This window comes from Ideonella paludis (assembly GCF_018069865.1).
GTDB classification, from domain to species: Bacteria; Pseudomonadota; Gammaproteobacteria; order Burkholderiales; family Burkholderiaceae_C; genus Ideonella; species Ideonella paludis.
This window is the reverse complement of sequence record NZ_JAGQDG010000008.1, coordinates 57,672-115,342: the sequence shown is the minus strand read 5'-3', so window position 1 is coordinate 115,342 and position 57,671 is coordinate 57,672. Positions and strand designations below refer to the sequence as shown.

The 57,671-nt window shown below is 64.5% G+C and carries 49 protein-coding genes (2 of these 49 cut by a window edge); 21 read left to right on the top strand and 28 right to left on the bottom strand.

Features of this window, described 5'->3' with window-relative positions; genetic code table 11:
* A protein-coding gene (locus tag KAK11_RS19010) for an adenosylcobalamin-dependent ribonucleoside-diphosphate reductase (protein ID WP_210810977.1) crosses the window boundary here: on the bottom strand, positions 1-2,092 show its 5' portion. 842 nt of this gene lie to the left of the window's left edge; 2,092 of the gene's 2,934 nt are visible here — the first part of the coding sequence; its start codon is at positions 2,090-2,092; the stop codon falls past the left edge of the window.
* A gap of 187 nt (positions 2,093-2,279) precedes the next feature.
* Between KAK11_RS19010 and KAK11_RS19005 the strand changes: the two genes are divergently transcribed.
* The gene (locus KAK11_RS19005) at positions 2,280-2,669 is read left to right on the top strand and encodes a hypothetical protein (protein ID WP_210810976.1); all 390 of its coding nucleotides are present in this window, start codon (positions 2,280-2,282) and stop codon (positions 2,667-2,669) included.
* Here the strand turns inward: KAK11_RS19005 and KAK11_RS19000 are convergent.
* Complete coding sequence (locus KAK11_RS19000; protein WP_210810974.1) at positions 2,660-3,277, bottom strand: YceI family protein; 618 nt, start codon at positions 3,275-3,277, stop codon at positions 2,660-2,662. The genes KAK11_RS19005 and KAK11_RS19000 overlap by 10 nt on opposite strands.
* Positions 3,278-3,317: 40 nt before the next feature.
* Positions 3,318-3,899, bottom strand: coding sequence for a YceI family protein (locus KAK11_RS18995; RefSeq protein WP_210810973.1), 582 nt, complete (start codon positions 3,897-3,899; stop codon positions 3,318-3,320).
* Between the two features lie 182 nt (positions 3,900-4,081).
* On the opposite strand from KAK11_RS18995, the gene KAK11_RS18990 reads away from it, so the two are divergent.
* The gene (locus KAK11_RS18990; RefSeq protein WP_210810971.1) at positions 4,082-4,300 is read left to right on the top strand and encodes a hypothetical protein; all 219 of its coding nucleotides are present in this window, start codon (positions 4,082-4,084) and stop codon (positions 4,298-4,300) included.
* On the opposite strand, the gene KAK11_RS18985 is transcribed toward KAK11_RS18990, so the two are convergent.
* Positions 4,297-4,806 carry a GNAT family N-acetyltransferase gene (locus KAK11_RS18985; RefSeq protein WP_310737839.1) on the bottom strand — a complete coding sequence of 170 codons (510 nt, stop codon included), beginning with the start codon at positions 4,804-4,806 and terminating at the stop codon, positions 4,297-4,299. The genes KAK11_RS18990 and KAK11_RS18985 overlap by 4 nt on opposite strands.
* A 2-nt stretch (positions 4,807-4,808) precedes the next feature.
* On the bottom strand, positions 4,809-5,570 hold the full coding sequence (locus KAK11_RS18980) for an SDR family oxidoreductase (protein WP_210810970.1): 762 nt from the start codon (positions 5,568-5,570) through the stop codon (positions 4,809-4,811).
* 86 nt (positions 5,571-5,656) lie between these two features.
* On the opposite strand from KAK11_RS18980, the gene tssA reads away from it, so the two are divergent.
* Complete coding sequence (tssA, locus tag KAK11_RS18975; RefSeq protein ID WP_210810968.1) at positions 5,657-6,733, top strand: type VI secretion system protein TssA; 1,077 nt, start codon at positions 5,657-5,659, stop codon at positions 6,731-6,733.
* Here the strand turns inward: tssA and KAK11_RS18970 are convergent.
* From KAK11_RS18970 to KAK11_RS18945, 6 genes are all read right to left on the bottom strand, one after another.
* Positions 6,727-7,578, bottom strand: coding sequence for an OmpA family protein (locus tag KAK11_RS18970; protein ID WP_246499156.1), 852 nt, complete (start codon positions 7,576-7,578; stop codon positions 6,727-6,729). The two genes, tssA and KAK11_RS18970, sit on opposite strands and share 7 nt — an antisense overlap.
* On the bottom strand, positions 7,568-8,554 hold the full coding sequence (gene tagF, locus KAK11_RS18965) for a type VI secretion system-associated protein TagF (RefSeq protein ID WP_210810966.1): 987 nt from the start codon (positions 8,552-8,554) through the stop codon (positions 7,568-7,570). Before tagF ends, KAK11_RS18970 begins: the two co-directional genes overlap by 11 nt.
* The gene (tssM, locus tag KAK11_RS18960) at positions 8,551-12,393 is read right to left on the bottom strand and encodes a type VI secretion system membrane subunit TssM (protein ID WP_210810965.1); all 3,843 of its coding nucleotides are present in this window, start codon (positions 12,391-12,393) and stop codon (positions 8,551-8,553) included. Before tssM ends, tagF begins: the two co-directional genes overlap by 4 nt.
* Positions 12,390-13,934, bottom strand: coding sequence for a hypothetical protein (locus KAK11_RS18955; RefSeq protein ID WP_210810964.1), 1,545 nt, complete (start codon positions 13,932-13,934; stop codon positions 12,390-12,392). Before KAK11_RS18955 ends, tssM begins: the two co-directional genes overlap by 4 nt.
* Complete coding sequence (locus KAK11_RS18950; protein ID WP_210810963.1) at positions 13,931-14,197, bottom strand: PAAR domain-containing protein; 267 nt, start codon at positions 14,195-14,197, stop codon at positions 13,931-13,933. Before KAK11_RS18950 ends, KAK11_RS18955 begins: the two co-directional genes overlap by 4 nt.
* A 78-nt stretch (positions 14,198-14,275) precedes the next feature.
* On the bottom strand, positions 14,276-15,124 hold the full coding sequence (locus tag KAK11_RS18945; RefSeq protein WP_210810962.1) for a M15 family metallopeptidase: 849 nt from the start codon (positions 15,122-15,124) through the stop codon (positions 14,276-14,278).
* Positions 15,125-15,402: 278 nt separating this feature from the next.
* On the opposite strand from KAK11_RS18945, the gene KAK11_RS18940 reads away from it, so the two are divergent.
* Positions 15,403-16,278 (top strand): hypothetical protein, encoded by an 876-nt coding sequence (locus KAK11_RS18940; protein WP_210810960.1) that lies wholly within the window; start codon positions 15,403-15,405, stop codon positions 16,276-16,278.
* Positions 16,279-16,294: 16 nt separating this feature from the next.
* Here KAK11_RS18940 and icmH read toward each other — a convergent pair whose 3' ends face one another.
* The 3 genes from icmH to tssJ are packed head-to-tail and all read right to left on the bottom strand — an operon-like array spanning position 16,295 to position 19,082.
* A complete protein-coding gene (icmH, locus tag KAK11_RS18935) occupies positions 16,295-17,074 on the bottom strand; it encodes a type IVB secretion system protein IcmH/DotU (protein WP_210810959.1) in 780 nt (259 codons plus the stop codon).
* 12 nt (positions 17,075-17,086) lie between these two features.
* A complete protein-coding gene (gene tssK / locus KAK11_RS18930; protein WP_210810957.1) occupies positions 17,087-18,436 on the bottom strand; it encodes a type VI secretion system baseplate subunit TssK in 1,350 nt (449 codons plus the stop codon).
* Positions 18,437-18,479: 43 nt separating this feature from the next.
* Positions 18,480-19,082: a type VI secretion system lipoprotein TssJ gene (gene tssJ / locus KAK11_RS18925; RefSeq protein WP_210810954.1), complete on the bottom strand. Its 603-nt coding sequence runs from the start codon at positions 19,080-19,082 to the stop codon at positions 18,480-18,482.
* Positions 19,083-19,397: 315 nt separating this feature from the next.
* Between tssJ and KAK11_RS18920 the strand changes: the two genes are divergently transcribed.
* From KAK11_RS18920 to KAK11_RS18865, 12 genes are all read left to right on the top strand, one after another.
* Positions 19,398-20,105, top strand: coding sequence for a hypothetical protein (locus KAK11_RS18920; RefSeq protein WP_210810953.1), 708 nt, complete (start codon positions 19,398-19,400; stop codon positions 20,103-20,105).
* A gap of 36 nt (positions 20,106-20,141) precedes the next feature.
* Positions 20,142-20,657, top strand: coding sequence for a type VI secretion system contractile sheath small subunit (gene tssB, locus KAK11_RS18915; RefSeq protein WP_210810952.1), 516 nt, complete (start codon positions 20,142-20,144; stop codon positions 20,655-20,657).
* Between the two features lie 5 nt (positions 20,658-20,662).
* Positions 20,663-22,144 carry a type VI secretion system contractile sheath large subunit gene (gene tssC, locus KAK11_RS18910; RefSeq protein WP_210810951.1) on the top strand — a complete coding sequence of 494 codons (1,482 nt, stop codon included), beginning with the start codon at positions 20,663-20,665 and terminating at the stop codon, positions 22,142-22,144.
* A gap of 37 nt (positions 22,145-22,181) precedes the next feature.
* Positions 22,182-22,742, top strand: a complete 561-nt coding sequence (locus KAK11_RS18905; RefSeq protein ID WP_210810950.1) for an Hcp family type VI secretion system effector — start codon at positions 22,182-22,184, stop codon at positions 22,740-22,742.
* 54 nt (positions 22,743-22,796) lie between these two features.
* On the top strand, positions 22,797-23,255 hold the full coding sequence (tssE, locus tag KAK11_RS18900; RefSeq protein ID WP_210810949.1) for a type VI secretion system baseplate subunit TssE: 459 nt from the start codon (positions 22,797-22,799) through the stop codon (positions 23,253-23,255).
* Positions 23,256-23,283: 28 nt separating this feature from the next.
* Positions 23,284-25,128 (top strand): type VI secretion system baseplate subunit TssF, encoded by a 1,845-nt coding sequence (gene tssF, locus KAK11_RS18895; protein ID WP_210810947.1) that lies wholly within the window; start codon positions 23,284-23,286, stop codon positions 25,126-25,128.
* The gene (gene tssG / locus KAK11_RS18890) at positions 25,125-26,189 is read left to right on the top strand and encodes a type VI secretion system baseplate subunit TssG (protein WP_310737837.1); all 1,065 of its coding nucleotides are present in this window, start codon (positions 25,125-25,127) and stop codon (positions 26,187-26,189) included. Before tssF ends, tssG begins: the two co-directional genes overlap by 4 nt.
* Before the next feature lie 46 nt (positions 26,190-26,235).
* Positions 26,236-28,995, top strand: coding sequence for a type VI secretion system ATPase TssH (gene tssH, locus KAK11_RS18885; protein WP_210810946.1), 2,760 nt, complete (start codon positions 26,236-26,238; stop codon positions 28,993-28,995).
* A gap of 50 nt (positions 28,996-29,045) precedes the next feature.
* Positions 29,046-29,420 carry a hypothetical protein gene (locus tag KAK11_RS18880; RefSeq protein ID WP_210810943.1) on the top strand — a complete coding sequence of 125 codons (375 nt, stop codon included), beginning with the start codon at positions 29,046-29,048 and terminating at the stop codon, positions 29,418-29,420.
* Between the two features lie 66 nt (positions 29,421-29,486).
* Positions 29,487-32,843 (top strand): type VI secretion system Vgr family protein, encoded by a 3,357-nt coding sequence (locus tag KAK11_RS18875; protein ID WP_210810941.1) that lies wholly within the window; start codon positions 29,487-29,489, stop codon positions 32,841-32,843.
* The gene (locus KAK11_RS18870; RefSeq protein ID WP_210810940.1) at positions 32,833-34,977 is read left to right on the top strand and encodes a LysM peptidoglycan-binding domain-containing protein; all 2,145 of its coding nucleotides are present in this window, start codon (positions 32,833-32,835) and stop codon (positions 34,975-34,977) included. The genes KAK11_RS18875 and KAK11_RS18870 overlap by 11 nt, the downstream gene beginning before the upstream one ends.
* Positions 34,978-35,259: 282 nt before the next feature.
* The gene (locus KAK11_RS18865) at positions 35,260-35,907 is read left to right on the top strand and encodes a hypothetical protein (protein ID WP_210810939.1); all 648 of its coding nucleotides are present in this window, start codon (positions 35,260-35,262) and stop codon (positions 35,905-35,907) included.
* 9 nt (positions 35,908-35,916) lie between these two features.
* On the opposite strand, the gene KAK11_RS18860 is transcribed toward KAK11_RS18865, so the two are convergent.
* From KAK11_RS18860 to KAK11_RS18840, 5 genes are all read right to left on the bottom strand, one after another.
* Positions 35,917-36,468, bottom strand: a complete 552-nt coding sequence (locus KAK11_RS18860) for a GNAT family N-acetyltransferase (protein ID WP_210810938.1) — start codon at positions 36,466-36,468, stop codon at positions 35,917-35,919.
* A 10-nt stretch (positions 36,469-36,478) separates the two neighbouring features.
* Positions 36,479-37,129 (bottom strand): HAD family hydrolase, encoded by a 651-nt coding sequence (locus KAK11_RS18855; protein ID WP_210810936.1) that lies wholly within the window; start codon positions 37,127-37,129, stop codon positions 36,479-36,481.
* 48 nt (positions 37,130-37,177) lie between these two features.
* On the bottom strand, positions 37,178-38,527 hold the full coding sequence (locus KAK11_RS18850) for a hypothetical protein (RefSeq protein WP_210810935.1): 1,350 nt from the start codon (positions 38,525-38,527) through the stop codon (positions 37,178-37,180).
* Positions 38,528-38,969: 442 nt separating this feature from the next.
* Positions 38,970-41,819 (bottom strand): formate dehydrogenase subunit alpha, encoded by a 2,850-nt coding sequence (fdhF, locus tag KAK11_RS18845; protein ID WP_210810933.1) that lies wholly within the window; start codon positions 41,817-41,819, stop codon positions 38,970-38,972.
* Positions 41,816-43,666, bottom strand: a complete 1,851-nt coding sequence (locus KAK11_RS18840; RefSeq protein ID WP_210810931.1) for an NADH-ubiquinone oxidoreductase-F iron-sulfur binding region domain-containing protein — start codon at positions 43,664-43,666, stop codon at positions 41,816-41,818. The genes fdhF and KAK11_RS18840 overlap by 4 nt, the downstream gene beginning before the upstream one ends.
* Positions 43,667-43,717: 51 nt before the next feature.
* Here KAK11_RS18840 and KAK11_RS18835 point away from each other — a divergent pair, with 51 nt between their 5' ends.
* Together KAK11_RS18835 and KAK11_RS18830 are read left to right on the top strand one after the other, a co-directional pair.
* Positions 43,718-45,037: a DEAD/DEAH box helicase gene (locus KAK11_RS18835; protein WP_210810928.1), complete on the top strand. Its 1,320-nt coding sequence runs from the start codon at positions 43,718-43,720 to the stop codon at positions 45,035-45,037.
* A gap of 80 nt (positions 45,038-45,117) precedes the next feature.
* Positions 45,118-46,197, top strand: a complete 1,080-nt coding sequence (locus KAK11_RS18830; protein ID WP_210810927.1) for a substrate-binding domain-containing protein — start codon at positions 45,118-45,120, stop codon at positions 46,195-46,197.
* 10 nt (positions 46,198-46,207) lie between these two features.
* Here KAK11_RS18830 and KAK11_RS18825 read toward each other — a convergent pair whose 3' ends face one another.
* Complete coding sequence (locus KAK11_RS18825; protein ID WP_210810925.1) at positions 46,208-46,492, bottom strand: hypothetical protein; 285 nt, start codon at positions 46,490-46,492, stop codon at positions 46,208-46,210.
* Between the two features lie 201 nt (positions 46,493-46,693).
* On the opposite strand from KAK11_RS18825, the gene KAK11_RS18820 reads away from it, so the two are divergent.
* Both KAK11_RS18820 and KAK11_RS18815 read left to right on the top strand, forming a co-directional pair.
* Complete coding sequence (locus KAK11_RS18820; protein ID WP_210810924.1) at positions 46,694-47,353, top strand: MSMEG_1061 family FMN-dependent PPOX-type flavoprotein; 660 nt, start codon at positions 46,694-46,696, stop codon at positions 47,351-47,353.
* Between the two features lie 5 nt (positions 47,354-47,358).
* Complete coding sequence (locus tag KAK11_RS18815; protein ID WP_210810923.1) at positions 47,359-47,877, top strand: GNAT family N-acetyltransferase; 519 nt, start codon at positions 47,359-47,361, stop codon at positions 47,875-47,877.
* 1 nt (position 47,878) lies between these two features.
* Here KAK11_RS18815 and KAK11_RS18810 read toward each other — a convergent pair whose 3' ends face one another.
* The 8 genes from KAK11_RS18810 to KAK11_RS18775 all read right to left on the bottom strand — a co-directional run bounded on the left by KAK11_RS18810 (position 47,879) and on the right by KAK11_RS18775 (position 55,271).
* Positions 47,879-48,325, bottom strand: coding sequence for a hypothetical protein (locus KAK11_RS18810; protein WP_210810921.1), 447 nt, complete (start codon positions 48,323-48,325; stop codon positions 47,879-47,881).
* Positions 48,326-48,448: 123 nt separating this feature from the next.
* Positions 48,449-49,264, bottom strand: a complete 816-nt coding sequence (locus KAK11_RS18805; protein ID WP_246499164.1) for a formate dehydrogenase accessory sulfurtransferase FdhD — start codon at positions 49,262-49,264, stop codon at positions 48,449-48,451.
* A gap of 171 nt (positions 49,265-49,435) precedes the next feature.
* On the bottom strand, positions 49,436-49,789 hold the full coding sequence (locus tag KAK11_RS18800) for a hypothetical protein (protein ID WP_210810918.1): 354 nt from the start codon (positions 49,787-49,789) through the stop codon (positions 49,436-49,438).
* Between the two features lie 13 nt (positions 49,790-49,802).
* Positions 49,803-50,948, bottom strand: coding sequence for a formate dehydrogenase subunit gamma (locus tag KAK11_RS18795; protein ID WP_246499163.1), 1,146 nt, complete (start codon positions 50,946-50,948; stop codon positions 49,803-49,805).
* A 26-nt stretch (positions 50,949-50,974) separates the two neighbouring features.
* Positions 50,975-51,223 (bottom strand): hypothetical protein, encoded by a 249-nt coding sequence (locus KAK11_RS18790; RefSeq protein ID WP_310737835.1) that lies wholly within the window; start codon positions 51,221-51,223, stop codon positions 50,975-50,977.
* Positions 51,220-51,840, bottom strand: a complete 621-nt coding sequence (gene fdh3B, locus KAK11_RS18785; RefSeq protein ID WP_210810916.1) for a formate dehydrogenase FDH3 subunit beta — start codon at positions 51,838-51,840, stop codon at positions 51,220-51,222. The genes KAK11_RS18790 and fdh3B overlap by 4 nt, the downstream gene beginning before the upstream one ends.
* A gap of 106 nt (positions 51,841-51,946) precedes the next feature.
* Positions 51,947-54,931 (bottom strand): formate dehydrogenase subunit alpha, encoded by a 2,985-nt coding sequence (locus KAK11_RS18780; protein ID WP_210810914.1) that lies wholly within the window; start codon positions 54,929-54,931, stop codon positions 51,947-51,949.
* A gap of 127 nt (positions 54,932-55,058) precedes the next feature.
* Entirely contained in the window at positions 55,059-55,271 is a 213-nt protein-coding gene (locus KAK11_RS18775; protein WP_210810913.1) for a formate dehydrogenase, read from the bottom strand.
* Between the two features lie 325 nt (positions 55,272-55,596).
* On the opposite strand from KAK11_RS18775, the gene KAK11_RS18770 reads away from it, so the two are divergent.
* Positions 55,597-57,671 carry the beginning of an Ig-like domain-containing protein gene (locus KAK11_RS18770; RefSeq protein WP_210810912.1) on the top strand. It continues 10,396 nt past the right edge of the window, so 2,075 of the gene's 12,471 nt are visible here — the first part of the coding sequence; its start codon is at positions 55,597-55,599; the stop codon falls past the right edge of the window.

Below are 57,671 nucleotides of genomic sequence, written 5' to 3'. Positions count from 1 at the left end.
GCTGCTCTGCCCCGTTGACCCAGACCTCAAACGGCAGCGTGGCGCCGAACAGGCCGGTGCTGGGGCCGGCCTCTGCAGGCATCTCGCCCACAAACAGCGCGAAGTCGCCGTGCGGGTGTTGGATCATGTAGCTCCAGGCCGGGTTGCCGCCGCGCATTTCGGGCCGGCCGGGCCAGCGCAAGGAGGTCAGCACCGGTTTGGGCAGCTTCTCCAACTTCAGGCGCTGGTTGGCCCCATCGACCGCCAAGGCCTTGGGCGGGGCACTGGCTGCAGCGGCCGATGGCTCGACGCTCAAGACCGAGCCCAGCACGGCATTCGGCCGATAAGTGGCCAAGCCCTTCAGGCCGGACTGCCAAGCCGTCAGGTAGAGGTCTTGGAAATCTTCATAGGGGTAGTCAGCTGGGACGTTGACCGTCTTGCTGATGGAGGTGTCGATGCAGGGCGCCACCGCCGCCACCATGGACGCGTGCGCGTCGGCACTCATCTCCAGCGCCGTCACAAAGGCGGGCGTCAAGGGTGCATCGGCGCCTTTAAGGTGACAATACAAACGCCAGGCATGGTCCTCCACCGCATACTCCTTGAAGCTGCCGTCGGGCATGCGCTTTTTGCGGGTGTAGGTCCAACTGAACGCCGGCTCAATGCCATTGCTGGCGTTGTCGGCAAAAGCCAAGCTGATGGTGCCGGTGGGCGCAATCGACAAAAGGTGCGAGTTGCGCAAGCCATGGCTGCGGATACGGTCCTTCACCGCTTGGGGCAAGCGCGAGGCAAAGGTGCCACGCGAGAGATAGAGGTCCGCATTGAACAGCGGGAAGGCGCCACGCTCGGCGGCCAAATCAACGCTGGCGTTGTACGCGGCATCGCGCATCACTTCGCTGATGTGGCGAGCCATGTCACGGGCGGCTTGGGTGTCATAGCGCAGGCCCAGCATCACCAAGGCGTCGCCCAAGCCAGTAAAGCCCAGCCCCACCCGGCGCTTGTTGGCAGCCTCTTGGCGCTGGCGCTCCAGCGGCCAGACCGTCACATCCAACACGTTATCCAGCATGCGGGTCGCGACCGTCACCACCTCCGCAAAGGCCGCGTCGTCAAAGGCCGCATCCAACTCAAAGGGCTCGCGCACAAAATGCGTCAAGTCGATGGAGCCTAGGCAGCAGCAGCCATAGGGCGGCAGCGGCTGCTCGGCGCAGGGGTTGGTGGCGGAGATGTCTTCGCAGTAGCTGAGGTTGTTGTCCTGGTTGATGCGGTCCAAGAACAAGACGCCGGGCTCGGCATGGTCATAGGTGGAGCGCATGATCTGGTCCCACAGCGTCCGCGCTGGCAGCTTGCGATACACCCACAGACCATCTTCGCGCTGGTAGGCGCCCTTGGCTTTTTGCTTGTCGCCCGGCTCGGCTTTGTGCACCAACTCCACATCTGAGGCGGCCTGCACAGCTTTCATGAAGGCATCGGTCACGCCGACCGAGATGTTGAAGTTGCGCAGATCGCCCTGGTCTTTGGCGTGGATGAAGGCTTCGATGTCCGGATGGTCGCAACGCAGCACCCCCATTTGCGCACCACGGCGCGCACCAGCCGATTCGACCGTCTCGCAAGAGCGATCGAACACCCGCATATAGCTGACCGGCCCCGAGGCACTGGACTGGGTCGAGCCCACCCAGGCGCCATGCGGCCGGATTTTGGAGAAGTCGTAGCCCACACCGCCGCCGCGCCGCATGGTCTCAGCGGCTTCGGTCAACGCGGTATAGATGCCGGGGGTGTCGTCCTCCATTTGGGCAATGGAGTCACCGACCGGCTGCACAAAGCAGTTGATCAAGGTGGCCGTCAGGTCCGTGCCCGCGGCGGAGTTGATGCGCCCCGCCGGCACAAAGCCTCGGCGCTGGGCTTCCAAAAAGCGCGCCTCCCAATGCGCCCGCTGCTCGGGGGCTTCATGAGCGGCCAAGGCGCGGGCCACCCGAGCACGCACGTCTTCCAAGTTGCACTCATCGCCTTTGGCGTACTTCTCAACCAAGACCTCGCCGCTGATGGGCTGGGGCGGCAATGTGGCGGAGTTTGGCTGTGCGCCCAAGGCGCGTGCGGTGCTGCTGCGTGTCTTAGTCATGGTGCTCCCCTGCATTCAAACCAAACTCAATGATGGCCTAAAACTAGGGATAAGGGCAGCTCAATTCTCGTCCCAAACGGGTCTTTCAGCCTCTACGCTTGACATACAGCAAGCACGCCCTTCCACGGCGTGGAGCAGCCCTGCGCAAGGGCATCTGCATACCCCAAATCGCATGACAATCTGATTCATGAGATCCATCGTCTTACACGTCGACACCCCCGCGCAGGAGTGCCCGGGCTGCTTGCCCGGCGAGCACGAGAGCCCCTGCCGCGTCAGTGCACTGGAGAGAACCGGTCCACTGCTATCCAGTGGCCCAGCAGAAGACGTGCAGCACGCCCTCAGCGTGCTGGAAAACGCTTTGGCCCCGCTGACGGCCAGCATGAGCTCAGCGCTGTCTGTGGTGCAAGCCGTCCATCTCGGGCCCGACGAAGCCGAGGTCGTGCTGACCGTCCCTCCGCACTGCGCGGGCGCCCGGCTCAATCAAGCGGCCTTCCACGCGCTGCGTCTGGCTCTGCCTGATCGCGATATCTACATCCGCCACGCTGCGGCAGAGGGCAGCAGAGCGCCTCAGGGCTGAGTGGCCAGCGCCTCGGCATGAATCTTCAGCGTTACAGCCATCTCCAGGCCCAAAGCCCGCCCAAAGTCCACCCCAAACTCATCGCGCAGAAACTGCCCGCTGGCGTTGGCCACGCAGCGCTCGCGTCGACTGCCCTCTTCAGGCGCGCAACGCACTTGATGCAGCTTGAGTTTCAAGGGCTTGGTCACCCCATGCAGGGTCAGCAGGCCCTCGACTTGGGTGGGCATGCCATCGACAGCCTCTGACAACTGGCCTTCAAAGCGGGCCATCGGAAAGCGCTGGGCCTCGAACATCAACGGCCCTTTGACGAAGTTGTTCATCACCGAGCCACCAAAGTCCACGCTAGACATATCGATGTCCAGGGCCACGCGCCCCCATTGCGCCTCACGGTCAATGGTCATGGTGCCGCGCGCAAACTGAAACTGCCCCTTCCAACGAGGCGCCCCCTTGTGCATGACCTCAAAACTCGGCTGCGAGCGTCGCGCATCGATCTCATAGGTCACCGGCGCGGCATCCACGGCGTCAGAGGCTGTTGCCACCAGGACGGCCACGCAGCCGAACCACGCCCTCGAACGGTGCAGTGCGGTGGGGCCCGGTTGAAGCGTCATGGAAGGGTTCTGCAGAGCGGCAGCGCTGGCGTCACATGGTTCAGGGTTTGGCCACAGCCTCGACCTGAATGCGCAGCACGACGTTCATGTCGAAACCGTAGGCCTTGCCAGCGTCGATGCCGAAGTCAGCTCGGTTCAAGCGGGCCAGCGCATCTGCGCCGCAAAGCTCGCGCTTGTGCAAGGGGTGCGCAATGCACTTGAAGCGTTGGATCGTCAAGCTCAAGGGCCGGGTCACGCCGTGCAGGGTCAACTCACCTTCCACCTTGGTGGGTGCCCCCTCGACAAAGCCGACCAAGCGCCCTTTGTAGCGAGCGTGTGGGTGCTTCTCCACATCAAAGATGGACTCCCCCAGCGCGACCTTGTTCATCAAATCATGGCCAAAGTCCACGCTGGCGATGTCCACCACGATGTCCAAGCTGCCCTGCCCTGCCTCCTTGTCCAGCAAGACCTGGCCTTGGGTCAGATTGAACTTGCCGCGCCAAGTGGACAGGCCCATATGGTCGGCCTCAAAGCTGGGATAGGTGTGGCTGGGGTCGATCTCATAAGTCACGGGCGCCGCTTGCAGGCCGGCACCCGCCACAGCCGTCAACAGCAACAACGCAGCGGCACGAAGACTCGTCATAGGGGCTCCTTGTCTTGGTTTGCTGCCGCCATGGTAGCCGCAACTCCGTGCCGCTCATCCGTCGGCATCGCAGTTCATCCCGCCGCCATGTCGGCTCATCGCATGGGCGTGGCACTTGCCAATGGGTCTCTCTACAGTGCAAGCCATCGACACACCTCAACCCCTCCTGAAAGGACCTGATCATGACTTCCACCTCCCCCGCTTCCAGCAGCTTCCTCACTCGCGTTTCTGCCTTCGGTGCCGCCGCCGTGGTCTCGATGTCTGTGCTGCTGGGCATTGACGCGATGGCCGCTCACGACTACGCCGCAGCCGTCGCCGCCAGCACCCAAGCCTCGGCGCCGCTGATGGTGGCTGAGACGCAAACGGTGGTGATCACCGCCAAGCGCCTGAACACCATCTAAGCGGGTGGCGACGCTGATGCTGACCACTGCAAACGCTTCTCCAAACATACCGAAGCCTCGCGCCCCACATAGCGACCCCAAGGCGCACAGGGCAGATAGCCATGCTGCCTGTAGAACCTGACGGCGCGTTCGTTCACACGACGCGTTGAGAGTCGAATCACCTCGACATTCCGGCCCAAGGCTTCGGCTTCCAGAAAAGCCAATAACGCCGCCCCCACGCCCCGCGTGCCCGCTCGCGCAAACATGCGCTTGAGCTCCATGGCCACGCAGCCGTCCTCGGTGGCCAAGGGCCTCAGGGCACCACAGCCCCACAACCGACCCCGATCATCCCGCGCCACGGCCAAACAGGCACCACCGGTGCGCAGATCATCCAGCGAAAAGCTCTGAGCCCCGGTGTCCCCGGTGAGCCGCGCCAATGTCGCCGACAACTCCTCCAACAAGGCCAGCACCCCAGGCTCGTCAACGCCTGCCAAGCCGATCGAGAGCGCCTGCGGCCAGGTTTGCACGCTCAGCCCCGCCCCACAAACGGCATGCCCGTGGCCATGACGGTCATGAACAGCACATTGGCATTCAGCGGCAAGCCTGCCATGTGAACGACCGCGTCCGCCACATGCTGCACATCCATGCGGGCTTCTGAGCGCACACTGCCATCGGCTTGCAGCATGCCCTGCGCCATGGCGGTGGTCATGTCGGTAGCGGCATTGCCAATATCAATCTGCCCCACCGCGATGTCAAAGGCCCGGCCATCCAAGGCTGCGGCTTTGGTCAGCCCCGTCATCGCATGCTTGGTGGCGGTGTAGGCCACGGAGTTGGGCCGCGGCGTGTGCGCCGAGATAGAGCCGTTGTTGATGATGCGACCACCCCGCGGATGCTGGGCCTTCATCAAGCGAAAGGCTTGTTGGGTGCACAAAAATGCGCCCGTCAAATTGGTGTCTACCGCTGCGCGCCAAGCGGCCGCCGGCAGGTCTTCTAAGGGCACGCCGGCGGTGAAGACGCCCGCATTGTTGAAGAGCAAATCGAGCCGACCAAAGCGGCCAGCGATGTCTTCAAACAGCGCCTGCACAGAAGACTCGTCGCACACATCGCACAGCACGGCGCTGGCACGTTCCGCACAACTCATCTCGCCGATGACGGCGTCCAGCGGCGCCTGGCGGCGGCCACTCAATACCACGGTCCAGCCGGCCGCGTTCAGCGCCAACGCACAGGCCCGGCCAATGCCCGAGCCGGCGCCGGTCACCAGGGCGACTTTGGGGGGCTTGGTTTCACTCATGTCCACATCATCCTTTCGTGATCAGCATTGAGCCTACCACCCGCGCTGCGTCACAATCCAGCGCAAACATAGAGGCAGAGGACCCCATGGACATCGATTCCCTATTGCAGCCCCTTTCTGCGCAGAGCATCTGCGGAGAGGACATGAGCTTCTCGACCGAGTTCGACACCATCCAGGATCTGCGGCGCTATGACGACCCCTCGCTGAGCCAAGGCGAGTGGGTCACCGACCTGAAGACGGCGGATTGGCCCGGCGTGGTCAAGCTCTGCGAGCAACTCCTGCAGCAGCGCACGCGCGACCTGCGCGTGGTGGGCTGGTGGGCCGAAGCCAAGGCGCATTTGCAGGGCTATGGCGGTTTGGCCGATGGCGTCGAGATGGCTGCACGCCTCTGCGAGCACTTGTGGCCGCATCTGCACCCGCTGCCCGAGGGCAACGACATGGAGTTGCGTGTGGGCAGCCTGGGCTGGATGCTGGCCCAGGTGGCCACCTTGGCCAAGGCCTTGCCGGTGATGCGCTTGGGCAGTCGGGCCCTGAGCCTGCAGGACATGGAGTCCGCGCGCGTCTTGCAGCAAGCTCTTGACCGCAGCGCCGAAGGTGGCCCGCCCGTCTCTACCGACGGCAAAGTCACCCTGGAGATGATCAGCCGTGCGCAACGCGACACACCATCTCAAACCCTGATCGACACCCGAGACGCCGCCCGCCGACTCAAGGCCGCGCTCTTGCAACTGCAGCAGGTGGTAGACGGGCATCTGGGCCAAGACGGCCCTGCCTTCACGCCCGCCAAGGACGCTGTCGATGCTGCCCTGCACGGTCTGGACCGTTTGGTGCGCGACAGCGGCGCCGAAGGCGTGATGACCGCCAGCCCCGACGCCGAGGCAGGCAACCCGGCGGCGGCATCGACCTCTTCAGGGTCTGCAGGAGGGGCTTCAGGCGGCCCACTGACCAACCGTGCCCAAGCACTGGCCCAACTGCGCCAAGTGGCCGAGTTCTTCCGGCGCACCGAGCCGCACAGCCCGGTCGCCTATTTGGCCGACAAGGCCGCGCGCTGGGGGGACATGCCGCTACACGCCTGGCTGCGTGCGGTCATGAAGGACCCCAATTCCCTGTCGCAATTGGAAGACCTGTTGGGGGTGGAGCCCCCGCCTCAAAACAACGGTTACTGACTGACGCGGAACTCAATGCGCCGGTTGCGGGCCCGGCCTTCCGCCAGGTTGTTGTCCGCGACCGGGCGGTCCGGCCCCACACCCGAGGTCGTGATGTTGGCCTCGGGCACACCCTTCTTGGCCAAATAGGCCTTGACGGTTTCCGCGCGCGCAGCCGACAAAGCCACGTTCGCGGCCCGCGCGCCCAAAGCATCGGTGTGCCCGATGACCTCGAACTTGCGGCCCGAGAGCTGCAGCAGCACCGGCGCCAGTTGATCGAGCACCGCTTGGCCTGTGGCCGTCAGTGTGGCACTGCTGGGTTCAAACTCCACAATGCGATTGGCCAGTGCAGCATCCACCACCTCTTGGCCCGCAGCCGACACGCGCAGGCTGTTGCGCACGGTGTAGGTGGGGTTGTTGAGCTGAGTGGCGATCTGGCTCAAGACCTGCTGGCGTTGGGCTTCGTTGGACACCTCGCCCTTGATCTCCAGCACATTGCCCTGAATGCTCAATTGGCCCCGGCTGACTTGCTTGAGGTCCGGATGCAGGGCGCGCTGCACATGTTGAGACCAATTAGGCGGCGCCACCAGATTGCCCACGCCTAACTGGTCCACCACACGGTCATTGCCATACAGCTCTCGCACGCGAGCCAAGATGGCTTGACGAGTGGACTCATCGGGCACCGTCCCGGCCACCACCACCTGGCCCAGGCGCGAGGCCGCAGGCGCAGAAGCAGCTGGCGCCGCTGCGGCGGGCCGCGCAGCGGGCACCTGGGCCCCAAGCAGCCCAGGCCACAAGCTGGCCAAGCAGAGCACGGGCATCAATGAAGAAAAGGCGCCGCGCCGCGGCTTGAGGTCATTGGCCAAGAAACACCTCCTTGAAGGTATCCACGGCCAGGCGCATCGAGAGCCCAGATTGCCGCAGATAGCTTGATAGTTTTTTCACGGCATAGTCTTGTTCGACATAGCCTTCCACCCAATCGGCCTGACGGGCGTCCACAAAGCTGTCCCCCAAGGCCTCTGGGTCCCACAGCGCCCGCAGGGTGGCCGGTGAAGCCCCATCAAACGCCAGCGCCATCACGGGCTTTTCGCCCGGGCCGCGTTGCGGGATGAAGACCGTCAGCTCGAAGTCGGCCTTGGCCAAAAAACCCGAGATCAAATCCATCCACATGGAGGCCACCATCGCCTGGGCGAGTGGGTCAGCCGGCAGCGGCAAGAGCAAGCCCTTGTCCAGCCGCTGCACACCACTGGCGGGCACCGGCTGAAGCAGCAAGCCCAAACCCAAGATGCTGGCTCTCAACGAAAGGTCATGACCTCCAGCCGCCAAAAAGCCCTCGATGGTGCCGACGGAGTGATCGTCCAAGAAGGCTTGATAAGGCCGCTGATAAGCCACCGCCGTGGTCGGCACATCGACCTGGGTTTGATTCAAATCCTGCAGCAGCGTTGACGCATCTTCAGCCGCCAACGCTTGGCGCACCAAACCATCCATGCGCCGCCAGGGCTGTGCCAGCAGCAGAGGACTGTGCGAGAGATAGTCCAGCGGCGCAGACAGCTCCAGCAAAGTTGCCACCAAAAAGGGGAAGCGCCGACCAGAGGCATCGGTGCTGACCCGCAAATGCCCCGCCATGCCACGCGTGTTGCGCGAGCCCAGGAAGGCAAAGTGCAAGGGCTCAGCCCGGTCATAGACCAAACGCCAGCGCGGGTCATTGGCCAGCATCTCAATGCCACCCGTCAGCCAGCGATCCAGGGTTTGAATCAAGCCCGACACACTGGCGCTGCGCACGAAGTCCCCCCGCGAGGGCAGCTTGCCAAAGTAAAGCAGCGGTGCAGACGCGACGCTCATCGAGCCCCTCCGGCCGAGGCTGCGCCAGAGGCCGCGCCGGGCGCGGCGCCAGGCACGTCCGGCGAGCCCACCACCAGGGCGGGCAGCTTCAGCCCTTGCAGTCGCGCATTGCTGCCCCCCACCACCGCGGCGGAGCCCTGCGCCGCAGCGGGCGGTGCCTCACCGGGGCTTCGGATCATTCGGATATGGACAGTGACCTTGTAAGGCCCTTGCACAAAGTTCAGCTCAAACAGCTTGTCGCCAATCTTGCGCGGGGCACCGATCTCCACAAAGCGATCAAAGCCCGAGCGGCCCGGCTCGTTCAGCAAGTCGATGGTCTTGCCCTCATTGGTAATGGCACTGACCCGAGCGCCCGCCACACCCGATGGATTCGGCCACACCATGCTCACCCACTCGGCGGTGGTGTTGCGGTAACGCAGAGTTTGGCCGTCGATCACGACGCTGTACTCAGCGATGCCCGGCGAGCCTTGCGGCAGCAACTGGAACATGCCCTGATCCGACGGCACCTGTGCCGCTCCGCCGGCGCCGGGTTGGCCGCCGCCGCCGCTTGGCGCACCATCAATCATCGCGATCCAGCCCGGGAAGCCTTCGCTGAACTCGGGCCGCAGGCGCAGGCCAATGTCGGCCCAGGTCTTGGCCACCACCGTGTCCCCACGGCGCACCACCATCGGCCCAAGCGCTTCGGCGCCGAACTTAGAGATGGCCCCCTCAGGACCAAACACTTTAGAGATCTCTTGCGGCCCAGCTTCCAGGCGCGACTGTTTGTCGAAGGGATACTTGCCCGCCAGCGTCTTTTGGAAAGGCTCGACCACCTGCGCGGCCCAAACACGGTTCAACTCGGTCTCAGCCGGGGGCACTGTCACTGCCATGGCTTGCATCAGCGGGCGCACCAGCAGCGGGCGCAAAGTGGCGCGGGCAGAGTCCGTCATGCCGTTGAGCATTTGCTCGTCCACAAAGCGCAGCGCATCGGCCAGTTCAGAGCCATTGCCCGACAAGGTGGAGACCATCAAGGCCCGCGCCCCTGGCCCGGGGTCGCCTTGGTTCTTGATCTCATTGAAGCGCGTGCGCAGCTTGGAGAGTTGCTGCAAGTAGCCTTGGATCAAGGCCGGGTTGCTGTCGCGGGACATCATGATGCGCGAGAGCGCCGCAAACTCGCGGCCCACCGGCCCCATGGGGATGGCGGCGTTCTTGTCGCTGCCGACCTTCACATCCATTTCGACCCGGCCGGGCTTCATGCGCAAGATGGACTGCTTGATCCAGTCCATCACCCCGCCCTGCGCCTTGCCCAAACGCTCGTTGATCAGCGAGGGGTTGTCCCAACTCGTTTGGTCAAACAGCGTGGTCATCAGCTTGCGGATGGGCGACTCTGCGGTGTCGCCAAATCGGTTCATGCGCTCCACGGCCACTTCAAAGCTGCCGAACTCTGTGACGGTGATGCCCTGCATGAACTGCTGCCACTCTTTGACGTACTCGGTCTTGTAGAGCTCAGTCAGTTGCTTGCGGATCTGGTCCGGGCTACCTTCCAGCGTCAGGTCATTGCGGGCCGCCGTCTTCAGCACCCAATCGGCACTTTGCAGCTCTTTGCTGGCCGCATCCTTGAAGGCCTGCTCCACATAGTCGTCCCAGGCCTCGCGCGTGAAGGCGCCGGGCACGGCATGGCTGCCAGCGACCAGGTCACGATCTCGGTCGCTGATCAAACCCTTGACCGTGACGGGCGCAAAGCGTGTGGACGCACGGGCCTTGATGTCCGAGTAGACGCGGTCGATGCCTTTCATGCCCTTGACCAACTCGCGCAGGTTCTCGCGCGTCTGGTCGACCAAGGCCAGCTTGTTTTGCAACTGCGGAAAGGCAGGGTCAGCCAACTGGCTGGTGGTGAAAGAGATCAAGCGCTCGGCGCTGCGGATCATCTTCTCGCGGGGCATGGCGCCGCGGTTGTTGTCGAGCCAGCCGCGCCAGAAGCGGGTGAGCTGGTCGGTCATATGGCTGCCCTCAAGATACCTGGCATCTGCCAGCATCAAGTAGGTCTTGAGCGCGTTGTAGGCATCGGCCGCGTCTTCGACGCTGGCATCCACATAGCGTGTGCCGCCTGCCGCCGACTTGTTGGCTCCTTGGTTGGCAGGCGTGGCCGCAGACTCCGGCGTGGCCACCATGGGCTTGAGCCGCGAGGGGTTGGCGTTGACCTCGGTCAGGTAGGCCTCAATGGCCTGGGACACGGGCGTCAGCATCACCTCTTTGATGCCGGCGAAGTACTCTTCGCGCAGCTTTTGCTCAATCGCCTCGCCTTGATACAGGCCCAGGCTGATGCCCCAGGGCTTGTCTTCACGGTAGCGTTGCAGTTGCTCAATGCGGTCTTGCAGCAACTCCAGCGCCTCCAGGCGCGAGGCCAAGTCCGGGCGCTCCTGCTGCATCTTGCTGACCTTGCTAAGGTCGGCCTGCACCTGGGCCATCAACTGTCGGTTGCCCAGATAAGACCAGCTCCAACCCGCCAAGGCTGCAGCCAGCACCACCACACCGAGGCCGAAGCTCCAAGCGCGCAGGCGCAGCTTGCGGCGGCTGGCGTATTGCTGCACCAGGCCCTTGTCGCCAAAAATGACCTTGGAGAACAAGTCCTTCAAGAAGAAACCGTTATCGGCCACCACCATGGCCGTGGTGTATTCCGCCCGCGAGGACAGCGCAAACTGCTTGGCCACGCGGTCGCTGGCTCGGCTGGTGGAGCTGCCTTCTTGCACCGCGCTGGTGAAGTAGAAGCCTCGGAACACCGGCTGATACTGATAGGGGTTCTCTTCAAACAGCGTCACCACAAAAGCATGCAAGGCCGGCTTGAGTGCCGCGAACTCCAGCGGGAAGGTCAGCACCCCCGGCGGCAGCGCTTGGCCGCGCTGCAGCGACATGCGCGCAATCGACAGCTCTTTCAGGCCGTCATGCAGCTCATCGAAATGCTTGTCAAAGGCAGCAATGGCTTCTTTGCGCTTGGCCTGGTCATAGGGCAGCGTGGCGCCCCAGACGCGCTCGCGCTCTTCGCGTTCTTGGTCCTCGAAGAACTCTGCAAAGCCCGAGATCAAATCCGCTTTGGTGAACACCAGGTAGACCGGCGCAAACACCTCCAGGTGTTCGGTCACTTCTTGCACCCGCTGGCGCAAGCTCTTGGCCAACTGGATGGCTTGCTCAGGACGGCCTGTGGCCAACTCGGCCAAGCTGGCCGCAATGACGATGCCGTTGATCGGCGCCTTGGGCCTATTCTTCTTGAGCAGCGACAAAAAGCCCAGCCACTCTGATCGATCTTCTTCGTGCACCGAGTAGCGGCCCGCGGTGTCCAGCAAGATGCCTTCACTGGTGAAGAACCAATCGCAATTGCGGGTGCCCCCAATGCCTTGGATGATGCTGCCGCTGGCATCGGCAAACGGGAACTTCAGGCCCGACTTCACCACGGCCGTGCTCTTACCCGCCGCCGGGTTGCCGATCACCATGTACCAGGGCAGCTCATACAGGGCTGCCGAGCCCTTCAACTCCCCCAGGCGCGAAGACTTCACCGTCTTGACCGCCTCTTGCATGCGCTCGCGCAACACGGCCAGCTGAGCCTTGTCTTCAGCGCCGGCAGCCCCCAATGCACCTTGCTGGTCGATGGCTTGCTCCAGCGCTTTGGCGGCCCGCTTGGCCCGCACGCGCTTGACGACCCACACGATGAGCCAAACCAGCAAGATCAGCGCCAAGCCCAGCGCCGCCCAAAAGCCCGCGACGGCCAGCACATCGGCGCCGATGAACAAGAAGGCAGCGAGCGCTGCTAGGCCGATCACCACCAAGACCCGAGGGTCCAACACAATGGTCCAGAAACGATTCATGATGTGCTCTTCGTCGGTTCAGCGTCCGCGGCAGCGGGCGGTCTGAGCACCAAAGCCATGCGCGCGACGGAGTCGTCGACGCTCAAGGCCAGGCAAGGTTGTTGATTCATCTCAGCGCGGTGGGCCGCCAGGGCCACCAACATCAAAGGCGCCGTCGGGCCGGTGCGGCCCCACAGCGCGCCGGCCACCAGGGTGTCTTCGGCGGCATCGAGCTGGGGCAACTGCGCCACCAACACTGAAAAAAGCTCAGCGCCACGCGGCGAGTGCTGGTCGGCGTCACTGATCAAAGCGGAGACCTCGGACAGGGGCAGTTCAGCGGCCGCTGCCGCTTGTTGCACCACTTGCTCAGCGACCTGCGCACTCACGCGGCCGGCCGCCTCGATGGGTTTGTCGCGCTGGATCACGGCAGCGCGGTGCAGGCGCATGGGGGTGGCTGGCGCATCGGGCAGGTCGGGCCAAGTTTCATCGGCCAAGGCCAAGGCCACCGCCGACTCGGCGGCCACCCCGGCTTTGGGGCTCGCGTGGGTGAACAGTGACGCTTCACGCTGCAGCTGGCTCAGACGCGCATCGCTCAAGTCAGACTGGCAGGACAACAACAGCACGACCTCGGGCAAGCCTTCGCGCTGGGATGCGCGCAGGGCACGGTCCGCCTCCAGCCACAGTGCAATGCCGCCGCCTGCGGTGCTGGGCATGAGGCGCAGCTGCGATGGGGCCAGCCACTCTGCACTTTCTTGCTTCAAGCAATGCTTAACCCAGGCCTGCGCCACAGCGCGCTCAATGGGGGACCAGTGACTGGGCCATGCTGTGAAGACGCGCAGGCCAGCAGGCAGGGCAGACGTGGCGGCCTGCGGCGCCTCCGCATCGGGCATCGCAAAACGCTCAGACCACGCAGCTAACTGAGCGAGGCATTGCTGCAGCGGTGCCTGCAATGCAGACAGGGCGCGCTGCACCGCGTCGTCGACCGCCACCTGCGCCGTCTCAGCCATTTGAAGATCAGCCTTGGCTGCAGTGCACACGCCTTCCCAAGCTTGCTGCAGCGCAGCGGTGTCCAGCGCCTCAATCCGAGCACACAACACCGGCAGGCCTTCGTCATCGCGCAAAACCTTGTCGGGCGCGGGCCGCGGCGCGCCCTCTGCCAAGGCGCCCGCCACTTCGCGGGCCGACTGACCCGCCGCACAACTCAAGCCCGCGGCCAGCAGCTTGAAAGCGGCATGGCGCTCTTGCTGGCCTGCAGATGAAGGCGCGGGCGACGCTGTGGCTGCGGCTTGGGCGGCGGCGGCGGCCTCTTGAGCCACCGCACTGGCCACGGCCGCACGCAAGGCCCAGCGTGCCAGGAGCACCAAGCCAAACACCACCAAGGGCAGCAGCCCGAGATACAGCACGATATCTTCGGGCGACATGTCTCGGCTGGTGGCTTGCCAATACCACAGCACCCCCACCCACACCAGGCAGGTGATTGCAACGAGGAGGGCCAAGCCCTTGAGCCATTGACGCATGAGAAGAAGGTAATAGGGTTCCGCCGTGGGAACCGAGGTCGTCAATCGGTGGCTTGTGCTTGAGAAGAGAGCAGTGTTGCACCGCAAGCGGTCTTGTCGCCGTGGCGGGCCGCGGGCTGTCCTTCAATGAGGCAGGTCGGATCGCCTGACACGATGACGGTGGTGCCGCCGTGCCCACGCTTGGGACAAGTGACTTGATCACCCACGCGGGCAATCGGCTTGCCGTTGATGTCCGTCGTTGGCGCGCCGCTGATCACAACGCCACCATGGTCTGTCTTGTCCCCAACAACAATAAAGGGCTTCCCCACGATCTACTCCCAATATTTTTTCACTGATGCTGCGCGCTGGATTGTCGCAGGCGCCGGCAGGCCTTGCGCTGCAGTCCCTCAACCTGGCTTGATGACGCCGGGCCGCCTCAACTCGACGTGACCCAGGTCTTTGATGCTGCGCCAACTGCCGCCCCACACCATGCCCACCGACTGCGCCATCTGACCATACAACTCATAGCCCTTGGCCGCCCACGGGTCTGCCTCTGAAATCACCACCTTGCCATTGCGCAAAAATGCACAGTCTGCCGCCAGCCCATATTGGTGATAACTCTGCCCCCCGCCCGCTCTGGTGACATGCCCGCCCATGGCGGCCAGCTGGTTTTGCCGCTCAGGACTGCGGTAGCCCTCGATCAGCACCATCTCATAGCCATGCTGCTCTTTCATCAGGCGGAACACCACCAAGAGCTTTTGCTGGAACTCCGCATCGAGCAGCTCCCACTGGCGACTGGCTCGTGCCGCCATGGGATACACCTGCTCGACCTCTTTGGTCAGGAACAACTCCGGCGGCAGTGGCGGAGGCGGCACCAACTGCTCCCCAGCCAACAAAGCCGCGATCTTTGGGTCCATCTCGCGGCTGGCGGTGTGGTCATATCCTTCAAAAGCATGACCCAAACGCAGCCAACTGGACAACAGCGGCGCACTCAGCAACACGGCAGCACCGCCGGCAAGCCACATCCAATTGAGGGCGGCAAACCGCACCAGCCGCTGCACTAGGTCGCTGACCCCCTCGGTGCTGCTGCGCAAGCCTTGTTCCCGCCGCTGCCCCCAGGCCTGCATGCGGGCTCGCCCCTGGCGCTGCCACTGCAGAGCTTGGCCCCAGACACGCTCGCGCAAGGTGGGCAAAAAGACCAGCGCCAACACCGCACAGACCAGCAAAAAATAAGCGACAACGCTGAATATCACCACGGCAACACAGCCCACTACGACCAGAGAGACAACCCGTCATCATAGTGGGCCGCATGGGGGTGCAGCGGGGCCTCTTTTGGGGGAGGCCGAAGCGGCGGGAATCCCCCACAGACAAACTCATTCGAAGCTCTAAAATCTCGGCCTGCCTCTACTCACAAAAATGGGAGCCTGCGTTGTCCATGACGCCCGATCCGGGGAAAGCCCCCCCACCCGCTTGGCCGTCAGGCACCAGACCTTCGCTGTTCTCACACACAGGGTCTTCTCAAGACGACGGCCCGGTGTCCATCTTGTCCGCCATGGACGACAGCCCGCCTGCTGCGCGTGCCAAACTCAGTCAACGCCAACTGTGGCCTTGGTTGGGTGGTGGGCTGATCGCAGCGGCGGGTTTGATCTGGCTGGCTAACGAACAAAAAGCAGAGGCTGAACGACCCAAGCCCGTGCTGACGGCCACCGCAGCCAGCACACCGGCTCAGCCTCAAGCGCTGGCCAGCGCTCCCCTCGCAGACATCGTCGCCGCGTCGGCACCGGCCGTCATCGAAGTGACCGTCGCCGCCAACCCAGCGCCAGCAGCTCCCGCAGCCAGCCTGGCGCTGACAGAGTCGGCCGCAGCAGGCTCTTCAAACGCAACGCTGCTGATGGCTGCGGGTGCGGGTGCTGTCGCCGCGGGTGCATTAGCCGCCGCCCCCGAGCCTGCGGCCAGCACGCCCAAGAAGACCAGCAAACGCGCCAAAGCCGCCGCCGAGCGTGAGGCCAAAGCAGAACGCGAAGCTGCAGCCGCCACCAAGAAGACCCAAGCTGCCGCAGCGCGCAAAGCCAATGCCGCCGGCACAAGCCCTCAAGGCGGAGGCGACCCGGACGTCGACCTGATCGCCGCAGTGATGCGGCATGGTGAAGCCCCAGCCGCCGGCCGCAGCGCGGAGAGCGAGACCTCCCCCAGCTCGATTGCGGGCCTGGTGTCGCGCTGCAAGAGCTTGGGCGGCAGTGAGGCCAAGGCGTGCCGCCAACGCCTGTGTGAAGGTTACTGGGGCAAAGCGGAGGCCTGCCCCAAACGGCTGGCTCCCAAGAGCAGTGCCAAAACCAGTGCCGAAGCCAAGACCCCTAAGCGCAAGAAGAAAAAGAAAACCTCGTCCTCAGAGAGCGCGCAAAAGGCCTGAGCGCGACCCTGCCCGCTCAGGGCAGGGTGATGGTGACGTTGGCGGCCTGGGCGGGCAATTTCACCAATTCAGAATACGGCTTCAGGTCGGATTGAGTTTGGCGGTCCAGCGTCCAGCGCACACCCACAAATGCCAGCAAGCCAGCCAGCGCGAACACCGAGCCAATGACCCACAGCGGCACCTCGGTGCGCAGCTTGTGCATGACTTGATCGGGCGCCAGCGCGTGCGGTGCAAATGAAGCACGCTTGCCCTTGAGGTGCGCAATCTCATCGCCCAATCGAGACGTCAGGTAGCCGAGCTTTTCACTGCCTTCCAGCAAGTACTTGCCCTGAAAGCCCACCAGCAAGCACATGTGGAAAACCTCCAGCACTTGCAGCTTGGGCGCCCCCTTCTGGCGCGTCTCCTCCAGGCGAGAGAAGAAGTTTTCGCCAGCCAGTTGGTCGCCAAACAGCTCCAACTGCAAGGGCGTGCGCTCCCAGGTGTCGCGCAGCGCCGGCGCCATCATCACGGTCTCATCGACCAAGGCGCAAAAAGCGTACTTGGCCAGGTAGACATCCTCTGCAGGCGCCTCGATTCGCCGGCTACCCCGCTCGAAACTGATCAGAAAGTCTTTGAGCCGGTTACGAAACTCATCAGCGGATGCAGGACTAAAGCGATTCTTGAGCAAGAACAGCATGTAAAAGCCATCGGCCATCAAGTCGAGCAAAGTTTTGGCCTCTGGCGTGGCCATGGCCGGGCGCACGGGTGCACCGGGCTTCAGGCCGGCCAATAGCGAAGGGGCTTGAGGTTCACTCATGACAGACACTCATCATTGGTTCAGGGCAAACAGTTCCACCTGCAGGTCTGCAATGCCGTTGGGCACATAGATCATGATGGACTGTGACTGCAGCATGCGCTCATACAAGGGGCCACGCCCCTCCAGCGCAAAGTAATAGGCGCCCGGCCGCACAGGAATGGCGGACGGGACTTGCGGAGCATGGGTCAGTCGCACACCCCCCATGGCAGACAACACCAGTTTCTCGACATCATCCGGCGCCCCAACTTTGGCGCGCATGGGAATGACCTCGACCAACTCCGTCGGCGGCATGGCGGCGCTGATGCCCAGGTAAAAGGCCGTGGTCGGTGAAATCTTCTCAGACTCCAAGCGACCCAGGTGGAAGGCCGGCTTGGTCTCGGTCAGCGCAATGGAGAAATAGCGCGTCGAGATCACAGTCTCCAACAACTCTCGGATGATGTTGTCGAGCTTGGCGAATGACCGCCCTGGCTCAGCGTGTTTGTAGACCGGCAAGTCCGCCAAAGCATAGGCCTTAGAGAAGGTCATCAAGGACCCTGCCAACTCCAACATGCGCGCATACAGCCGCTCAGGATGCAAGCCTTGGTGTTGGTGCAAATGCATCAGCCCCGCACAAGCAGAACTGGCGGTGTGCAGCAACCAAAAGGATGCGATGTCGCCCGAACGAAACTCGATCACATGCTTGGAGGGTTCGCGATGTGAGCCATAAAGCGCCTCGACTTTGGCCTGCAGCACATCAATCAGCCGCCGCAGCATCATTTGCAAGGCAGGGGCCGCCTGCACACTCAGCACCGGGGGCACGAAGCGGCGGTCCAGCTCAAACACGCCGGTCGCGTTGCGGCGCAAGCGGCACAGGGGCATGCTGACCAAGTGGTCATGCGGCTCTTGATCCGCCACCACACGGGCGCAGCGGCGCAGCGTGGCAATGTCGGCCGTCGCCGCCTGCGTGAACAAATCTGGCGCGGCCGCATCTTGCTGGCGATAGCGCACCGCCATATCGCTGACCATTTCTGTGCCCGCGAAGTTCGTGGCATTGGTGCGCAGCGGCGCAATGGCAATGTGAAAGATCTGATCGACGGTAGCGGAAGCTAGGTTGCTGAGATTGACCGGGGGGGGCAAGTCATCGTCAGCGGGGGCGTTGTAGAGCTCGCCGTCGGGGAAGATCAGTTGCAGCTCAGTGATGCGCAACACACCGCTTTGCAAGGCGTCCGTGTCCACGCGGCAGTGCCGAACACCCCACAAATGCGGATGCGCCGCACGCATGGCCTCGGCCGTGCGCCACTCGTGATACGCGTCTTGCTGCTGAAAGTGCTGGGGCCTGAGAAACAAGCCTTCGCCCCACAGAACTTTGGATGTCTGGATCAACGGTTTAGCCGGGCCGCTGCAGCGCCCGTTCCCAAAAAGAGTCTTATTGGCACCGCACACCTGCCAAACGCAGGGTCTCCGGCGGTGCATTCAAAGGGTCGCCCACCGCCACACTCAACGCACAGCCGTGGACGCCAAGCGTAACGCCTTTTTGCTGAGCGGCCTTGCCATCAAAGACGAAGCGCCAGCGGCCTTGCGCCGGTGACCGAAACAAGGCCACCACGGCCAGATAGGGCGCAGCGGGGGTGAGGGTCTCCACCACCTCATTGTGCTGACCCGGAGTCAACACGATTTCTCGAACGCTGACCACATCGCTGCCAAAGGCCAGCTTCTCGGCGTCGGGGTTCTTGAAGGCGTCATAGGGTGCCAACGCGATCGCGCTCGTTTCTTTGAGCCTGTAAACCCTCACCACCACCGACAGGGAGCGCCCCTGCGGGTCGGAATTGAGCTGCTCTGCGGCATGGATGCGCAGCGGCACCTTGTACTCTGCGGGCGGCAGCGGGATGGCGTTAACGGCAGAGGTATCCGGCTTTTTCAAGCCGACAGCCTCTAGAGACTTGTCCACCACACCACCGCTACCAATCGAGCCGCACGCGGCCAATGACAGAGACAGCACAACGGCACTCAAGTACGTGAATCGGTTCACAAAGCAATGGCGCCACAACATGAATAAGCCCGGTACTGAAAGTAGGAGAATGGTGCCTGAACTTGGCTGGCACATCCATCCGCCGTGCCCACCTCTGACGGCGCCGCCCAAAAAGCGACGCCCGCATTGGAAGCCAATCATAACGTCGCCGATACACTGCCAAAGAGGGAGCTTGCACCCCGAAGAAGGGGGGATTGCAGGTATAACTTGGCACCGTCTATAGTCCAACCGTCAACTTAAGGGATGCAGGCATGATCATCACGCGTGGTCATGGCTTGGTCATCACAAATAATGAGAATTCGAGAATTACTCCCCTTGATCCGTCGTTGCGAAGCCTCTAAGGGCGCGCGCACGCCTTTCGCATCTGGCGTCAAACTGTTGCCCGCCGCACTGCTCGCTGCAGCGCTGACAGGCTGCGCCACGCCCGAGGCACCGCCCACTGCCCCCGCTTCGGTGCCCGCCACGCCCACACTGCAGTCCTTCTTGGATGCCGGCGCCAAGGCCCGCAAAGAAGGTACCCGCAACAAAGAGCGCGATGCCTACCGGGCCGCTGCTGCCGCCTACCCGACCAGCAAGCAACCCTGGCTGAAACTGGCCGAGGGTTACTTCGAAGATGCAGACTACGGCAACACCATCTTGGCCGCACAAGAAGTGCTGCACCGAGATGCTGCAGACCAAGTTGCCACCAGCATGCTGGCCGTCAGCGGCTTGCGTGTGGCCAACACGGCGCTGACCTCCATGCGCAAGCAAAACAGCTTGGGCGCCGACACCCGCAGCCAGGCCGAAGGTGTGGCCAAGCAATTGCGCGAAGTGTTGGGCGAGCCCGTGCTGGTGCCTAAGAGTGACAACGCCAACGCGGCGCCTGCGCCCGTGCGCCGCCCCGCCCCGCCGGCCCGTCGTCCTGCCAACGCTGCTGCTCCGGCCGCAGAAGCGCCGGCAACCACGCCCGCCGCTGCCCCAGCACCGGCCGCGCCAGCCAAACCTCCTGCCAAGCCTGCCAACCCGTTTGACAAGCTGAAGTAATCCCCTCGCCTGCTCAACCCTTTCATCGAGAACACCATGGCTAAGAAAGACAGCGTTCAAAAGCGGCTTGAGAAAGTGCGCCCTCCCCGCGTTCAACTCACCTATGACGTCGAGATCGGCGATGCGGTCGAGCAGCGCGAATTGCCTTTTGTGGTGGGCGTGCTGGGCGACTTCACCGGACAGCCGGACCCTGACAAACCGCTACCCAAGCTGAAGGACCGCAAGTTCGTCAATGTGGACCTCGACAACTTCGATGAGGTGATGGCAGGCATGGCGCCCAAGGCGTCCTTCCGCGTCAAAAACACCCTCAGTGCTGACGGCGGCGAGTTTGCCGTCAACCTGGGCTTCAACAGCATGGAGGACTTCCAGCCAGAAGCCGTGGTGCAGCAAGTCGAGCCCCTGCGCAAGCTGCTGGAAGCCCGCACCAAGCTGGCCGACCTGCGCAACAAGCTGGCTGGCAACGACAAACTTGAGGACATCCTCGGTGAAGTCCTCAGCAGTACCGAGCAGCTCAAGAAGCTCGAAGCCGAAACACGCGGCCCCAAGGAGTAACGCGCATGTCTCAAACCGCCGCATCCTCACAGGCGCAAGCCACCACCACTGAAGGCAGCTTGCTGGACAGCATCGTCACGCAAAGCCGGGTGGCGCGCTCTGACACCGAGCACCACCGCGCCAAGGACATCATCTCCGAGCTGGTGCAAGAGGTCTTGCAAGGCACCGTCGTGGTGTCCGACAACCTCAGCGCCACGCTGGACGCCCGCGTCGCCGAGCTGGATCGCCTGATCTCGGCACAGCTCTCTGAGGTCATGCACGCACCTCAGTTCCAGCAGTTGGAGTCCACATGGCGCGGCCTGCACTACTTGTGCAAGCACACGTCGACCGGCGCCATGATGAAGATCCAAGTCTTCAACGCCAACAAGAAAGACCTGATTCGCGACTTCAAGACCTCGATCGACTTTGATCAGAGCGCCTTGTTCAAGAAGGTCTACGAAGAGGAATTCGGTACCTTCGGTGGCGCCCCCTTCGGCGCCCTGATTGGCGACTTCGAGCTGACCCGTCAGCCCGAAGACATGTACTTCGTCGAGCAGATGTCGCATGTGGCCGCCGCCGCGCATGCGCCTTTCTTGACGGCTGCTTCGCCCGAGCTGTTCGGCTTGGAGAGCTTCTCCGACCTCGGCAAGCCGCGTGACCTGTCTAAGGTCTTCGACACGGTGGAGTACGCCAAGTGGAAATCCTTCCGCGAGTCTGAAGATGCACGTTACGTGGGCATGGCCCTGCCGCGCTTCTTGGGCCGCCTGCCCTACAACCCCAAGGACGGCATCACCACCGAAGGCTTCAACTTCGTGGAAGACGTCGATGGCACCGACCACTCACGTTACCTGTGGGTCAACTCGGCCTTTGCGCTGGGCGCGCGCCTCACTGCCGCCTTTGAAAACTACGGCTGGTGTGCCGCCATTCGGGGCGTTGAAGGTGGTGGCCTGGTCGAAGACCTGCCCACCCACACCTTCCGCACCGACGATGGTGAAGTGGCCCTGAAGTGCCCCACGGAGATCGCCATCACCGATCGGCGTGAAAAAGAACTCAGCGACCTGGGTTTCATTCCGCTGGTGCATTGCAAGAACACCGACTACGCGGCATTCTTTGCCACGCAGTCCACCCAAAAGCCGCTGAAGTACGACTCTGACGCCGCCAACGCCAACTCGGCGCTGTCGGCCCAGTTGCAGTACATCTTCTCGGTCTGCCGCATTGCCCACTATCTGAAGGCCATGATGCGCGACAAGATCGGCAGCTTTGCGGCAGCGTCCAACGTAGAGACTTATCTCAACAGTTGGATCGGGCAGTATGTGCTGGCAGACGACAGCGCCTCACAAGAAGCCAAGGCCAAGTACCCCTTACGCGAGGCCTCGGTGGAAGTGAAGGAGGTGCCTGGCAAGCCTGGCGCCTATCGCGCGGTGGCCTTTGTGCGACCGCATTTCCAGCTTGATGAGCTCTCGGTGTCTCTGCGCTTGGTCGCTGAGTTGCCAGGGTCGGCAGGCTAATTTGACCGTGCAGTACTAATCTAAAGGGAAAACAGGAATGAAAGACATTTACGTCGAGTTTAAGAACTCCGCCATCAAGGGCGACGTTCGTGACAGCGTGCACGGCAGCGCGAACCCCACCGGCCAGAACTCCAAGCCCACGATCGAAGTCGATTCGTGGTCGCATGTGATCCGCCAGCCCAAGTCGGCCTCGTCGTCGACCTCGGGCGGTCACACCTCTGAGCGCACCGAGCACGGTGAAATGGTGTTCGTCAAGGACATCGACTCTGCCAGCCCCAAGCTGTGGCAAGCTGCCTCGCAAGGCCTGATCACCCCTGAAGTGGTCATCACCTTCTATCGCGCCAGCGGCCAGACCGGCTCCTTCAACAACGGCACCGCCAATGCTCGCGTGAAGTACCTGGAAATCAAGCTGAAGAACGTGCTGGTCTCGCACGTGGCGCCGTCGGTGACCGAAGAAGGTCTGCCCAAGGAAGCCTTTGGCCTGAAGTACTCCGCAGTGGAGTGGAGCTACATGGCCGCCAAACTGGACGGCAGCCAAGCCGCCGTCACCGGCACCGGCGCCTGGAACCTGGCGACCAACACTGCGACCTACGCTTAATTGCGGGTTCAGCGATGAAAAGCGGCGGTGTCACAGCCGCCGCTTTTTTCATGCATGAAACGGTTTTCAGCCAGCTTTCTCGACAGGCTGACGGACACGTCCGGCCAGCGTAGCAGCGACCACGGGCTCAGCCTGGAGGCCGTGCGTGAGCACGTCGCTCGCGACCTGGAAGCCCTGCTCAACACCCGCCGCGGGCTGAGCAACGAGATCTTGGCCGACTTTCCGCGCAGCCGAGACTCGGTCTTGGGGTTTGGGCTCACCGATTTTTCGTCCATGAGCTTGGTCAAACCCGAAGACCGCGCCGACATTTGCCGCTCCCTGGAGCGCACCGTCAACCACCACGAGCCGCGCCTGCGCCAGGTCCGCGTGGAGTTGACACCCGAATCCTTTGGCAGCAAGAAGCTGTGCTTTCGCATCCATGCCATCTTGGCCGTGGAGGAACTGCGTGAGCCCATCAACTTCAATGCCACCTTGCACCCGGTGACCCAGCATGTGGACGTTGCGCGCCTTTAAGTCCACTGCGAACCTGAACGCTTGAGTCATGGAAAAACTCCTTCCACACTACGAGCGTGAACTTGCGTTTTTGCACGCGGCCGCCAAAGATTTCTCGGCCATGTACCCGCGTGTGGCGGGCCAGTTGCACATGGCGGGCGACTCCTCAGACCCTCATGTGGAGCGGCTGATCCAAAGCTTTGCGTTGCTGTCGGCACGCATCCAAAAGCGCTTGGACGATGACTTTCCGCTCTTCACCGAGTCGCTGATCGAGGTGCTTTATCCGCACTATCTGCGGCCCTTCCCGTCTTGCTCTGTCGCGCAGTTCGACATCGGCGCGGGCGCCTCGCAGATGACCCAAGGCAGTGTGGTGGAGCGCGGCACCGTGCTCAACACGCGGCCCGTGCGCGGCGTGACCTGCAAGTTCCGCACCGCCTATGACGTGCACCTGCTGCCGCTGCGTTTGAGCAGCGCCAGCTTCCGCTCGGTGCTCAATGCGCCCGACGGCACCCCAGTGCCCCGGCAGGCCACCTCGGTGCTGTCCCTGACCCTGGAGTTGGTCTCGCCGCAAGCGCAGTGGGACCAACTCGGCACCGACACCCTGCGCCTGCACCTCTCGGGCGACACCTCTCAAGTCACGGTGCTGCGCGAAGCCCTGTGTGGCCGCGTGGTGGGCAGCTTGCTGCAAACCCAAGCCACCGGCCCTTGGCAGGCGGCCCCAGAGTCTCTGCCCCGCGCGGTGGGCTTTGCCGAGCATGAAGCACTGATCGACTTTGATGCGCGCTCGCACGCCGCCTACCGGCTGCTGACCGAGTACTTCGCCTTCCCGGAAAAGTTCAACTTCATCGACCTGCCCTGGCCCAAAGCCTTGGCGCAGAGCAAGGCCCGCCAGGTCACCCTGCACTTGGCGATGGCCGGCATTCGCGGCGAATCGGACGAAGCCCGGCTTCTGGAGACGATCTCAGCGCGCAACTTGCTGACCGGCTGCACGCCGGTGGTCAATCTCTTCAGCCAGCGCGCCGACCCGATCCGCATCACCCACACCAGTGACCGGTACCCGGTGCTGCCCGATGGCCGCCGCGCCCACGGCCACGAGGTCTATTCAATTGACAAGGTGTTTCGCGTGCACCAAACCCCGCAGGGAGATGAGGTGCAGGAGTTCCGCCCCTTCTTCGCCCTGCAGCACGACGCGCTGCTGGCCAGCGGCGAATCCGCCGCCCGGTATTGGGTGGCGCACCGCGATGACACACTGGCCGCGCGCAGCCCCGGCTACGAAACCGAGATCTCCATCGTCGACATCAACTTCGACCCTGCTGAGGTCCAAACCGACACCCTGTCCATCGAGGTCAAGGCCACCAACCGCGACCTGCCCTCGCAGCTGACCGTGGGCCAAGCCGGTGGCGACTTGTTCTTGGAAGGCCTGCGCAATGCGCGCGAGGTGCGCCTGCTGCGCAAGCCCAGCCTGAGCCACCGCCTCGACCGTGGCCGCGGCGCACTGTGGCGGCTGATCTCGCACCTCTCGCTCAACCACCTCACCCTGTCCTCTGGCGGCTTGGAAGCGCTGCGCGAAATGCTGCGCCTCTACGACCTGCCGCATAGCGACGCCAACCAGCGCCAGCTCGACGGCATCGTCGGCATCAGCCACCACGCCGTCACCGCCTGCATGCCGGGCCAGCCCTTCGTCACCTTTGTGCGCGGCACTGAAGTGCGGGTCAAGGTCAATGAGCAGCACTTTGTGGGCACCGGCCTGCGGCTGTTCGGCCAGGTGCTCGACCACTTCTTTGGCCTCTACGTGCATGCCAACAGCTTCATCCAGCTCAAGCTCTTCTCCGAGCGCACCCAAGAAGAGTTGATGAGCTTTCCGCGGCGCAGCGGCGACGGGAGCCTGCTGTGAACCACAGCGTGATCCAGCGTCTGTTCAGCAGGCCTGAGCGCTACGGCTTCTTTCAAGCCGTGCGCCTGCTGCAACGCTGGTTCAGCCAACAAGAGCGGCTGCATGGCGCGGCGGTGTTTGAGCACAAGCTCAAGTTCCGCAATGCCTTGTCCATGAGCTTTCCGGCCAGCGAAGTGGCGGGCTTTGATGTCAAGCTCCACACCGACGCTGCCGCCACAGCGCCCGAAGCAGAGGCCCCAGCCGCCAAAGACATTGCGCGCCTGGAGATGACGCCCGCCTTCATGGGCCTGCTGGGTGCGGGCGGGGCGCTGCCGCTGTTCTACACCGAGCTGTTTGCACGGCGCGAGATGTACGAGAAGGACTTGGCCGGGCGCGCCTTTCTCGACATCTTTTTGCACCGGGCCGTCGTCTTGTTCTACCAAGCCTGGCGCAAGCACCGCTTGGCCATTCGGTTTGAAGACGACCCGCGCCATCAGTTTCTGCCCCTGGTGATGTCGGTGGCGGGCCTGGGCCACCCAGCGCTGCGCGACCGCCTGCGGGCCCGCGAAGGCGGCGTCTCCGATTTTGCACTGGCTCATTTCGCCGGTTTGCTGCAGCAGCGGCCGGTGTCGGCCACCACCTTGCGCCATGTGCTGGCGGCCTATTTCGGCGTGCCGGTGCAGGTCGAGCAGTTTGTGGGCCGGTGGTTCACCTTGCCGCGCGAGAACCAAACCCAGCTCGGCCTGGGTGGCGCGGGCCTGGGCCAAGGCGCGGTGATGGGGGAGCGCGTCTGGCAGCGCGACTTGCGCATGCGCCTGACGCTGGGCCCCATGTCGGCCGAACGCTTCCGGCGCTTTTTGCCCGGCGGGCCTGGTGCCGTGGCCCTGCAAGAGCTGCTGACCTTGCTGTGCGGCACCACCTTGGAGTTTGAGGTGAAGCTGGCCTTGAAGGCCGAAGCCGTGCAAGGCACCACGCTGGGCGGCAGCACCGCCACCCGCTTGGGCTGGGACAGCTTCCTGCTGACCCAACCGGCCGCCAATGACCGCCTCGATGCGGGCTATCAACTCTTGGCTGTGGCCTAGCGGCCAGGGTCAAACTCAACGAATCAAAACAAAGGGAACCTTCACCATGTCGTCGCACCTCAAGACGCTGATCTCCAAACTCAATGACAGCAGCCGCAAGGCCGCCGAGCGGGCCGCCAGCCTGTGCATGGCACGCGGCCACTATGAGGTCGACTTGGAGCACCTGTTTTTGGCCCTGCTGGAGCAGCCGCAAAGCGACTTCACGCTGCTGTGCCGCCGCCATGAAGTCTCCCCCTCTGAGCTGCAGCGCGACCTGGAGGCCGAGATCAGCCGCTTCAAGGCCGGCAACACCCGCACCCCGGTGCTGAGCGAGAACCTGCCGGCCCTGTTTGAACACGCGTGGCTGATCGCTTCGCTCGACACCCACAACCCGCGCATCCGCAGCGCCCACCTTTTGTTGGCCCTGCTCACCGACGACAAGCTCAAGCAACTCGCCTTCCGAGGCAGCAAGCTGTTCGTTAAGTTCAAGCTCGACGAGCTCAAGCACAAGCTCGATGAGGCCACCCAAGGCTCGGCCGAAGCGGTGCAGGCTGTGCGCAGCGCTGATGCCCCGGCCAGCGACGAAACCCCCAGTTCGGGCCACGCCGCCGCAGGCGCCACACCCGCCTTGGACCAGTTCACCACCAACCTGACCGAGCGCGCCAAAAGCGGCAAGCTCGACCCGGTTATTGGCCGCGACACCGAGATCCGCCAGACCATTGACATCCTGATGCGGCGCCGCCAAAACAACCCCATCCTCACCGGCGAGGCGGGCGTGGGCAAGACCGCGGTGGTCGAAGGCTTGGCGCTGCGCATTGCGTCGGGCGATGTACCGCCTCCGCTGCAAGGCGTGGCCCTGCACACCTTGGACATGGGCCTGCTGCAAGCCGGCGCCAGCGTGAAGGGCGAGTTTGAGAACCGCCTCAAAAACGTGATCGATGAGGTCAAGAAGAGCCCGCACCCCATCATCCTCTTCATTGACGAAGCCCACACCATGATTGGCGCGGGCGGCCAAGCTGGCCAGAACGACGCCGCCAACCTGCTCAAGCCCGCACTCGCGCGCGGCGAGCTGCGCACCGTGGCCGCCACCACCTGGGCCGAGTACAAGAAATACTTCGAGAAAGACGCCGCTCTGGCCCGCCGCTTCCAAGTGGTCAAGGTCGAAGAGCCCAGCGAGCCGATTGCCGCGGCCATGCTGCGCGGCATGGCCCCGCTGATGGAAAAGCACTTCACCGTGCGCGTGTTCGATGAGGCCATCACCGAGGCCGTGCGCCTCTCTGCGCGCTACATCAGCGGCCGCCAACTGCCCGACAAAGCCATCAGCGTGCTGGACACGGCATGTGCCAAAGTGGCGCTGGGCCAAAGCGCCGTGCCCGCCGCCATCGAAGACCGGGTGAAGCACCTGGAGCGCCTGGCCGCCGAAGAAGCCGCCCTGAACCGCGAGGCCGCCGCAGGTGCGGCGCACCACCCCAAGCTGGCCGAGCTCAAAACCTTGCGCGACACCGTGCAGCAAGAACTGGATGCGCTGAACACCCGCTATGAGGCTGAGAAAGCGCTGGTGACCGAGATCCAACAACTGCGCGCCACACTGGAAGCCGAGAAGGAAGCGGCCCAGGCCATTCAGGCCGCACAGGCCCAGGCTGCTGCTGCGCCGCAAGCCGAAGCCGCCCCGCTTGAAGAGCCCAAGAAGAAAACCAGCAAAAAAGCCGCCAAACCTGAAGCCCCGGTGCTCTCGCCCGCCCAGGCCGAGCTGCAGGCCAAGCTCGATGCTTTAGCCGCCTTGCAGGGCGAAAACCCCATGATCCCCATGCAGGTGGACGGCCATGTGGTGGCCGAGATCGTGGCCGCCTGGACGGGCATTCCGCTGGGCAAGATGGTCAAGGACGAGATCAAGACCGTCATGAGCTTGAAGCCCCTGCTGCAAGAGCGCGTGATCGGCCAAGACCATGCGATGGAAGCCGTGGCCCAGCGCGTGCGCACCGCCCGCGCCAACTTGGAAGACCCGAACAAGCCCAAGGGCGTGTTCATGTTCGTGGGGCCTTCGGGCGTGGGCAAAACCGAAACCGCCCTGGCGCTGGCCGACATTCTCTATGGTGGCGAGAGAAAGCTCATCACCATCAATATGAGCGAGTACCAAGAGGCTCATAGCGTGAGCGGCCTCAAGGGCAGCCCCCCGGGCTATGTGGGCTATGGCGAAGGCGGTGTGCTCACCGAAGCCGTGCGCCGCAACCCCTACAGCGTGGTGCTGCTGGACGAGGTGGAGAAGGCCCACCCCGATGTGCTGGAGATGTTCTTCCAGGTCTTTGACAAAGGCCAGATGGACGACGCCGAAGGCCGCGAGATCGACTTCCGCAACACCCTCATCATCCTGACCAGCAACATCGGCTCCAGCCAGATCATGCAGGCCTGCTTGAACAAGGCCCCAGAAGACCTACCCCCCGCAGACGCCCTGGCCGAAGCCCTGCGCCCCATCCTGATGAAGACCTTCAAGCCGGCCTTCTTGGGCCGCATGAAGGTGGTGCCCTACTACCCCATCAGCGACGATGTGCTGGAGCAAATCATCCGCCTCAAGCTCGGCCATATCGCGGCCCGCGTGGCGGCCAACCACAAGGCCGTGTTTGAGTTCGACACCAAGCTGGTGGAGGCCGTGCTGGCCCGCTGCACCGAGGTGGACAGCGGCGCGCGCAATGTGGACCACATCCTCAATGGCACTTTACTGCCAGAAATTGCCGCAGAAGTGCTCTCGCGCATGGCCGAAGGCGGCCAGATCGAAAAAATCAAGGTCAGCGCAGCCAAGAATGGAGACTTCCGCTACACGGTCAGTTGAGCGGATGATCCACGCACTTGTGGTGCCCCGTATGGATAGGAGATGCCGTCATGGACGACTCACTGAATTCTGCGACGCCCTCAGCCCCTGCAGCCCGCCCCGCCTGCGGCCCGCACAGCGCCGCGGCGGCGTTTTGCATGCCGCACAGCTGGGAGGCCCTGCGGCCCTGGCTGGGGTCGGCCTTGGCCAACGACGAGCACGAGCCCGAGCTGCTGATCGCCTGGCTGGCCCAGGCCCCCGCACACTGCCGTGTGCAAGCCCAAGCCGCCTTGCGGGCTATGAGTGCGGGGCCGTGGGAGGTCGAGCATCTGCCCCAAGACGGCCGGCTGAGTGTGCGCCTGTACAGCAGCGCGCCCGCCGCCCGCTGGCGTCTGAAACTCCATCCTGCACAGCCAGGCGGCCTGATCCGCTTGGATCTCCTCTGACGCTGGCTGTGCCTGCCGTTTAAGTACGCCCAGTCGGCTCGCCCCCCAGCCCTGTTCTTTTTGTCTATGTCCATCGCCACCCTCTTCCCTGCCTCCACCGCGGCCTTGGTCAGCCAGGTGGTGGCTGCCCTCAGCGGGGAGCTCAGCGGGGCACCCACACAAGCCCAGCGCCTGCTGCGCTTGCACACGCCACTCGGCCCCGATGTGCTGTTGGCCGAGCGTGCCACCATCCGAGAAGCCTTGTTGCACGAAGCCCCCAGCGTGCAGGGGGGCGACGCGGGCCTGCGCATTGAGCTGGACGCGCTGTGCACCAACACCCACCTGAAGCTCAAGAGCCTGATGGGCCAGCCCGCTGTGCTGGAGCTGCTGCTGGCCGACGGAACCTTGCGCCCCTGGCACGCCCACATCACCCAAGTGGCTCTGCTGGGCAGTGACGGCGGGCTGGCCCGCTACCGCCTCACGCTGGAACCCTGGCTGGCCTTTTTGGGCCAGCGCCAAGATGCGTGGGTCTTCCAGAACCAAACGGTAATGCAGATCATCGATGAGGTCTTCGCGGATTACCAGAACCAAGGTCAGCTTGCGCCCGCTTGGCGCTGGGAGCTGGCCGATGCCAGCGTCTACCCGCAGCGCAGCCTGTGCACCCAATACCAAGAGACCGACCTGGCCTTTGTGCAGCGCCTGCTGGCCGAAGAAGGTTTGTTTGCGTGGTGGGAACACAGCGCCGCGCCCACTGGCGCGGGCCTGGGCCAACACACCCTGGTGATCGCCGACCACAACCCGGCGCTCAAGCCCAATGCCCAGCCCGTAGTGCGCTTCACGCAGAGCAGCGCGGTGCTGCCCGAAGACAGCGTGCACAGCCTGAGCCGCCTGGCCCAGGTGCAAGCGGCCAGCGTACACCTGGCCAGCGAGGACTACCGCAGCTTGGGCGCGCGCCCGGTCAGCCAAACGGGCAGCGGCCCCGGCACCCTGCCCGAGCTGAGCCTGAGCGACGTGCCCGGCGCCTACAACTATGTAGACGCCACGCACGGCGAGCGCTTGGCCCTGCGCCAGGTGCAGGCGCTGGACGCGCTGCGCAGCCGCCAGAGCCTGCGCAGCAGCCTGCGCCAAGCCGCCCCGGGCACGCACTGGCTGCTGACGGAGCATCCACTGCACACGGGTCTGAACCCGCTGGACGACCAGTTCGTCACCCTCGCCACCGTGCATCAGGCCCGCAACAACCTGCGCGCCGACATCAAAGCGGGCCTCGCCAATTTGCTCGGCCCCGTGACCTTTGAAGCCGTGCTGGGTGCAGGGGCAGAGCTGCTGGGCGCCGGTGCGTCCAGCATCAGCTTGGTGGATCACGCGCGCGACGACAGCGCAGACGACGATGCAGAAGACGCCGCCGCGCGCGACCTGCCCAACCAAAGCCCCGAGCCCATCCACCATTGCACCCTGGTGGTTCAGCCCATGGCCCTGCCGGTGGCCCCTTATGCCTTGGCCACGCTGCCCGACACGAGCGGTACCCTGCAAACACCCGAAGTGCGGCTGCGCCCCCGCCCCCGCATCACCGGCGTCCAAACGGCGTTGGTGGTGGGCCTGGGCGACCCGGTGCACACCGACCGCGACCACCGCGTCAAGGTGCAGTTCCACTGGCAGCGGGGCACGCAATCCAGCCATCGCCTGGACCACGTGGCCGGCTCTAACGCGCCCGCGTCAGAGGCCGCCTGGAGCTGGGTGCGTGTGGCCGAGCGCCAAAGCGGTGCCAACTGGGGCAGCGTGTTCACGCCCCGCGTGGGGCAAGAGGTCGTGGTGGGCTTCACCGGCGGCGACATCGACCGCCCCGTGGTACTGGGCAGCCTCTACAACGGCCAGGGCCAGCCCGATGCACAAGGTAACGCCGTCTCGGCCGGGGCCGCAGGCGCCGTGGGCAGCGCCAATGCCTGGTTCCCGGGCAATGCCAAGCAAGGCGACTTACAAGCACACGCCCACCCCCAAGTGCACAGCGGCTTCAAGAGCCAGGAGCTGAGCAGCAGCCACACTGGCCAAGGCGGCTGCAACCAACTGGTGCTGGACGACAGCCCCGGCGCCAACCGCATCCAACTCTCCAGCAGCAGCGCGGCCACGCGCCTGCAACTGGGCCACCTGCTGCAGCAAACCGACAACCAGCGCCTGCAGCCCCGAGGCCACGGCCTGGACCTGGCCACCAGCGCCTGGGGCGCGGTGCGCGCAGGGCAAGGCCTGCTCATCAGCGCACATGCCAAACCCACCAGCACCAGCGGCGGTGCGCAAATGGACAGCCGCGAGCCCATCAGCCGCCTGGAGCAAAGCCAAGCCCTGCTGCACACCCTGGCGGAGAGCGCCCAAGCCCACCATGCCAAGCTGGCCACGGAGCCTCAGGTGAAGGGTGCAACGGCCGAGCAAGCCGACAAGCAACTGCCCGCCGAGCGCGGCCACCATGCCACCTTGAAGAGCTTGGCGGCGGTGATGGAGAGCGGGGGCACTGAAGCGTCTGCGGCAGGTGATAGCGGAAGCGACCAAGGCGAGTCCTCCAACACCGCCATCCAAGGCGAGACATCCAACACCGCCATTCAAGGCGGTGAAGGCACCATCCCCGCCTGGGCTCGCCCCGACCTCATTCTGGCCGCCCCCGGCGGCGTCGCCAGCGTCACCCCGGCCCACCACCTCATCAGCGCTGGCGCCACCAGCACGTGGGTCGCCGGGCAAGACCTGCAACACTTGGCTCAAGGCCACCACAGCAGTGCCGCCAAAGACGGCATCGTGCTCTACACCTACGGCAAAGCCACCCACACCGCCAAGCCCAACACCGAGACCGGCATGGCCCTGCACGCGGCCAGCGGCAGCGTGCAAACCCAAACCCAAAGCGGCGCCACCCACCTCACCTCCGACGCCAACGTCAGCGTCACCAGCACCAGCGCCGAAGTCACCGTCGGCGCCCCCAGCCACGTCCTGCTGACCGCCGGCGGTGCCGCCATCCGCATCGAAGGCGGCAAGATCAGCCTCACCGGGCCCGGCAGCATTGAGCTGAAGGCGGGGATGAAGAACTTTACGGGGCCGGGGAACATGTCCGCGTCCCTGAGTCTTCCCGAACTTCCAAAGTTAGAGGCACAGTACGCAAAGTCCTTTGCACTTTACTCACTGGAGGGAGAGGTCCTCTCTGAAGCACAAATTCAGTTGTTCGACCCTGTAAGTCGGCAATCAATTTGGACCTCTGCGCTCAGCTCTGATGGCACGACTCAACTGACCCAGGCCGAACAAGTGCAAGACTATTTGGCTTTGGCGGGTTACGACTCATGGACGGCGCAGTTCGAGGATGTGGACGACTCTGAGATCGCTGAAACGGATCAGTTTGCTGAAGACCTGATCAGTGATGAAGAAGGTCGAGAGGAAGAGTCTGACGTGATGGATGAGCGCCATGGCCACTAAGGCAAGAACTTACACCGTCAAATCTGGCGACACGTTATGGGGCATCAGTCAGCACTTTGACACCGACGTAGAGACGCTTGCCCGTTTGAATCACTTGCAAGGTCGGCAAAAGCACATCCTGAGCATTGGTCAGGTCATTGTGCTGCCCGACGCTCAAGACGACGTGGACACAGAACTCACCATCCGCGTACTTGACCTGGCCTTTCGCCCCATCAAACGGCCAAAGCTGAAATTGGAATTCGACGCAGGACACAAAGAGCTTGTGGGATCTGATCAGGGCTTGGTAGGCCCTGTCAAAGTCTTGGACCACGCCAAAGGTCTCAAAGTGTGGTTCAAGGAGCTTGACGGCCGGTACGCGCTGATTGCTGAACACGAGGCCTTACCCCTCGGCAAGAAGCAGCTCACCCTGACTTCACGGCGCATGCTGGTGCGCGGCAAGTATTGGGTCGAACAAGGCAGCAGCGCACGTGCTAGCGCCGACGTCAAGCGGGAGATTCAGCGTACCCACCCAACGCCCCACATCCCCGTTCAACCTAGCTCCGGTTCACCAGCACCAGCGGCCAAGGTGGGATCCAGTGCCGCAAGCAAACCGGCCGCAGCCCCTGCCACAACAGCGCCCAAGCCACAGCAGCCACAGCCGGTTGTCAAAGAGACTCGAGTGGATGGTGGCAAACCACAGCAGGCCGTTGGTGCAGTTTTTGCGGAGGGTAACCTGCACCTGAGTCCCGCCAACGAGAAGTACAGAAAACTACTGTTGGACATCAGCAAGAAGCATGCTCTGACGCCCCATGCGCTGGCTGCCCTCATCAATGCCGAAGCCAGCAAACTGGAGAGTGGTGAGTGGAACGCCAACGCCCAAGCTGGAAGCTCAAGTGCAGCTGGCCTCACCCAATTCTTGAATCGCACCTGGTTGCAGGTCGCAACAGACAAGCGTTCGGCCGTCAATCAAAAACTGAAGGCCGATCATGGCTATGAGCAGGTCAACGGCCAATGGCAGGGCGACACTTACTCGATCTACGGCAAGAAGGGAAAGGTCAAGACCGACATCAAGTCCGCGCCCGTATTGGCCTTGCGTTTCACGCCTGCATACTCCATAGATGCAGCAGCGGTCTATGGCTTGATCAACCTCGACTATTTGGCAGACAAGGGTCTGAATATTGCCGCACTGGCACCGGAAGACAAGGCCAAAGTCATGTACTTGGCACACCACGAAGGTGCGGCAGGTGCCTTGGATGTCATCAAGGGTGCTCTGACTGAAGAGCGAGCGGCGGAGTTGCTTCCCATTCAAGTTGGCGCAAAGAAAGCCAAGGAACTAGCGGGGCGCTTCGACGGCAAATACGCCCTAGCCTACCCTTACTGGCTTTACGCCTATACGGACTCCAAGATCAACGTCGTGAACTTCATGGTGAAGCCCGATGGTCTGCAGCCCAGAACCATGAGCGACATTGCCAAGGCGCTCAATGGTCAAGCAGCGGCTAAACCCAAAGCTAAGGCGGTGCCTGCGCCGTCTCCACCCACAAGACAAACAGCCAACCCACCGGCACCTGCCGCGGGCAGCTCTGATCCCGGCACTGTTGGTGGCATCGGAAAGCTGGTCAACCCATTGGCGGTTTGCACGATCCGAACCGCGGGACTTGCAAGTGCCCGCAGTGCCACCTTCGGCAAGGTCAGAAACAACAACACCAAGAATCACCAAGGCATTGACTTGGCGGCCGATTCCGGCACGACTATCTATGCCGTGGCCAATGGCAAGGTGATCAGCCTCTCAAGAGCCTTCACTGCGACCGCCAACTTTGGTGCCTATGTGCTGCTTGCTGTCGATGTCAATGACCTGCCTGAAAAGCAAAGAAAGCACTACCAGGCGAGCTACCCCAACAATAAGGAGGTGTATTTTTTCTATGCGCACCTCAGCGAAATCGATGCAGCTCTGGACAAACCAAATGGCAAGTTCGTCACTGCCGGAAAGGCGCTGGGCAAAACCGGCGCCAGTGGCAACGCCAAGGGCATGACGACGATTGCCAAAGGAGGGCACCTTCACTTTGAAGTCCGGCATCGCACCAACGACATCGGCAAAGGGCTCGGTGGGCGACTAGACCCCCTGCCCTTCCTGGTCAGCTATACGATGCCGAAATAGGATTTTCTCAAGCTTGTCATGAACCACTCCACCCTGTTTGCTCGCCAATCCTGGACAAGCCTCCACCGCGCCGTGGCCCTGCTGAGCGCGGTTGCTCTGTCCGCCTGCAGCCCCTCCGGGACCTCCACTACACCACAGACTGCTTCCCAATCCATCGTCGCGGCCTCGTCGGTGGCCGTTGAGCCGCCTGTGAAAGCTTTAGCACTGTCCTCAGCCTGCACCAGTGCCTTGGAAGTCCTGAACACCTGTGCTCACGAGGCGCAGTGCGGCCCTGATATCTCCATGTTCTTGCCTTCTGCGGCCAGGTCTCAGTGGGTGGCCGCTTCGCAGACGCCAGGCTTCAACGAAGATGCCTTTAATCGCTATTGCGAAGCGGCTTGTCGCAGCAAGTCCGGCGCGGTTGATCAGGCAGCCTTTGCCGCAGATGTTTGTGGTAGCAAGGGCGGGCCTGCCGCCAGTTCAGCCTCAGCGCCTTCTGCTGCGGCCAGTCACGATGGGGCGATCTCGATCATCCTCGGCAAGGACTTGTCTGTATCCGCTGAACCGGTGCCACTCAGCAGAGTCCATCAAGCCCTTGGAGAGCCTCTGAAGACGGAAAAGTCTCCACATGAGTGCGACAGTGCCTACGAGGCCGACAACATCAAGCTGCTGACCTACGCTCACGCGGCCTTTGAAAGTGATGGCAAGACAGCGGTGCTGCGGTGGGCTGACCTAGGCCCAAGTCTAGGCACCCTCGATTTCGCAACCAAGGTGCCAGGCAGCACACTGTCCTTTGAAGCCTTCAAATCTTCGTCCGGTCTCAAGCCCATGGAGATTGATGCCTCCACGCTGCGCGTACCAACACGCAAGGGCGCCTCGTTGGAAAGCGCTTACGACCTGAAGTACAGCAAAGGCCAGTTGACCCGCATTGAGCTTTGGATCGGCTGCTGAGGCCTGTGTCTAACTCAATCGATACAACACATGCCTCCTCAGCGGGCTACCCTCCGGCACCGCCGGGTGATCAAAGTCCTCACCACGGTTGACCATTCCCAAGCGCTCCATCACCGCCCGTGAGGGCTGGTTGATAGCGGCGGTGAAGGACACGATCTCGGGCAGGCCCAGGCACTCAAAGCCGATACGCAAAGCTTCGCGGGCGGCTTCGGTGGCAAAGCCCTGGTACCAGTGGGCGCGGGCCAAGCGCCAGCCGACTTCCACGCAGGGTGCGAAGGGCAGCTCGGCATTGGGGCGGGCCAAGCCCACAAAGCCGATGAAGGCGGTGGTGTCTTGGCGCTGCACGGCCCACAGGCCCCAGCCTTGCTCGGCCATGCGCTGCTGGATGCGGTCCACCATGGCGTCGCTTTGCGCTCGGCTCAAGGGGCTGGGGAAGTAACGCATGACTTCAGGGTCGGCGTTGAGTGCAGCAAATGGCTCGCGGTCGCTGTCTTGCCATGGCCGCAGCAGCAGCCTGGCCGTCGGCCAAGCGGATTGGGGGGACACCGTGGGGGCGGTCATGGGCACCTCATCACAGGCCATGGGTGGGCCAGGGCCAAAGCTTCAACCAATCCGCAGGTGCGTGGCAGTGGTGGTGGGGCTGCTCCGCCTGAAGTTCTTCCGCGCTGCCAAAGCCCCAATACACGGCGGCGCTGCGCAGGCCGTTGCGGTGGGCGGCTTGCAGGTCCACATCGCGGTCGCCGATCATGATGGCGTGCTCGGCCACCTGGCCGCTGGCGCACAGCGCCTGCAATTGCTGCCACTTCGGCGTGCCGATCTCACCGCCGCTGACCCAGGCAAAGTGATGGCGCAGGCCGAAGAGGTCGAGGATTTGCTCGGCAAAGTCCACGCGCTTGCTGGTCACCAAGCCCAGCACGGCGCCGGCTTGGCGCAGGGCTTGCAGCGCCTCGGGCACGCCCGGGTAGAGCGTGTTTTCAGCATAGCCACGCTGGGCATAACGCTCGCGGTAAGCGGCCACCAGCTCGGCCAGATGGGCGGCATCGTCGCGGCTCGTGAGCGCCTTGAAGGTCTGGTCCAGGGGCGGGCCGATGTAGCGGTGCAGGGAGGCCTCGGGCCGGGCTTCGTAGCCCAGGGCCTGCAAGCCCTGGTTGATGCAGCGGGCGATGCCCAAGCTGGGGTCGGAGAGGGTGCCGTCCAGGTCAAAAAGCAAATGGGAGCGCATGGCTCAGTGTGCCATGCGCTCCCATGTCAGCGGGACGGACGAGGTGCTTCAGCGACGACGCTGGCGCAGTGCCCAGGTCAATGCGGCCAGCCCGCAAAACTGCAGGGCCAGCAGGCTCAAGGCCGTGGCCTTGGCAGGGAACAAGGCCCCCAGCACGGCAAACAGGGCGCCGGCCTGCAGCACGCCCGCCAAGATGCCGTCCCAACGGGTGGCACACAGTGCTTGGCCCGCCGCGCGAGCGGCTTCGCGGGTGCACAGCGCCAGGCTCAAGCTGGCCACGGCGCCCAGCCCCAAGGCCAAGGTCGGGGCAGCCCCCAAGGAGAGTTGGCCTTGGCTCAGCGCCAAGGTCAGGTGGGAGACGGCCTGCAAGCCCAGGGCCACGGCGGCCCAAGCAAAGCCCGACTGACCCATCGCCAGCAAGCGCTGGCTGCCCGCACGCGCCCACACCGGCTCACCTGACTCGTCATGGGCTTCGGCACGGCGCTGCAATGACGCCCGCAAGCCCCAACGCAGTGCCAGCCAGCACAAGAGCACGCAGGCAGCGGCTTCTACGGCCGCAGCCACGATGGCCGGAGCGGCGCCCAAGCTGCCACCGGACAAGGCTTGCGCCGCGCTCAGCACGGCTTCCAACATCAGCACCAGACTGAGTGCGGCCAACAAGGCGCGCGAGTGCCATGCGGCTTGGGCAGGCAGCACATCGGCCGCAAACCGGGGCATTTGGCGAAGGGCGACCGTCGTCAACACCAGGGCCGCACCGCCCCACAAGGCCAGCGCCGCAGCGGCTTGGGCCACCAGCGGCAGATGCAGCACCAAGGCCACCGCCGCCACCCACTGGGCCACCGCCAACACGGCCAAGCCCAGTACGACCACGCGGGCATGGTCGCGGTCGCGGCCAGGGCTCTCCAGCATCAAGACCATGCTGCGGCCCGCCACCAGGGCCAGCCCGGCCGCGCCCACGGCCAAGCCCAGGGCAGCCACGGCAGTGTGCAGGTGCAAGCCCAGCAGGGCCAGCGGCAAACCCGCCATCATCAGGTACAGCGGCGTGGCCAGTGCCCGCGCGGGCAAGCTGGCCGTGCGTGCCAATTCGGCCGAGGGCTGCAGCCAACGCGGCAACACCGCCAAGGCCACGGCTGACACCACCAAGGGCAAGAGGCCAAAGACCGCCACCAGGGCCACGCTCAGGCTGGGCTGCACCGCCCAACGCAGCTCCACCCCATAGGCCTGAGTCAGGGCAGTGGCCGCCCACCAGGGCACCAAGAGCGCTGTCGCCCAGGCCGCAAAGGCCCAAGCGGCCTGCGCCGCAGAGGCCCGCCACAGTGGCGCAAAAAACACAGAAGAACGCTGCCTGCGGCCACCAATGGTGCCGGAGGGCATACCAGCCGGTTGAAGTTGAACCATGTCAGAACGATCTAAAAGGCCAAGAATTTGGTGAGGGTGTTAGCGCACACTCTTCAGCCAATCCTTTTGGGAGATGGCCTGAAGCATGAAGATGGCGATCTACATTGATCAACATCATCCCGCGCTGTGCGCGGCCCGCAGGCTCGCGCACCCTGTTAAGGGTTAAACCTTAGTCGTCCTGGCTGACCCTGACCTTGAGCCCGATCAATCTGCTCGGTCAACACAAGGACTGATGGCGGGAGTTTTTTGGCGGCACCACCACCAAAAGACAGTGGGGGACTTGACCTGATAGGCCGCCCCGGGTGACCGGCCAGGAGGGTTGGGGGGACTGCCAAAGCGAAGTAAAGGGGGAGCCCCGCCGACAGGCGGGGCGGAGGACATGAGCGGCGGCGGTCCCCCCAGCCCTCCTGGCGCGCGCCACACCCCAAGCGGGTTTTGTCTCTCAATGCCCTGCGAATTGCCGTGCAGGACCCTGAGACGCCTGCCCCACCCAAGGCGCAGTCGCTGGCGCTGTATCTGCCCGCATTACCTTGACCGCGCAGTACTTGAACTCCGGAATCTTGCCGAAGGGGTCCAGCGCCGCATTCGTCAGCAGGTTGGCCGCCGCCTCGGTGTAGGCAAAGGGGATGAACACGGTGCCGGGCGGGGTGCCGTCGTCGCGGCGGGCGGTCAGGGTGATCTGCCCACGGCGAGAGGCCACGGTCAAAGCTTGACCCGGCTGAACGCCTAAGCGCTGCAAATCTGCGCCATTCAAGCTGGCGGTGGGCTGGGGCTCAAGAGCGTCCAGCACCTCGGTGCGGCGGGTCATGCTGCCGGTGTGCCAATGCTCCAACTGCCGGCCGGTGATGAGCACAAAGGGGTAGTCGTCATCTGGCTTTTCGGCGGCGGGGATGATGTCGGCGGGCACCAAGCGCAGCTTGCCGTCGGGCGTGGGGAAGTGGTCGATGAAGACGATGGGGTGACCGGGGTCGTCCTCGCTCAGGCAAGGGTAGGTCACCGCGCTGTCGCGCTCCAGGCGCTGCCAGCTCACACCGGCAATCACCCCGTGCATGGCCTGGCGCATCTCTTCATAGACGGCCGCCACGCCACTCTCGGGCCCGGGGTAGTGCCAGTTCAGGCCCATGCGCTGGGCGATCTGCTGGATGATCCACAAGTCCTGCCGGGCTTGGCCAGGTGGGTTCAGCGCCCGGCGGCCCATTTGCACCGTGCGGTCGGTGTTGGTCACCGTGCCGGTCTTCTCGGGCCAGGCCGAAGCGGGCAGGATGACGTCGGCCAGCCAGGCGGTTTCGGTCATGAAGATGTCTTGCACCACCAAATGCTCCAACGCCGCCAAAGCAGCGCGCGCATGGTTCAGGTCCGGGTCGCTCATCGCCGGGTTTTCGCCCTCGACATACATCCCCCAGACCTTGTGCGGGTCGCTCGCAGGTGCCACCGCCTTCTTCAAAATCTCGGTCACGGTGTAGCCCGGTGTGGCGTCCAGCGGCTGGCCCCAGAACTGCTCGAACCAGGCGTGCGCCTCCGGGTTGTTCACCCGCTGGTAGTTGGGGAACATCATCGGGATCAGGCCCGCGTCGCTGGCGCCCTGCACATTGTTCTGGCCGCGCAGCGGGTGCAGGCCCGAGCCCGGCTTGCCGATCTGGCCGGTGATGGCCACCAGCGCAATCAAGCAGCGGGCGTTGTCCGTGCCATGCACATGCTGGCTCACGCCCATGCCCCACAGCACCATGGCGCTCTTGGCGGTGGCAAAGGCGCGAGCTACCTCGCGCAGAGTCTCGGCCGGGATGCCGCAGATGGGCGCCATGCGCTCGGGCGAGTAGGCCGCCACCGTGGCCTTCAGCTCCTCGAAATGCGTGGTGCGCTCCCTCACAAACGCCTGATCGACCAAGTCTTCTTCGATGATGGTGTGCAGCATCGCATTGACCATGGCCACATCGGTATCGGGACGGAATTGCAAGGTGCGCCACGCATGGCGCGCGATGTCGGTGCGGCGCGGGTCGGCCAGCACAATCTTGGCACCGCGCTGGGCGGCGTTTTTCATCCAAGTGGCGGCCACCGGGTGGTTGGACGTGGGGTTGGAGCCGATCACCAAGATCAGCTCGGCCTCGGTCACATCGATGGCCGGGTTGCTCACCGCCCCCGAGCCCACGCCCTCCAGCAAGGCGGCCACGCTGGACGCATGGCAGAGCCGCGTGCAGTGGTCCACGTTATTGCTGCCAAAGCCGGTGCGCACCAGCTTTTGGAAGAGATAGGCCTCTTCATTGCTGCCCTTGGCCGAGCCAAAGCCGGCCAAGGCCTTCAGGCCGTGTTGGTCACGCAGGCGCTTCAGGCCACCGGCGGCAAAGTCCAAGGCCTCTTCCCAGGTGGCTTCGCGGAAGACCTCGCGCCAGTCGCCTTGGCGCTCGGCATCGCTGGCCAGCTTGGGCACGCCGGCCTTGCGGATCAAGGGCGTGGTCAGCCGCCCCGCATGGTGCACATAGTCAAAGCCAAAGCGGCCCTTCACACACAAACGGCCTTGGTTGGCCGGGCCGTCTCGGCCCTGCACCGCCACGATGCGCTCGTCTTTGATCTGGTAGGTCAGCTGGCAGCCCACACCGCAATAAGGGCAGACGGAATGCACCTCGCGGTCCACGCTCAGGTCCCCCTGCAAGGTCTTGAGCGACAAAGCGCCGGTGGGGCAGGCCTGCACGCACTCGCCGCAGGCCACGCAGCTGCTCTCGCCCATGCCCACCCCGAGGTCAAAGCTGATGCGGGTGTGCGCGCCCCGGCCGGTGACGGCAATCACATCATTCACCTGCTCTTCACGGCACGCCCGCACGCAGCGGGTGCACTGAATGCAGGCGTCCAAGTTGACCGCCATGGCCGGGTGGCTCAAGTCTGCTGCAGGGCCGGCTTGCGCCAGCGCGGCCAAGGCGGGTCGCACGCTCACGCCCAGCGCTGCACTCCATTCGCTCAGCTCGCCATGCGGCTGCGCCGCCTGGCCCGCCACCCAGGCCTGGCCCTCAGCGGGCCTGTCGGCCAACAGCAGCTCCAACACCATCGCTTGGGCTTTTTGCGCGCGCGGGCTGTCGCTGCGCACCACCAGGCCAGGCTCAGCGGCGCGGCAGCACGAGGCCGCCAGGGTGCGCTCGCCGTCGATCTCCACCACGCAAGCGCGGCAGTTGCCATCGGGGCGCAAGCCGTCTTTGGCACAGAGGTGCGGGATGCTCACGCCCACGCGCTGGGCCATTTGCAAAATGCTCTCACCGGGCTGGGGTGTGTGCGCCTGACCGTTCAAGACCACGCTGCTGCTCATGATGCGTCTCCTGGGTTGCCAACTTCTTCAGGGAAGTAGCGCTGCACGCAGCGGATCACATTCGGAGCGGCTTGCCCCAGGCCGCAGATCGAGGCGTCCATCATCACGGTGCTCAAGTCGTTCAAGGTCGGGTGGTCCCAGGTGCCGGGCAGGCCCATCAGGTGCGCCGCTTTGTCGGTGCCCACGCGGCAGGGGGTGCACTGGCCGCAGCTTTCATGCGCGAAGAACTGCATGGCGTTATGAGCCAGCGCCCGCGCGCTGTCGGCTTGGCTGAAGACCACCACCGCTGCCGAGCCAATGAAGCAGCCATGTGGCTGCAAGGTGTCGAAGTCCAGCGGCACATCGGCCAGCCGGGCCGGCAGCAAGCCGCCCGAGGCCCCGCCGGGCAGATAGCCGTAAAGCGTATGCCCCTCGGCCATGCCGCCGCAATACTCCTCCACCAGCTCACGCAAGGTGATGCCGGCCGGTGCCAGCTTGACGCCCGGCTGCCGCACCCGCCCACTGACCGAGAAGGAGCGCAAGCCCACCCGGCCATGCCGGCCAAAGCCGGTGAACCAAGCCGCGCCGCGCTGGGCGATGTCCCGCACCCAGTACAAGGTTTCGAAGTTGTGCTCCAGGGTGGGGCGGCCGAACAAACCGCGCTGCGCGATGTAGGGCGGGCGCAGGCGGGGCTCACCGCGCTTGCCTTCGATGCTCTCGATCATCGCGGACTCTTCGCCGCACACATACGCCCCCGCGCCCCGGCGCAGGATGATGGGAGGCAGCGCGCCGACAGAGGACTCGTTCGCAAAGTCCTGCAACTCGGCCAGCGCCTGCTGCAACACGGCGCGGGCGCCGTGGTACTCATCCCGCAGGTAAATGTAGATCGCGCTGACGCCCACCACCTGGGCGGCCACCAACGCACCTTCCAAGAAGCGGTGCGGGTCGCGCTCCAGATAGCTGCGGTCTTTGAAGGTGCCGGGCTCGCCCTCGTCGATGTTGACGGCCATCAGCCTAGGCGCCGGCTGCTCGCGCACGATGCGCCATTTGCGCCCCGCCGGAAAGCCCGCACCGCCCAGGCCCCGCAAGCCCGAGGCTTCCATCTCGGACAGCACCTCCTCGGCGCTCTTTTGCCCTGCCACCACCGCCCGCCACAGCGCATAGCCGCCTTGGGCGCGATAGGCCGCCAGGCCTGTCCAGGGCGGCGAGAGCGGCTCATCGCCTCGCGTCAAGGCACAGGGCGCCTGGGCCGCAGGGTCATAGGCTTGCGGGGCCTGTGCGGCGGGCGGGTGCGAGGCACCATCGCCCTGCGCCACCTGCTGCAAGACCGCAGGCAGTGTGGCCCGCAACAGCGGGCGCTGGCCCAGCACGGCCACGGGGGCCTGCTCGCAGCGGCCCACACAGGGTGTGGCCACCACCTGCACCTGGGGCGACAGCGCCTCGCCCAAGCGCGCCAGCAGCTCACGCCCCCCCGCCATGGCGCAGCTCAGGCTGTCGCACACGCGCAAGGTCAGCGCGGGGGCGGCCTCGTCGTCGTCGAGCACCTGAAAGTGGTGATAGAAGCTGGCGACCTCGATGACCTCGGCCATAGAGAGCCGCATCTCGGCGGCCAGGGCGGCAAGCTGGCCCTTGAACAAAGCGCCTTGGCTATCGTTGAGCCGGTGCAGATGCTCGATCAATTCGTCCCGCGCATGGGGCCCGTCGCCAATGAGGCTGCGCACCAGCGCGCGTGCCGCATCATCGACCTGTCGGCCTTTGAGGTGGCCTCTTTGGCCGCTTTTGCCGCCCGCGCGGCCGGCCTTGCCGATGGCCTCGACTGGAATGGCCACCGTGTTCATCTCAGCGGCTGGATGGTTGCTTGGAGTCATGTCTTTCTTATACCGTGCGAACATGCGCGGCTACGCTGAATAGGTCAATGGATGTCATTTTCTGAACTGGGCTTGTTGCCCGCCCTGGTGCAGGCCTGCGCACGTGCCCACTTTTTGCAACCCACGCCAGTGCAGGCCTCGGCCATTCCGGCCCTGCTGGCCGGCCGCGATGTGCGGGTGCAGGCGCGCACCGGTTCGGGCAAGACCGCTGCCTTTGCCTTGCCGCTCTTGCAGCAATGGCTGACCGGCAAGCCCCAAAGCCCGCGCCCTGTGCGCGGCTTGGTGCTGGTGCCCACGCGCGAGCTGGCCCTGCAAGTGGCCGAGACCCTGCGCGACCTGGCGCATGAGCTGCCCGGCCTCATCAAGATCAATGTGGCCTTTGGCGGCGTCTCCATCAACCCGCAGATGATGGGTTTGCGCGGTGGCGCCGACATCGTGGTGGCCACGCCGGGCCGTTTGCTGGACCTGGTGCGGCACAACGCCCTGCACCTGGACCAGGTCGCCACGCTGGTGCTGGACGAAGCAGACCGCCTGCTGGACCTGGGCTTTGCCGACGAGTTGAGCGAAGTGCTGGCCCTGCTGCCCCAACAGCGCCAATGCGTGCTGTGCTCGGCCACGTTTGCGCCGGGCGTCAAGGCGCTGGCTGAAGCCTTGCTGCACGAGCCGGTGGAGATTGACCTGGCCAGCGCGGTGGCGGCCCGCCCCGACATCTTGCAGCGCGCCATCGTGGTGGAAGAAGAGCGCCGCGGCCCGCTGCTGCGCCACCTGCTGGCCCAGGCTCCGCAAGACAGGGCCCTGGTGTTTGTGGCCAGCCGCTACCGCACCGAGCATGTGGCCGCCAAGCTGGGGCGCGACGGCATCCGGGCCGCGCCCTTCCATGGCGACATGAGCCAGGGCGCCCGGACTGACGCGCTGCTGGCCTTCAAGCGCGGGCAGGTGCAGGTGCTGGTGGCCACCGACATGGCGGCGCGCGGCCTGCACATCGAGGCCTTGCCCATCGTGGTCAATATGGACCTGCCCCGCTCGCCCGAGGACTACATCCACCGCATCGGCCGCACCGGCCGCGCCGGTGGCCAGGGCGAGGCCATCAGCTTCGTGCCGCCGGCCGCTGAGGCGCACTTTCGCCTGATCGAAAAGCGCCAGGGGCAGCGCGTGCCGCGCGAGACGGTGCCTGGCTTTGAGCCCCGCGAGCCGCTCGCGGCGTCCAGCGAGGCTGCTGACGCAGCCGAGGCCACGCCGGGCCGTGGCACGGGGCTGGACCCGAATGGTGGCATCAAGGGCCATCGCAAGAGCAAGAAAGACAAGCTGCGCGAGCGCCTGGCCGCTGAAGGCCAAAGCAGCGCCGCAGGCCGGACGCCCAAAGCACGTTGAGAAGGGTGAGGTGCGGCGATGAGTCACAGCCTGCATGTTCGCCGCTGCGGTACTGGGCCGCAATATGAGGCCGATCTCCAGTGAGCAGCGCCGTCCGCATCCGCCCGGTCTGGGCCATCAACACCGCCAGCGGCAGCCCGCTGCCGGCGCGCCTGCTGGAGCTGCTGGTGCAGGTGCAGGCCTGCGGCAGCCTGCAGGCGGCCAGCACGGTGCTGGGGCTGTCCTATCGCCATGCCTGGGACTTGCTGCGCCAGGGCGAGAGCCTGCTGGGCGGCCCGCTGCTGAGCATGGCGCGTGGCAAGGGCTCCAGCTTGACGCCCCTGGGTGCCAAGCTGGTGTGGGCCCAGCGCCGCATTGAGGCCCGCCTGGGGCCGCTGCTGGAAACCCTGGCCAATGAATTGAGCGCCGAGCTGAGTGCAGAGTTGGCACCCAGCCTGCACGGTGCCGCCCCCGCACTGCGGCTGCATGCCAGCCATGGCTTTGCCATCGAGGCTTTGCTGGCGGCCCTCAGCGCCCAAGGCGTGGCCTTGGAACACCGTTACGCCAGCACCGTGGCTGCGGCCGCTGCCCTGCAAGAGGGCCATGCGGACATTGCCGGCCTGCATCTGCCCGAAGGCGCGCTTGAGGCTGTGGCCCGCGCTCGCTACGCCCCTTGGCTGGGCGAAACCCAAGCCGCACAACCGGGCTGGCAGATGATCCATATCGCCCGCCGCCGCCAAGGCCTGATGCTGCCGCCGGGCAACCCTCTGGGGCTCTCCGCCCTGATTGATTTAGCGCGCACAGGGCTGCGCTTCATCAACCGTCAGGCCGACTCGGGCACACGCCTCTTGCTCGAAGGCTTGTTGGCGCAACAAGGCTTGAGTGGTGCCCAGATCCGGGGCTTTGAGCAGAGCGAATTCACCCATGCGGCGGTGGCGGCCTATGTGGCCAGCGGCATGGCCGATGCAGGCTTTGGCTTGGAAACCGCCGCACGGCAGTTCAAGCTGGACTTCATCCCCTTGGCCAGCGAGCGTTACTTCTTGGTGTGCCGCCCTGCGACGCTGCAACACCCGACCGTTCAAGCCCTGCGCCTGTCCCTGCAAGAGCCGGCACTGCGCGAGCAACTCAACGCCCTGCCCGGCTATCAGGCCGAGGGGGCGGGAGACGTAAGCACTTGGTGAAGGCCGGGTCTCAGGCCCAAAACTTGGAGACCAAGATCAACAGCGCCACTTCGGCCACTACGGCCAAGAGCATGGGCATCAAGGGGCCCCACGCAGTGCTGTCATCCGGCCGGCGCAACTGGCGTCTGTGTTGGCGATAGGCTTGGTAGCCCAGCGCAAAGGCCAGCAGCGGCAGCGCTGCGGCAGGCAAAAAGTGATACGCCAGCGGGAAGGCCGCCAGAGTCACCACCACCGACGCCAAGCCCCAAGCGCTGCCTCGGCTGTCGGACTGCAACATCAGATGGCGCGCGCTCATGGGCAGGCTCCGCGGCCAGACAAGCGTGCACACCATCCCACGACCCACAAGGTCTTGTCCATCGTCGATCCTCCGCCTTGTTGAAATACGGGGGTCTTGGATCAACCCCTTCATGAGACACATGGTAGCCCAGCGCGATGACGTCGATTCGCAACACCCTACCCCTAAAGTGAAAGGTCGGGCCGGGGCACACTCTGGGCCATGAACAGCCCTCACATCTCCTCGGTGGAGGCCCTGCGGCGCCTCTATGAGCCCACCCGGGAACGCTCTGCCAAAAAGGAGTTGCCCGAGTTGGACCGGCACTGCCAGCAGTTCATCGCGCTCTCACCTCTGGTGGTGGTCAGCACCCACTCGGCCCTTGCCAGCAGCCCCGGTGCAGACGCCTCACCGCGCGGTGGCGCCCCCGGCTTTGTCAAAGTCTGGGATGCGCAGACCCTGCTGATCCCCGATGCGCCAGGCAATAACCGGCTGGACACGCTGGAGAATATTGCCTCGGGCCAGGCCTTGGGCGTGGCCGGCCAGGCAGAGGTGGGCCTGCTGTTCCTGGTGCCCGGCGTGGACGAAACCTTGCGTGTGCATGGCCTGGCGGTGCTGAGCACGGCGCCGGCCGAGTTGAAGGCCTGTGAGGACGAGCGCCGCGTGCCCAAGCTGGTGATTCGCGTGACGGTGCAAGGCGCTTATCTGCACTGCGCCAAAGCGCTGATGCGCTCTGCGCTGTGGGATACCAGCCGCCACATCGAGCGCAGCCGCCTGCCCAGCATGGGCGAGATGATGCGCGACCAGATCGCGCAGTACCGGGGCGAAGCGGTGGTGGCCGAGACGCAAGCCGAGATGCTGGCGCGTTACCGCCAAACACTTTGACACGCATGCCTCTCGACATTCCTGTGTTTGAAACCCCGCGCTTGCGCTTGCGCGGTTTCACGCCCGAAGACTTCGAGCCCTGGGTGGGCTTTTACGCGAGTGAGATTTCTGCCACCTATGGCGGCCCCTGCGGGCGCGACGAGGCCTGGCGCAAGTTCGCCGTGTTTTCAGGCCACTGGGCCTTGCGCGGCTATGGCCCGTGGGCTTTGGAGCTGAAGGCCACCGGCGAGTTGGTGGGCTTGAGCGGCCTGTGGTTCCCCGAGGGCTGGCTGGAGCCTGAAGTCACCTGGGCCTTGCTGCCCGGCCATCACGGCCAAGGCTATGCCACTGAAGGCGCCCAGCGCGCTTTGCAGGCCGCCTACGAACATTTTGGCTGGCGCACGGCTGTCAGTGTGGTGGCCGTGGGCAATGAAGCCTCAGCCGCCGTGGCGCGGCGCTTGGGCGCCACGCTGGAAGCCTCCATTCCGTTTCGAGGCGGCGAGGGCTGGGTGTTCAGGCACCGGGGGCCTGTCGATCACGCCTAGATTACGGGCAGACCCACAACAGCATGCCTTTGCCCTGGGCCACTGCGCCAGCAGCCAAGGCAGACATCTCTGCCAGCAGCGGGGTCAGTTCGGCGACGGGCCAGCGATCTCGGCGGGCCACGTCGCTTTGCGCCCAAGCCGCGGCCACAGGCGCACACTCCGTCTCGGCCATCAAGGCCAGATGCTGCACCAAGTCTTGCGGCAGCGCTGCCAGCCAGGGGTCGCCTTGTTCAGTGCCCTCACCCTGCGAGAGCAGCTCGAACAGTTCGACGTCAGCATTCACAAGATCCAGCGTCGTGGCTTCGCCGCGCATCACGCGCCGCAGGCTGGCCAACAAAGCAGGGGTCAGGCCGCGCGATTCCAGCGTGGGCCAGATATTCGCGTGGCCTTGGGCGGTCAGGATGGCGGGCGCGTCGTCGAGGGACGCAACGATCAGGTCTGTGAGCATGGTGAGGCATCAGGTTCGGGCAGACAGCACCTTAGCCTAAGGGCACACCACTTCAGACGGAGACATGAAAAAACACTGCATCGCGCCACGGCGTGGCCATCTCTTCGCTGATGGCCAGTGCCTTCAGCCCGCCACCACCCGCATGGTGGGCGAAGGCGGCAGCGGCTCGGCGTCGAAGCGCTCAAAGCCGCAGTAGCACAGGAAGTGCTTGTTGGCGGCACGGCCAAACAGCGTCAGCCCCAACTGGGTCGCCAGTTCGTGGCCCATGTGGGTGACACCGTTGCGCGAGACGATGATGGGCACGCCCATCAGCGCGGCTTTCATCACCATCTCACTGGTGAGGCGCCCGGTGGTGTAGAAGATTTTGTCGCCGCCGTGCACGCCATGCAGGCCCATCCAGCCGGCAATGGTGTCGATGGCGTTGTGGCGGCCCACGTCTTCGACAAAGTACAGCATCTCGCCGCCCTGGAACAAGGCGCAGCCATGGACGGAGCCCGCTTTGCGGTGGATGCTGTCTTGCTGGCGCATGGTCTCCAGCAAGGTCTGCAAGGTGCTTTGGCGAATGCGGGCTTCAGCGGGCGGCGGCAATTGCACGGCGCCAACTTGGCTCATCACGCTGCCGTAGACCGTGCCTTGGCCACAGCCGGTGGTGACCACGCGCTGGGCCGTGAGGTCTTCCAGGTTGGCAATGCCCCGGTGCGTGCGCACAGCAGCCGCGTTGACCTCCCAATCGACGGTGATGGAGGCCACTTCGCTGACATCGGCAATCAAGCGCTGGTTGCGCAAATAGCCCAGCACCAGCAGCTCGGGGGCGGCCCCCAAGGTCATCAGCGTGACCAACTCACGCTTGTCGACAAAGACGGTGAGCGGACGCTCAGCCGGGATGTGGATGCTGCGGCGCTGCCCGTACTCATCTTGCACTTCGATCTCACGCAGCATGCCGACTTGGGCCTGCGTGAGGTGGGGCGCACCGGACACCGGCGTGCGAGGCGGGCGGCTCGAGGCACCGCCTTGAGCGGTGACTTGAGCGTTGTGAGGGGAGGCGGGCGCAGGCGCGGTCATGGGCCTGGAGTGTGCGTCAAATCCGCGCTGCGCGCCGTTGAAACTGCCTCAGGGCTTCTTGGGGGCCGAAGCGCTGGCAGCAGGCGCGGCCACGGCGGCGGCAGGTGCAGCCGCGCCAGAGGCCGCAGGTGCGGGCGGCACAAAGGGGCCAGGGTCTGCACAGGCCGGTGTGTCGACTTGCGCGCCGGGCTCCTTGCCAGCCTTCTTGGCACTGGCACGGTAATGGTCGGCCACACGCTCACGCGATTTGCAGAGCTGGTAGTCCGCCACCTTGTTGCCATGGGCGGTCTTGGCCGCAGCTTCAGCGGCCTTGGCCTTGGCTTCATCGCTGGGTGCCGGCAGCTTGGCTTGAACAGTCACCGCGGCCAGGGCCAGCGCCAAGGGAATCAAAACTTGCTTCATACGGTTTCCTCACTCAGGCGCCAGGCTGCAGCGTCGGGTTGGGCGCGGGCGGTGTGCTGCGTTGCGCAGGGATCTTGCCCGCTTTGACATCGTTGTACCAAAGCTCGTGGTGCTCTTTGGCCCAGGCTTCATCCACATAGCCGGTCTTCATCGCACCCAGTGCGCCCTTCACACCAATGGTGCCCATGTAGATGTGGCCAATCAGCAAGGTGGTCATGATCAATGCGGCCACGGCGTGGATCATGTGGGCGACTTGCATATCACCGCGCAGATACGCCAGGCCAGGGACCAGCTTGTCGAGAATCAGGCCCGAGCCCACGACCACCAAGCCAGGAATCAACACACCCCACCAGAACATGCCCTTCTCACCGGCATTGAAGCGGTGTGACGGCACTTCTTTGTCGCTGAGCATGCCGCCCAGCTTGCTAAGCCAGACGAAGTCCGACGCATTGGCAAAGTTGTCCTTGATGAAGGTGACGACCACCACGATCAACGACACCGCAAACAGCGGGCCGACGAAGTTGTGCGCCGTCTTCAAGGCGTAAGTGAGCCAGCCAAACAAGGTGCTGCCGATGACCGGCAGCAAGAGGAACTTGCCAAAGGCCATCACCAAGCCCGAGACCGCCAACACCACAAAGGCGGACGCATTGGTCCAGTGTGCAGCCCGTTCAAAAGGCGTGAAGCGCTCGATCTTGCGGCCGGTTTCCGGGTGGTCATGGCCCAGCGGGCCGCGCTTCCAGTAGAAGATGGCCAAGGCCAGCACCGCCAAGAAGATCAGCGAGCCGCCATAAGGAATGATCCACTGGTTGCGAACTTGGCGCCAAGCCTCGCCGGCCGTGGTCTTGGCCGAGCCGGGGTACTGCACAAAGGGTTGAATCAACACGCCTTGTTCGGCACCAGGCAGGGAGCTGTAACCCGGCGTGGTGCCGCTTTCGCGCACCGCACGCCAGGTGGGCGCATTGTTGCCGGGTTGGCTCTTGGCGCGCTGGGCTTGGGTCTCGTCAGGCTTGGGCTCGGCCGGGGCCACAAAGCCCGCAGGCGGGCCAGAGCGCGCCGCAGACGCCGCCACTGCAGGCTCTGCGGCAGCCGTGGTTTGGGCTTGAGCCGACAGCGACAGGGCCACGCCCAGCGTCAGCGTCGTCAGGCCACGGGTGATCATGGGATGCATACGGGCACCTCCGGGGCTCAGGGCTTCATGGTCGCCGCAGGCGCCCGCGAATACTCGTTTTGACCCTGATTGCGCTGGCGGATCTGGTTCTCCCAGGCCGCTTTGTCGCCGGCTTTGAAACCGGCTGCCGTGTAGGCCGCGCTGGCACCGGTATGGGCGGCAGCATCAGTCTTGCGCGCTGTGCCTGCGGTTTGAGCTTTCTCGCTGCAGGCCGTCAGCGCCATCAGAGACAGCGCGGCGCAGAGGGTGATGGTACGCATGCTCATGACTTGGCCTCCTCGGTCTTGGCGCCGCTGGTGGGCTTGCCATAAGCCGTGCCCCAGCCCCAGACTTCGCTGCCCTTGCCGCGGGTCAACACACGGGTGCGGAAGATGTCGGCCACGACGTCGCCGTCGCCACCCAACAAAGCCTTGGTCGAGCACATTTCCGCGCAGGCCGGCAGCTTGCCTTCGGCCAGGCGGTTGCGGCCGTACTTTTCGTTCTCGGCGGTTGAGCCATTGGCTTCGGGGCCACCGGCACAGAAGGTGCACTTGTCCATCTTGCCGCGCAGGCCGAAGGTGCCGTTGGTCGGGAACTGCGGCGCGCCAAACGGGCAGGCATAAGAGCAGTAGCCGCAGCCAATGCAGACATCCTTGTCGTGCAGCACCACACCTTCGTCGGTGCGGTAGAAGCAGTCCACCGGGCAGACCGCCATGCAAGGCGCATCGCTGCAATGCATGCAGGCCACCGAGATGCTCTTCTCGCCGGGCACACCGTCGTTCAGGGTGACGACGCGGCGGCGGTTCACGCCCCAGGGCACGTCATGCTCGGCCTTGCAGGCGGTGACGCAACCGTTGCACTCGATGCAGCGCTCCGAGTCGCAGATGAATTTCATTCTGGCCATATCACAAACTCCTGTGAAAGTGGGACAGCGCAGCAGACGCCGGGCCGCCCCAAGTCTGCTGCGCGCCCCCTTGGGGGGCAGATGCGAAGCAGATGGGGGTCAACATTTACGCCGCGTCGCGCTCGATCTGGCAGAGCGTGGTTTTGGTTTCTTGCATCATGGTCACACTGTCGTAACCGTAGGTCGTGGCCGTGTTGATGGCCTCGCCACGCACGATGGGCATGGCGCCTGCCGGATAGAACGGTGCCATGTCCATGCCGCCCCAGCGGCCCGAGAAGTGGAAAGGCAGGAAGACCGTGTCCGCACCCACCCGCTCGGTGACCAGCGCCTTGACACGCAGGCCCTTGAACTCAGGCACGGCAGCCATCGGCGGGGTCTTGACCCACACATATTCGCCGTTGCGAATGCCCCGGTCGTTGGCGGCCTTGGGGTTGATCTCGACGAACATGTCCTGCTGCAATTCGGCGAGCCACGGGTTGGAGCGGGTTTCCTCGCCGCCGCCCTCGTACTCCACCAAACGACCGCTGGTCATGATCAGCGGGAAGCTCTTGCCGATGTCCTTGTTCTTTTCCTGCACCGTCTTGTAGAGAGTGGGCAAGCGCCAGAAGGCCTTCTTGTCGTCGTGGGTCGGGTACTTGGCAATCATGTCGGGCCGGTTGCTGAACAGCGGCTCGCGATGCTTCGGGATAGGGTCCGGGAAGTTCCAGACGATGGCCCGCGCCTTGGCATTGCCAAAGGGGTGGCAGCCATGGTTCTTCATGGCCACGCGGATGATGCCGCCGGAGCTGTCGGTCTTCCAGTTCTTGCCCTCGGCCGCTTTTTGCTCGGCTTCGGTCAGCTCGCCCCACCAGCCCAGCTTCTTGAGCAAGATGTGGTCGAACTCAGGATAGCCGGTGGTGATGTCGGCCCCCACCGAATGCGAGCCATCTGCAGCCAGCAGCGACACGCCTTCGCGCTCCACGCCGAAGTTGGCGCGGAAGTTACCGCCACCGTCCATCACATGCTTAGAGGTGTCGTAGAGGTTGGGGCTGCCCGGGTGCTTCATGGCCGGAGTGCCGTAGCAGGGCCAAGGCAGGCCGAAGTAGTCACCGTCAAAGCTGTAGCCGGTTTCTTTGTCGATGCCGCCCTTGGCCTTGAGCGTCTTCACATCGAAGACGTTCATATTGCGCATGTGGGCCTTCAGGCGCTCTGGGCTTTGGCCGGTGTAGCCGATGGTCCAGACACAGCTGTTGATCTCGCGCAGGATGGACTCGGTCTCAGGCTCCATGCCGCCCTTGCCTTGCACCATCTTGTAGTTCTTGACCAGCTCTTTGCCAAAGCCCAGCTTCTCGGCCAGCTGAGTCATGATCATGTGGTCGGTGCGGCTCTCCCACAGCGGCTCAATGACCTTCTCGCGCCACTGAATAGAGCGGTTGGAGGCGGTGCAAGAACCGCTGGTTTCGAACTGGGTGGTGGTGGGCAGCAGGTAGACCGCACGCTTGGGGTTCAGGTCTTCAGCCTTGCCCGGCATAGCCGCCATGGCGGCCGTGGCGCTGGGGAAGGGGTCGATGACCACCAGCAGGTCCAGCTTGTCCATGGCCTTCTTCATCTCCAGGCCGCGGGTCTGGGAGTTGGGCGCATGGCCCCAGAAGAACATGCCGCGCAGATTGCTGTCTTGGTCGATCAGCTCGTTCTTTTCGAGCACACCGTCGATCCAGCGAGAGACGGTCATGCCGGACTTGGTCATCATCGCGGGCGAGGCGTACTGCTTCTTGATCCACTCGTAGTCCACGCCCCAGGCCTTGGCAAAGTGCTTCCAAGAGCCTTCGGCCAAGCCGTAATAGCCAGGCAGGGAGTCAGGGTTGGGGCCGACGTCAGTCGCGCCTTGCACGTTGTCGTGGCCCCGGAAGATGTTGGTGCCGCCGCCACTCTTGCCCACATTGCCCAAGACCAGTTGCAGCAAGCAAGACGCCCGCACGATGGCGTTGCCAATGGTGTGCTGGGTTTGACCCATGCACCAAACGATGGTGCTGGGGCGGTTCTCGGCCATGGTCTTGGCCACTTTCAGCACCGTGGCTTCATCGACGCCGCAGGCCTCTTGCACCTTCTCAGGCGTCCAGAAGTTCAGCGCTTCTTCGCGCACCTTGTCCATGCCATAGACACGGTCCTCGATGTACTTCTTGTCTTCCCAGCCGTTCTTGAAGATGTGGTGCATCACCCCGAACAAGAAAGGAATGTCGGTGCCGGAGCGGATACGCACATAGTCGTCGGCCTTGGCTGCGGTGCGGGTGAAGCGTGGGTCGACCACGATCATCTTGCAGCCGTTCTCCTTGGCATGCAGCATGTGCAGCATGGAGACCGGGTGGGCCTCGGCCGCATTGGAGCCGATGTAGAGCGCCGCGCGGGCGTTCTGCATATCGTTGTAGGAGTTGGTCATGGCCCCATACCCCCAGGTGTTCGCCACACCCGCCACGGTGGTGGAGTGGCAAATACGGGCCTGGTGGTCGGTGTTGTTGGTGCCCCAGAAGCTGACCCACTTGCGCAGCAGATAGGCCTGCTCGTTGTTGTGCTTGGAGGAGCCCACAAAGAACAGGCTGTCCGGGCCACTTTCCTTGCGCAGCTCCAGCATCTTGGCCGCGATCTCTTCGTAGGCCTGATCCCAGGAGATGCGCTGGTACTTGCCGTCCACCAGCTTCATGGGGGTGCGCAGGCGGTACTCGCCGTGGCCGTGCTCACGAACCGCCGCACCCTTGGCGCAGTGTGCACCCAGGTTGATGGGGGAGTCGAACACCGGCTCTTGGCGCACCCAGACGCCGTTTTCCACCACCGCATCAATGGCGCAGCCCACCGAGCAGTGGCCGCACACGGTGCGCTTGACTTCCACCTTGCCGGAGCCATCGGCCGCAGCACGGGCCGAGCTGGCGGCTTCGGCCTTCTTCACCAGGGTCAATTGGCCCGCCGCGATACCCGCCCCCACACCCAAACCGGAGCGGCGCAGGAAGGACCGACGGTCCATGGTCGGAATGGCACGCGTGATGCCTCGGGCCAAACTGTTCACCAGCGAGGATGAAGCCGAAGCTTGAGGCGTCGTGGATCTGCGGGTCAGCAGCATAGTGTCTCCTTGGGGGTCGAGCCGCAGCCCTCAGGCTGCCGCGCTGTCATTCAAGCAATGGGATCGAGCCAGCGCCGCCTTCAGGGGCGGCGAACCGACAAAACGGGCCATGCAGGCCCAAGCGGCCTCAGACGCGAGCGGTCTGGTAGTAGCGCTGGATGTGGGCCGTCAATCGGTAGCCTTCAGCCTCTTGGGCAGGGGCCACGGGCGCGGCGGCCACTTCAGAGGCGGGCTCTGCCTTGGGCAGCACAGCGGCCACAGCGGCCAGTGCACCGGCGGCACCCACACCGCCAAACACGGTGCGGCGGGAAATGGTCGACGTCTTCTTGGATTCGTTCATCTTGGGGTCCCTTGGTCAGTTAGGCCCTGCACAGCGTTATGCAAACGCCTGCATGTTAACTAGAGATTAGGGAAGAGCGCCAAATTTTTGGCAATCAGGCGCAACCCGATGCGCCCCTGGAGGCCGTTAGCACGGCGTCAATGCAGGCCCTCCAAAGGACTTTTTGTGTGACTTTCTTGGCCGCTCAAGGCTGATGTGGCCACTTTGGGGCACTTGCGCTTCAGTGCCCTAGCGATTGGCCGATGACGCTGAAGTCGAGACGTCGAAGGGGCCAAGCCGCCCCTTGGACGGCCTTTTTCTGCCAACCCAGCCCTGAAGTCACACCATGAGCGCCAAGAACACCCCCGCGACCACGACCGCAGCCCCAGCCACATCCGCCAGCGCCCAACGCGCGGCCCCCTCGTCCGGGTTGAGTGCAGCCGACGCCGCTGCCGCTGCAGCGGGCGGAGCCGCAGGCGACGCGCAGGCGGCGGCTGTGGCCGGCAGTGCGGGCTTGGCGGCGGCGGTGCTGCCCGGCGGTCAAGTCTTGGCCGTTGAGGGCTCGGCATGGCTGCAAGTGCCTGGCCAAGCGCCCCAGCCCTTGAGCGCTGGCGCCAACGTGCCACCGGGCGCGGTGATGCTGGCCGCCGCAGACGCCGTGGTGCGCCTGAGCCGCCCGCAAAGCGTGGGCGCCAAGATGGCGGCCAAGAGCGGGCTGGACAAACTGATTGCCGACTTTGACAAGGGCACAGGCGACACCGCCACCGCGGCGGGTGTGGCCGGTGGTGATGAGACCACCGCCGAAGGCGGCCTGCGGGTGGACCGCGTCAGCGAAGCCACCACCACCGCGGGGCTGGGCACCAATGGCAGCGGCAGCGGCAGCAACGGCGCCGAGTTCCCCACCGCAGGCACAGCGGGCGGCACACCCGACGGCACCACCCCGACCACCCCGCCCAACATCGTGCTGGATAACCCCGGCCTGACCGGCGACGCCACGCCACGCATCTCCGGCAGCACCGACCTGGCGCCGGGCTCCTTGGTCACCGTCACGGTCACCGACGCCAATGGCCAGGTGCAGGTCATCACGGCCACGGTCGGCAGCGACGGCCGCTTTGCGGTCGACACCGCCCCTCTGCCCGACGGCAACTTCTCGGTCAATGTGCAGGCCGAGAACACCACCGTCACCACGGGCGGCACCGTGGACACCACACCACCCACGCTGCGCCTGGACCCGGTCGCCATCACGGGCGACAACACCCCGGCCATCACCGGCCAGAGCAATCTGCCCCCCGGCAGCACGGTGCAGGTCACCGTGGTGGACGCGGTGGGCCGCAGCCAGGAGCTGACCGCCACCATCGGCAGCGATGGCCGCTTCTCGGTCAGCCCCCCTCAAACCTTGAGCGATGGCCGCTACACCGTGCAGGTCGTGGCCACGGACGCTGCGGGCAATGCCCAGACCAACACCACCACGGGGGTGGTGGACACCCAGGCGCCGAGCGTGAGCGTGGATGCGCCGGACCTCAGCAACAGCACCCAGCCCACGGTGTCCGGCCGCACCGACCTGCCCAGCGGCACCCCGGTGGAGGTCAAGATCACCGACGCCAACGGCCAGACCCAAACGGCTCAGGCCACCGTGCGCCCGGATGGCAGCTTCAGCCTGACACCCAGCACACCGCTGCCCGACGGCAAGTTCACGGTAGAGGTCACCGGCCGCGATGCCGCCGGCAACCCCAGCACCAGCACCAGCACCGGCACGGTGGACAGCACCGCGCCGCTGTCGCCCAGCATCGGCAGCGTGGTCGATGACCACGGCCCCATTCAAGGCCAACTCAACCCTGGCGGCGCCACCGACGACAGCCGCCCCACCTTCAGCGGCAGCGCGGAGCCCGGCAGCACCGTCACGGTCTACACCAACGGCGTGCCCATCGGCACCGCCCCGGTCGGCCCCAATGGCACCTGGACCTTCACACCCGAAGTGCCGCTGCCTGCAGGCCCCAACAGCGTCACCACCACCGCCACCGACCCGGCCGGCAACACTGGCCCGAGCAGCCAGCCCTTTGCGCTCACGGTTGATGTCGGCGCGCCCCAGGTGCCCAGCATCATCAGCGCCACCGACAACGTCACGCCCGTTGAAGGCCTGCTGACCAAGGGCAGCGGCACCAACGACAACACGCCCACCCTGAACGGCAGTGGCCGCCCCGGTGAGACCGTGACCCTGTTTGCCGATGGCCAGCCCGTCGGCAGCGCGGTGGTCAATGCCAAGGGCGAATGGAGCATCACACCCGGTGCCTTGGCCGACAAAACCTGGGCCTTCACGGCCGAGGCGGTGAACATCCACGGCGTGCACAGCCCCGTCACCGGCGCCTGGCCGCTAACCATCGACACGCAGGCGCCGCGCCAAGTGGCGGTGGACACCGTGAC

What these genes read in the sequence shown, in the direction of transcription:
- KAK11_RS19005 (WP_210810976.1), top strand. Translation starts at nt 2,280, where the DNA reads ATGAGATCCATCGTCTTACACGTCGACACCCCCGCGCAGGAGTGCCCG.
- KAK11_RS19000 (WP_210810974.1), bottom strand. Translation starts at nt 3,277, where the DNA reads ATGACGCTTCAACCGGGCCCCACCGCACTGCACCGTTCGAGGGCGTGG.
- KAK11_RS18995 (WP_210810973.1), bottom strand. Translation starts at nt 3,899, where the DNA reads ATGACGAGTCTTCGTGCCGCTGCGTTGTTGCTGTTGACGGCTGTGGCG.
- KAK11_RS18990 (WP_210810971.1), top strand. Translation starts at nt 4,082, where the DNA reads ATGACTTCCACCTCCCCCGCTTCCAGCAGCTTCCTCACTCGCGTTTCT.
- KAK11_RS18980 (WP_210810970.1), bottom strand. Translation starts at nt 5,570, where the DNA reads ATGAGTGAAACCAAGCCCCCCAAAGTCGCCCTGGTGACCGGCGCCGGC.
- tssA (WP_210810968.1), top strand. Translation starts at nt 5,657, where the DNA reads ATGGACATCGATTCCCTATTGCAGCCCCTTTCTGCGCAGAGCATCTGC.
- tagF (WP_210810966.1), bottom strand. Translation starts at nt 8,554, where the DNA reads ATGAGCGTCGCGTCTGCACCGCTGCTTTACTTTGGCAAGCTGCCCTCG.
- tssM (WP_210810965.1), bottom strand. Translation starts at nt 12,393, where the DNA reads ATGAATCGTTTCTGGACCATTGTGTTGGACCCTCGGGTCTTGGTGGTG.
- icmH (WP_210810959.1), bottom strand. Translation starts at nt 17,074, where the DNA reads ATGAGTGAACCTCAAGCCCCTTCGCTATTGGCCGGCCTGAAGCCCGGT.
- tssB (WP_210810952.1), top strand. Translation starts at nt 20,142, where the DNA reads ATGGCTAAGAAAGACAGCGTTCAAAAGCGGCTTGAGAAAGTGCGCCCT.
- tssC (WP_210810951.1), top strand. Translation starts at nt 20,663, where the DNA reads ATGTCTCAAACCGCCGCATCCTCACAGGCGCAAGCCACCACCACTGAA.
- KAK11_RS18905 (WP_210810950.1), top strand. Translation starts at nt 22,182, where the DNA reads ATGAAAGACATTTACGTCGAGTTTAAGAACTCCGCCATCAAGGGCGAC.
- tssE (WP_210810949.1), top strand. Translation starts at nt 22,797, where the DNA reads ATGAAACGGTTTTCAGCCAGCTTTCTCGACAGGCTGACGGACACGTCC.
- tssF (WP_210810947.1), top strand. Translation starts at nt 23,284, where the DNA reads ATGGAAAAACTCCTTCCACACTACGAGCGTGAACTTGCGTTTTTGCAC.
- tssH (WP_210810946.1), top strand. Translation starts at nt 26,236, where the DNA reads ATGTCGTCGCACCTCAAGACGCTGATCTCCAAACTCAATGACAGCAGC.
- KAK11_RS18880 (WP_210810943.1), top strand. Translation starts at nt 29,046, where the DNA reads ATGGACGACTCACTGAATTCTGCGACGCCCTCAGCCCCTGCAGCCCGC.
- KAK11_RS18875 (WP_210810941.1), top strand. Translation starts at nt 29,487, where the DNA reads ATGTCCATCGCCACCCTCTTCCCTGCCTCCACCGCGGCCTTGGTCAGC.
- KAK11_RS18870 (WP_210810940.1), top strand. Translation starts at nt 32,833, where the DNA reads ATGGCCACTAAGGCAAGAACTTACACCGTCAAATCTGGCGACACGTTA.
- KAK11_RS18865 (WP_210810939.1), top strand. Translation starts at nt 35,260, where the DNA reads ATGTTCTTGCCTTCTGCGGCCAGGTCTCAGTGGGTGGCCGCTTCGCAG.
- KAK11_RS18860 (WP_210810938.1), bottom strand. Translation starts at nt 36,468, where the DNA reads ATGACCGCCCCCACGGTGTCCCCCCAATCCGCTTGGCCGACGGCCAGG.
- KAK11_RS18855 (WP_210810936.1), bottom strand. Translation starts at nt 37,129, where the DNA reads ATGCGCTCCCATTTGCTTTTTGACCTGGACGGCACCCTCTCCGACCCC.
- KAK11_RS18850 (WP_210810935.1), bottom strand. Translation starts at nt 38,527, where the DNA reads ATGGTTCAACTTCAACCGGCTGGTATGCCCTCCGGCACCATTGGTGGC.
- fdhF (WP_210810933.1), bottom strand. Translation starts at nt 41,819, where the DNA reads ATGAGCAGCAGCGTGGTCTTGAACGGTCAGGCGCACACACCCCAGCCC.
- KAK11_RS18840 (WP_210810931.1), bottom strand. Translation starts at nt 43,666, where the DNA reads ATGACTCCAAGCAACCATCCAGCCGCTGAGATGAACACGGTGGCCATT.
- KAK11_RS18835 (WP_210810928.1), top strand. Translation starts at nt 43,718, where the DNA reads ATGTCATTTTCTGAACTGGGCTTGTTGCCCGCCCTGGTGCAGGCCTGC.
- KAK11_RS18825 (WP_210810925.1), bottom strand. Translation starts at nt 46,492, where the DNA reads ATGAGCGCGCGCCATCTGATGTTGCAGTCCGACAGCCGAGGCAGCGCT.
- KAK11_RS18820 (WP_210810924.1), top strand. Translation starts at nt 46,694, where the DNA reads ATGAACAGCCCTCACATCTCCTCGGTGGAGGCCCTGCGGCGCCTCTAT.
- KAK11_RS18815 (WP_210810923.1), top strand. Translation starts at nt 47,359, where the DNA reads ATGCCTCTCGACATTCCTGTGTTTGAAACCCCGCGCTTGCGCTTGCGC.
- KAK11_RS18810 (WP_210810921.1), bottom strand. Translation starts at nt 48,325, where the DNA reads ATGCTCACAGACCTGATCGTTGCGTCCCTCGACGACGCGCCCGCCATC.
- KAK11_RS18805 (WP_246499164.1), bottom strand. Translation starts at nt 49,264, where the DNA reads ATGCTGCGTGAGATCGAAGTGCAAGATGAGTACGGGCAGCGCCGCAGC.
- KAK11_RS18800 (WP_210810918.1), bottom strand. Translation starts at nt 49,789, where the DNA reads ATGAAGCAAGTTTTGATTCCCTTGGCGCTGGCCCTGGCCGCGGTGACT.
- KAK11_RS18795 (WP_246499163.1), bottom strand. Translation starts at nt 50,948, where the DNA reads ATGATCACCCGTGGCCTGACGACGCTGACGCTGGGCGTGGCCCTGTCG.
- KAK11_RS18790 (WP_310737835.1), bottom strand. Translation starts at nt 51,223, where the DNA reads ATGAGCATGCGTACCATCACCCTCTGCGCCGCGCTGTCTCTGATGGCG.
- fdh3B (WP_210810916.1), bottom strand. Translation starts at nt 51,840, where the DNA reads ATGGCCAGAATGAAATTCATCTGCGACTCGGAGCGCTGCATCGAGTGC.
- KAK11_RS18780 (WP_210810914.1), bottom strand. Translation starts at nt 54,931, where the DNA reads ATGCTGCTGACCCGCAGATCCACGACGCCTCAAGCTTCGGCTTCATCC.
- KAK11_RS18775 (WP_210810913.1), bottom strand. Translation starts at nt 55,271, where the DNA reads ATGAACGAATCCAAGAAGACGTCGACCATTTCCCGCCGCACCGTGTTT.